This is a genomic window from Agrococcus citreus (genome assembly GCF_039527715.1).
Classification (GTDB): domain Bacteria; phylum Actinomycetota; class Actinomycetes; order Actinomycetales; family Microbacteriaceae; genus Agrococcus; species Agrococcus citreus.
In genome coordinates, this window is the sequence record NZ_BAAAKK010000004.1 from 59,727 (window position 1) to 101,209 (window position 41,483).

The 41,483-nt window shown below is 72.2% G+C and carries 37 protein-coding genes, 3 tRNA genes and 1 pseudogene; 8 read left to right on the plus strand and 33 right to left on the minus strand.

The window, feature by feature from the left end:
- Nucleotides 1-251 (plus strand): annotated as a pseudogene (locus ABD106_RS07300) (DNA repair protein RadA); the annotation flags it as partial.
- 4 nt (nucleotides 252-255) lie between these two features.
- On the opposite strand, the gene ABD106_RS07305 reads toward ABD106_RS07300, so the two are convergent.
- From ABD106_RS07305 to ABD106_RS07335, 7 genes are all read right to left on the minus strand, one after another.
- A complete protein-coding gene (locus ABD106_RS07305) occupies nucleotides 256-1,824 on the minus strand; it encodes an APC family permease (protein ID WP_343918897.1) in 1,569 nt (522 codons plus the stop codon).
- A 71-nt stretch (nucleotides 1,825-1,895) separates the two neighbouring features.
- Nucleotides 1,896-3,272, minus strand: coding sequence for a flavin monoamine oxidase family protein (locus tag ABD106_RS07310; RefSeq protein ID WP_343918899.1), 1,377 nt, complete (start codon nucleotides 3,270-3,272; stop codon nucleotides 1,896-1,898).
- Between the two features lie 56 nt (nucleotides 3,273-3,328).
- A complete protein-coding gene (locus ABD106_RS07315; RefSeq protein WP_343918901.1) occupies nucleotides 3,329-3,991 on the minus strand; it encodes a hypothetical protein in 663 nt (220 codons plus the stop codon).
- A 25-nt stretch (nucleotides 3,992-4,016) separates the two neighbouring features.
- Nucleotides 4,017-4,559: an amino-acid N-acetyltransferase gene (locus ABD106_RS07320; protein ID WP_343918903.1), complete on the minus strand. Its 543-nt coding sequence runs from the start codon at nucleotides 4,557-4,559 to the stop codon at nucleotides 4,017-4,019.
- Nucleotides 4,560-4,569: 10 nt separating this feature from the next.
- Nucleotides 4,570-5,136 carry a dihydrofolate reductase family protein gene (locus ABD106_RS07325; RefSeq protein ID WP_343918905.1) on the minus strand — a complete coding sequence of 189 codons (567 nt, stop codon included), beginning with the start codon at nucleotides 5,134-5,136 and terminating at the stop codon, nucleotides 4,570-4,572.
- A 102-nt stretch (nucleotides 5,137-5,238) separates the two neighbouring features.
- The gene (locus ABD106_RS07330) at nucleotides 5,239-8,187 is read right to left on the minus strand and encodes a cell wall-binding repeat-containing protein (protein WP_343918907.1); all 2,949 of its coding nucleotides are present in this window, start codon (nucleotides 8,185-8,187) and stop codon (nucleotides 5,239-5,241) included.
- A gap of 165 nt (nucleotides 8,188-8,352) precedes the next feature.
- Nucleotides 8,353-10,836 (minus strand): ATP-dependent Clp protease ATP-binding subunit, encoded by a 2,484-nt coding sequence (locus ABD106_RS07335; RefSeq protein ID WP_343918909.1) that lies wholly within the window; start codon nucleotides 10,834-10,836, stop codon nucleotides 8,353-8,355.
- A gap of 159 nt (nucleotides 10,837-10,995) precedes the next feature.
- Between ABD106_RS07335 and ABD106_RS07340 the strand changes: the two genes are divergently transcribed.
- Nucleotides 10,996-12,447 (plus strand): CPBP family glutamic-type intramembrane protease, encoded by a 1,452-nt coding sequence (locus tag ABD106_RS07340; protein WP_343918911.1) that lies wholly within the window; start codon nucleotides 10,996-10,998, stop codon nucleotides 12,445-12,447.
- A 25-nt stretch (nucleotides 12,448-12,472) separates the two neighbouring features.
- Here ABD106_RS07340 and ABD106_RS07345 read toward each other — a convergent pair whose 3' ends face one another.
- The 6 genes from ABD106_RS07345 to ABD106_RS07370 form a co-directional block, all read right to left on the minus strand.
- The gene (locus ABD106_RS07345) at nucleotides 12,473-12,760 is read right to left on the minus strand and encodes a hypothetical protein (RefSeq protein WP_343918913.1); all 288 of its coding nucleotides are present in this window, start codon (nucleotides 12,758-12,760) and stop codon (nucleotides 12,473-12,475) included.
- A 99-nt stretch (nucleotides 12,761-12,859) separates the two neighbouring features.
- On the minus strand, nucleotides 12,860-14,611 hold the full coding sequence (locus tag ABD106_RS07350; protein WP_343918915.1) for a lysine--tRNA ligase: 1,752 nt from the start codon (nucleotides 14,609-14,611) through the stop codon (nucleotides 12,860-12,862).
- Between the two features lie 114 nt (nucleotides 14,612-14,725).
- On the minus strand, nucleotides 14,726-15,586 hold the full coding sequence (gene panC / locus ABD106_RS07355; protein ID WP_343918917.1) for a pantoate--beta-alanine ligase: 861 nt from the start codon (nucleotides 15,584-15,586) through the stop codon (nucleotides 14,726-14,728).
- Nucleotides 15,587-15,684: 98 nt separating this feature from the next.
- Nucleotides 15,685-16,380 (minus strand): DUF2520 domain-containing protein, encoded by a 696-nt coding sequence (locus tag ABD106_RS07360; RefSeq protein ID WP_343918919.1) that lies wholly within the window; start codon nucleotides 16,378-16,380, stop codon nucleotides 15,685-15,687.
- The gene (locus ABD106_RS07365; RefSeq protein ID WP_343918921.1) at nucleotides 16,377-18,398 is read right to left on the minus strand and encodes a PH domain-containing protein; all 2,022 of its coding nucleotides are present in this window, start codon (nucleotides 18,396-18,398) and stop codon (nucleotides 16,377-16,379) included. Before ABD106_RS07365 ends, ABD106_RS07360 begins: the two co-directional genes overlap by 4 nt.
- The gene (locus tag ABD106_RS07370) at nucleotides 18,395-18,889 is read right to left on the minus strand and encodes a PH domain-containing protein (protein WP_343918923.1); all 495 of its coding nucleotides are present in this window, start codon (nucleotides 18,887-18,889) and stop codon (nucleotides 18,395-18,397) included. The genes ABD106_RS07365 and ABD106_RS07370 overlap by 4 nt, the downstream gene beginning before the upstream one ends.
- A gap of 99 nt (nucleotides 18,890-18,988) precedes the next feature.
- Between ABD106_RS07370 and ABD106_RS07375 the strand changes: the two genes are divergently transcribed.
- Nucleotides 18,989-19,981, plus strand: a complete 993-nt coding sequence (locus tag ABD106_RS07375) for an LCP family protein (protein WP_343918925.1) — start codon at nucleotides 18,989-18,991, stop codon at nucleotides 19,979-19,981.
- An 11-nt stretch (nucleotides 19,982-19,992) separates the two neighbouring features.
- Here ABD106_RS07375 and ABD106_RS07380 read toward each other — a convergent pair whose 3' ends face one another.
- From ABD106_RS07380 to tilS, 12 genes are all read right to left on the minus strand, one after another.
- Nucleotides 19,993-20,466, minus strand: a complete 474-nt coding sequence (locus ABD106_RS07380; RefSeq protein WP_343918927.1) for a DUF3180 family protein — start codon at nucleotides 20,464-20,466, stop codon at nucleotides 19,993-19,995.
- Nucleotides 20,463-20,963: a 2-amino-4-hydroxy-6-hydroxymethyldihydropteridine diphosphokinase gene (gene folK / locus ABD106_RS07385; RefSeq protein WP_343918929.1), complete on the minus strand. Its 501-nt coding sequence runs from the start codon at nucleotides 20,961-20,963 to the stop codon at nucleotides 20,463-20,465. Before folK ends, ABD106_RS07380 begins: the two co-directional genes overlap by 4 nt.
- A complete protein-coding gene (gene folP, locus ABD106_RS07390; protein ID WP_343918931.1) occupies nucleotides 20,960-22,177 on the minus strand; it encodes a dihydropteroate synthase in 1,218 nt (405 codons plus the stop codon). Before folP ends, folK begins: the two co-directional genes overlap by 4 nt.
- Nucleotides 22,174-22,740, minus strand: coding sequence for a GTP cyclohydrolase I FolE (gene folE, locus ABD106_RS07395; RefSeq protein ID WP_343918933.1), 567 nt, complete (start codon nucleotides 22,738-22,740; stop codon nucleotides 22,174-22,176). Before folE ends, folP begins: the two co-directional genes overlap by 4 nt.
- The gene (gene ftsH, locus ABD106_RS07400) at nucleotides 22,740-24,695 is read right to left on the minus strand and encodes an ATP-dependent zinc metalloprotease FtsH (RefSeq protein WP_343918935.1); all 1,956 of its coding nucleotides are present in this window, start codon (nucleotides 24,693-24,695) and stop codon (nucleotides 22,740-22,742) included. Before ftsH ends, folE begins: the two co-directional genes overlap by 1 nt.
- Nucleotides 24,696-24,762: 67 nt before the next feature.
- Nucleotides 24,763-25,500, minus strand: coding sequence for a hypothetical protein (locus ABD106_RS07405; protein WP_343918937.1), 738 nt, complete (start codon nucleotides 25,498-25,500; stop codon nucleotides 24,763-24,765).
- A 69-nt stretch (nucleotides 25,501-25,569) separates the two neighbouring features.
- On the minus strand, nucleotides 25,570-26,379 hold the full coding sequence (locus ABD106_RS07410; RefSeq protein WP_343918939.1) for a hypothetical protein: 810 nt from the start codon (nucleotides 26,377-26,379) through the stop codon (nucleotides 25,570-25,572).
- 119 nt (nucleotides 26,380-26,498) lie between these two features.
- Nucleotides 26,499-27,050 carry a hypoxanthine phosphoribosyltransferase gene (gene hpt / locus ABD106_RS07415; RefSeq protein WP_343918941.1) on the minus strand — a complete coding sequence of 184 codons (552 nt, stop codon included), beginning with the start codon at nucleotides 27,048-27,050 and terminating at the stop codon, nucleotides 26,499-26,501.
- 108 nt (nucleotides 27,051-27,158) lie between these two features.
- The gene (locus ABD106_RS07420; protein ID WP_343918943.1) at nucleotides 27,159-27,884 is read right to left on the minus strand and encodes a hypothetical protein; all 726 of its coding nucleotides are present in this window, start codon (nucleotides 27,882-27,884) and stop codon (nucleotides 27,159-27,161) included.
- Nucleotides 27,884-28,657, minus strand: coding sequence for a hypothetical protein (locus tag ABD106_RS07425; protein ID WP_343918945.1), 774 nt, complete (start codon nucleotides 28,655-28,657; stop codon nucleotides 27,884-27,886). Before ABD106_RS07425 ends, ABD106_RS07420 begins: the two co-directional genes overlap by 1 nt.
- A 180-nt stretch (nucleotides 28,658-28,837) precedes the next feature.
- The gene (locus ABD106_RS07430) at nucleotides 28,838-29,623 is read right to left on the minus strand and encodes a hypothetical protein (RefSeq protein ID WP_343918947.1); all 786 of its coding nucleotides are present in this window, start codon (nucleotides 29,621-29,623) and stop codon (nucleotides 28,838-28,840) included.
- Between the two features lie 89 nt (nucleotides 29,624-29,712).
- Entirely contained in the window at nucleotides 29,713-30,717 is a 1,005-nt protein-coding gene (tilS, locus tag ABD106_RS07435; protein ID WP_343918949.1) for a tRNA lysidine(34) synthetase TilS, read from the minus strand.
- Nucleotides 30,718-30,764: 47 nt separating this feature from the next.
- Here tilS and ABD106_RS07440 point away from each other — a divergent pair, with 47 nt between their 5' ends.
- Entirely contained in the window at nucleotides 30,765-31,310 is a 546-nt protein-coding gene (locus ABD106_RS07440) for an inorganic diphosphatase (RefSeq protein WP_343918951.1), read from the plus strand.
- 76 nt (nucleotides 31,311-31,386) lie between these two features.
- Here the strand turns inward: ABD106_RS07440 and ABD106_RS07445 are convergent, their stop codons facing one another.
- Nucleotides 31,387-32,751, minus strand: a complete 1,365-nt coding sequence (locus tag ABD106_RS07445; protein ID WP_343918953.1) for a peptidoglycan DD-metalloendopeptidase family protein — start codon at nucleotides 32,749-32,751, stop codon at nucleotides 31,387-31,389.
- 297 nt (nucleotides 32,752-33,048) lie between these two features.
- Here ABD106_RS07445 and ABD106_RS07450 point away from each other — a divergent pair.
- The 3 genes from ABD106_RS07450 to ABD106_RS07460 all read left to right on the plus strand — a co-directional run bounded on the left by ABD106_RS07450 (nucleotide 33,049) and on the right by ABD106_RS07460 (nucleotide 33,367).
- Nucleotides 33,049-33,121 (plus strand) — tRNA-Glu (locus ABD106_RS07450).
- A 40-nt stretch (nucleotides 33,122-33,161) separates the two neighbouring features.
- Nucleotides 33,162-33,239: transfer RNA gene (locus tag ABD106_RS07455), tRNA-Asp, on the plus strand.
- A gap of 55 nt (nucleotides 33,240-33,294) precedes the next feature.
- A tRNA-Phe gene (locus ABD106_RS07460) sits at nucleotides 33,295-33,367 on the plus strand.
- Nucleotides 33,368-33,434: 67 nt separating this feature from the next.
- Here the strand turns inward: ABD106_RS07460 and ABD106_RS07465 are convergent.
- On the minus strand, nucleotides 33,435-34,118 hold the full coding sequence (locus ABD106_RS07465) for an NADPH-dependent F420 reductase (RefSeq protein WP_343918955.1): 684 nt from the start codon (nucleotides 34,116-34,118) through the stop codon (nucleotides 33,435-33,437).
- 139 nt (nucleotides 34,119-34,257) lie between these two features.
- On the opposite strand from ABD106_RS07465, the gene ABD106_RS07470 reads away from it, so the two are divergent.
- A complete protein-coding gene (locus ABD106_RS07470) occupies nucleotides 34,258-34,749 on the plus strand; it encodes a hypothetical protein (protein ID WP_343918957.1) in 492 nt (163 codons plus the stop codon).
- A 12-nt stretch (nucleotides 34,750-34,761) separates the two neighbouring features.
- On the opposite strand, the gene ABD106_RS07475 is transcribed toward ABD106_RS07470, so the two are convergent.
- From ABD106_RS07475 to ABD106_RS07500, 6 genes are all read right to left on the minus strand, one after another.
- Nucleotides 34,762-35,205, minus strand: coding sequence for a pyridoxamine 5'-phosphate oxidase family protein (locus ABD106_RS07475; RefSeq protein WP_343918959.1), 444 nt, complete (start codon nucleotides 35,203-35,205; stop codon nucleotides 34,762-34,764).
- Nucleotides 35,206-35,319: 114 nt separating this feature from the next.
- Nucleotides 35,320-35,961 (minus strand): 1-acyl-sn-glycerol-3-phosphate acyltransferase, encoded by a 642-nt coding sequence (locus ABD106_RS07480; RefSeq protein ID WP_343918961.1) that lies wholly within the window; start codon nucleotides 35,959-35,961, stop codon nucleotides 35,320-35,322.
- Entirely contained in the window at nucleotides 35,958-37,049 is a 1,092-nt protein-coding gene (locus tag ABD106_RS07485) for a fatty acid desaturase family protein (RefSeq protein ID WP_343918963.1), read from the minus strand. The genes ABD106_RS07480 and ABD106_RS07485 overlap by 4 nt, the downstream gene beginning before the upstream one ends.
- Nucleotides 37,050-37,228: 179 nt before the next feature.
- Complete coding sequence (locus ABD106_RS07490; protein WP_343918965.1) at nucleotides 37,229-39,466, minus strand: acyl-CoA dehydrogenase family protein; 2,238 nt, start codon at nucleotides 39,464-39,466, stop codon at nucleotides 37,229-37,231.
- Nucleotides 39,467-39,640: 174 nt separating this feature from the next.
- Nucleotides 39,641-40,588 carry an acyl-CoA thioesterase gene (locus ABD106_RS07495; protein ID WP_343918967.1) on the minus strand — a complete coding sequence of 316 codons (948 nt, stop codon included), beginning with the start codon at nucleotides 40,586-40,588 and terminating at the stop codon, nucleotides 39,641-39,643.
- Nucleotides 40,589-40,634: 46 nt separating this feature from the next.
- Nucleotides 40,635-41,483: amidohydrolase family protein (locus tag ABD106_RS07500; RefSeq protein ID WP_343918969.1), on the minus strand; the 849-nt coding region annotated here is incomplete at its 5' end.

The window sequence follows — 41,483 nt, forward strand, 5'->3', positions numbered from 1 at the left end:
CGATCGCGAGCGCCGAGAAGAACGTCGCACTGCCGCGCCGGCTCGCGGCGATCGGCGAGATCTCGCTCGCCGGCGAGATCCGCGCCGCGTCGGCGGCGAAGCGCCGCGTCACCGAGGCCCGGCGGCTCGGCTACTCGCGCGTGATCGACGAGTCGGTCGCGCTCGTGCGCAACGCGGTGCCCGAGACCATCAGCGAGGGGCGCCGGGAGGCCGCGCCGGTCGTCGACCCGCTCGGCGTCCCGGCCTTCTGAGGCGCTACTGCGCCTTGTCCCCCGCCACCGGCTTCGGCACCTCGAGCATCGCCGTGTCGAGGTCCATGTCGCGGCCGCCGTCCGAGGCGCCGATCGCGATGCGCTCGCCGCGGAAGAACGCCGGCTCGCGGATCGACTGCACGACCATGATCACGACGCCGATGCCGAGCGTCACGACGCCCAGCACGAAGACGAGGCCCACGCCGCCGATGTTCGACCCCGAGCCGTACTCCGGGTCCATCGAGTCGATGAGCGTCGTGACGAAGAGGATCGCGAGCACGAGGCCGCCGATGCCCGGGAACACGAGCCGGTACAGCGCGGTGCGCCAGGAGGTGAACCAGGTGCGGCGGAAGTACCAGACCGCCGCGAACGCGGTGAGCCCGTAGTAGAAGCAGATCATCATGCCGAGCGCGGTGATCGTGTCCCACAGCACGTTCTCGCTGATGAAGCGCATCACCGCGTAGAAGCCGCTCGCGACGGCGCTCGCCGCGAGGGTCGCGAAGCCCGGCGACTTGAACCGCTCGGTCACCGACGCGAACCGCTTCGGCAGCGCGCCGTAGTGCCCCATCGCGAGCAGGGTGCGCGCCGGGCTCACGAACGTCGACTGCAGCGACGCCGCTGAGCTCATGAGCACGGCGAGCGAGACGAGCAGCGCGAGCGGGCCGAGGATGGGGCCGGCGAGCGCGAAGAACACGTTGTCCTGGATCTCGGGGTTGCCGAGGCCGAACTCGCCCTCCCCGACGCCCGCGTAGGCGATGAGCGAGATCGCCAGCAGCAGGTAGAGCACCATGATGACGACGACGGTCCACGTCGCCGCGAGACCGGGCGTCCTGTCGGAGCCGCGCGTCTCCTCGTTCATCGTGAGCGTGACGTCCCAGCCCCAGAAGATGAAGATCGAGAGCGAGAGGCCGGCGGCGAACGCCGTGAACGAGTCGACCGCGAAGGGGTTGAACCAGGATGCCTCGACGGGCGTCGCGTCGAACGCCGTGCCGTTCACGACGCGCACGATCGCGGCGGCCGCGAAGCCGAGGAGCACGAGCACCTGGATGCCGACGAGCCAGTACTGCAGCCGCTGCGTGGTCTTCACGTCGCGGTAGGAGATGAAGGTCGCGCCCGCCATGAAGAGCAGGCAGACGAGTACGTTGATGCCGGCCTCGCCCGCGAGGTCGGCGATCGCGGGCTGCCCGAAGATCTGCGACAGCAGCAGGAAGAAGAAGTCGACCGCGATGCCGGCGAGGTTGGAGAGCACGAGGATGGTGGCGGCGATGAGGCCCCACCCGCCCATCCAGCCGAGCCACGGGCCGAACGCGCGCGTCACCCACGTGAACGTCGTGCCCGAGTCGGGCATGGCGCTGTTGAGCTCGCGGTAGCCGAAGGCGACGAGCAGCATCGGCAGGAAGCCCACGAGCATGATGGCCGGCACCTGCACGCCGACCTCCGACACGGTCGGGCCGAGCGCGGCCGTCAGCGTGTACGCCGGCGCGATGCACGAGATGCCGATGACGATCGCGCCGATCAGTCCGACCGAGCCGGCCGCGAGCCCCTTGGAGCTGCGGGTGCGAGTCTCGCTCATCTGGAGTCCTTCCTCCGTCTCGGCGAGCCGAGATCCATGCGCCGGGACGGGCCGCCCCGACGCGAGCGGCGCTAGGCCGCGAGTGCCGCGACCGCTTCGGCGGCCGCCGCGCGACCGGAGCGGATCGCTCCGTCGACGTGCTGGTAGCCGTGCCCCGCGAAGTCGCTGCACGCCCAGTGGATGGGGCCGACGCTCTGGCGCTGGTCGGCGCCGTAGCGGTGGAGGCCGCCGAGGTCGTAGCTCGCGGCGTAGGCGCCGCGCGTCCACTCCTCACTGCCCCAGTCGCTCTCGTAGTAGACGACCGGCTCGAGCGCCTCGGGGCCGAGGTAGCGGCCGATGGACTCGAGGATCCGCCGACGGCGCTCCTCGTCGCTCCAGCGGAACGCCTCGTCGGCGTGCTCGTCCGATACGAAGCCGACGAGCGTGCCGCGCGGGTCGTCGTGGTTCGAGTTGTCGTAGAGCTCGTGCACGAGCTCGTCCGGCCCGAAGCCCGTGCCCGACAGGCCGGCGTCGCGCCAGAACGGGCGGTCGTAGACGGCGTGCACCTTGATGACGAGGCCGAGCGAGAGGTGCTGGTGCAGCTGGTGCTGCCGGCGCGGCAGCGGCGGCTGCACGTCGATGCGGGTGATGAGGTTCGGGGGCACGGCGACGATGACGCGGCGACCGCGCGCGACGACCCCGTCGGCGACGACCGTCACGGCGTCGTCGCTGCGCTCGATGCGTCGCACGGGCGCGCCGAGGTGCACCGCGTCGCCGAGCGCCTCGGCCATGCGCGTGCTGACCTGCTGCATGCCGCCGACCACCCGGCGGTCGAGGATCTCGTCCTCGTCGACGAGGTTCGAGAACCCGTCGGCGCTCGCGGCCATGAGCAGCGCCTGCAGCACCGAGAACGCGTGCGAGGGCTTCGTCAGCATCGCGGGGCCGATGAAGAGCGCCGCGAGGTGGGCCGCCGCGGCGTCGTCGGTCTGCTCGCGCAGCCACGCGTCGAACTGCACCGTGTCGAGCTCGCGAGCGCGCGGGTGCGACCAGGGCGCCTCGGGGTCGACCTCTGCGGCGAGCGCGTCGACGACGCCGATGAGGCGGTCGAGCTCGGCGACGGTCGCGGGCTCGATCGGGAAGTCGCCCGTGTAGCGACGTGCCTCGCCGTCGGGCAGCACGTAGACGGATTCGCCGTCGCGATACCGCTGGAACGTCTCGAGCCCGAGCCGTTCGATGGTCTCGAGCAGCACGGTCTGGTGCGGCGAGATCCACTGGCCGCCGAGCTCGAGCATGGCGCCGTCGACGTGCTCCGTCCACGTGCGGCCGCCGACGCGATCGCGCGCCTCGAGCACCGCGACGGTCATGCCTGCCTCGACGATCGCGGTCGCTGCGGAGAGCCCTGCGGGACCCGCCCCCACGACGACGACGTCGACGTCGACCTCTGCACCGCGAGCTGCCTGCTCGGCCATGGCCACCTCCGCATCACGAACCTGAACGAAACGTAGCGCCTGGGCGGCCTCGCTGGCTATTCGAGGATGAACTGCGCGCTCTGCCGGCTCGCGTAGTCACCCACGCGCACGCTCAGCTCGTACGTCGCGCCGCCTGCGGGCACCTGCGGCCGCTCGGCCGTGCAGGTCTCGATCGACGAGGCGGTGCGGTCCCACTCGACCGGCACGGTCGACTGCGGCTGGCCCGGCTGCAGCTGCACGACGTTGTCCTGCACGTCGGCGGCGCAGTCGGACCAGCGGTGCACGACGTCGTCGCCGGCGCGGATCTCGTACTCCTGCACGCTCGTGCCCGCGTTGAGCGAGCACGCGCCCTCACCGGTGTTCTCGATCGTGAACGACAGCTGCACGCGCTCGTCGGCCGCGTAGGCGGGCTTGTCGACGGCTGGCACGATGGTGATCTGCTCGGGCGCGCACGGCTCGGTCGGCTCTGCGGTCTCGTCGCTGCCGCCGACGGGCGTGAACGGCCCGCTGGGCGTGGGGGTGGGCGACTCGCTCGCCTCCGGGGTCGCCGACGGTGCGGCGCTCTCGCTGGGCGCCGCCGAGGGCGCCGCCTCGGGGGCCTCCCACGGCCGCCACACGAGCAGCACGACCGCCGCCGCGACGAGGATCGCGAGCAGTCCCAGCATCGTGCGGCGCCGGCGCACGGCGGCGCGGCGCTTCGCTGTCGATGCCTGGGTCACGGATACAGGGTAGGCGAGCGGCGGCTCACAGCCGCTTGAGCATGCGCGTGTTGCCGAGGGTGTTCGGCTTCACGTGGGCGAGGTCGAGGAACTCGGCGATGCCGCCGTCGGGCGAGCGCACGAGCTCGGCGAAGACGTCGGGGCCGACGACCTGCTCGGCGACCTCGACGAATCCGTGCCGGCTGAAGAACTCCGTCTCGAAGGTCAGGCAGAACAGGCGCGAGAGGCCGAGGTCGGCGGCGCGCTGCTCGAGCGACTCGAGCATGGCGTGGCCGACGCCCTTGCCCAGCACGCCCTCGGCGACCGCGATCGTGCGCACCTCGCCGAGGTCCTCCCACATGACGTGCAGCGCTCCGCAGCCCACCACCTGTCCGTCGCGCTCCGCGACGACGAACTCCTGCACCGCTTCGAAGAGCGTGACGAGCTCCTTGCCGAGCAGGATCCGCCGCCGCACGTACGGCTCGATGAGGTCGCGCATCGCCCGCACATCGCCGGTGCGGGCCGGCCGCACGGTCAGCGCGGAGGGGTCGGCGGCGGATGAGTCGGGTGCGGTTGCGTCGACGGTCACGCTCCCGAGCCTACGCCGATGCCTCCTGACCGACCCGGTACACGAGTCGGGCGAACTGCCCGACCTGGCGCGCCTCGATGAGCGTCAGGCGATCGGACTCCACGCGGCGCGGCAGCAGCGGCGCCCCGCTTCGGAGCGCGATCGGCGCGATCGAGATCGCGATCTCGTCGAGCGCGCCCGCGTCGAGGAACTGACCGGCGAGGTCTCCCCCGCCGACGACCCAGATGTCGCCGTCGCCCGCGGCCTCGCGGAGGGCCGGCAGCGCCTCGGCGACCGTCCCGCGCAGGAAGCGCACGTCGGCGCCCTCGGGCACGGGCAGCTCGCGGGTGGAGAAGACGAACACGGGGCGGTCGCCGTAGAACTCCTGCCACTTGCCCGGCTGCTCGACGATGTCCCACTCGCGCAAGCTCCACTCGTAGGTGTGCGAGCCCTCGACCATGACCGTCGCGCCCTGCGGCAGCAGCGTCTCGTCGGGGTCGTCGCCGCCGTCGACGGCGAAGAGCCAGGCGAGGGAGTGCTCGTCGTCGGCGAGGAAGCCGTTCAGCGTGGTCGCGGTGTCGAAGATGATCCTGCTCATGCGCGGCACGGTAGCGGCCGCCGCCCACACGCCGGAGGGGCGGAGCCGCAGCCCCGCCCCTCCGTGCCGATCAGCCGCGAGGCCGATCAGCCGATCGTGCGATCAGCCGCAGACCGTCAGCGACTCGAGCGCGGGGCTGAGCGTCGGCTCGCCGCCGATCAGCCAGACCGTCGAGACCTGCAGGCGCTCGAGCTCGTCGCGCACCGAGTCGGGCACGCACTGGTTGCGCGTGATGAGCATCGGCACGTCGGTCGCGCCCGCCACCGCGGCGCCCGCGAGGGCGTCGGGGTAGTGCTCGCCCGAGACGAGGTACGCCGCGTCGAGCGGCGCGGCGAACGCGGAGGCCGTGATGATGGCCGACGTGGCGAAGCGGTCGACGCCGCCGAGTCGGCTCACCGTGAAGCCGGCGTCGACGAACTCGCCCGCGACCGCCGAGGGCACCGTCTTCGACGAGCCCACGATGCGCACGAGGTCCGCGCCGAGCGCGTCGAGCGAGCCGAGCGTCGCGGCCGGGACCTGCTCGTCGGGGTCGACGAGCAGCAGCGGCCAGTCGAGGTGACCGGCGGCGGCACCGGCCGACAGCGCATCCGGGAAGCTGCGACCGGTCGCCACGTAGGCGCCCGACGCGGTCTCGAAGGCGTAGTCGGCGATGAGCTGCGCCGTCTCGTAGCGGTCGTCGCCCGCCACGCGGTCGACGGTCGTCACGGTCGCGAGCGCGTCGATCTGCGCCTGCGTCGCGGCGCTGATCGTCGGCTCGCCGCCGACGACCACGACGCGCTCGGCGCCGAGGCGCGCGATCTCGTCGAGCACGATCTGCGGTGCCTCACCCTTGCGGACGAGGAGCAGCGGGCCGCCCTCGTGCGCCGCGGCGGGACCCGCTGCGAGACCGTCGGGCCAGTTCTCGCCGCTCGCGACGTAGACGACATCCGCGCCGCCCGCGTACGCGCTCTGCGAGAGCTCGACAGCCGTGGCGAAGCGGTCGTCGCCCGCGATGCGGTCGGTCGGCGACACCTCGAGCTGGAACGGGATCATCGTGCCGTTGTCGGTGCGCACCGAGAGGGTGCGGACCGCCGCAGCGAGGTCGGCCGCCGGCGGCACCGTGAAGGTCACCGTCGCGGAGGTCGTCAGCGGAGCGCCGTTCGCGTCGGTGTTGACGACCACGTCGCCGGCGCCGAGCACCGTGCCGGCCTCGTCGACGATCTCGACCGTCGACGACGCGTCAGCACCGAGCGAGCGGATGCGGTCGACCTGACGCACCTCCACCGTCTGCTCCGAGCCGCCCGAGACCGTGCCGGGCAGGCCGACGAGGTCGACGTGGCGCACCGAGTAGTCGGGGGCGAGGCCGGGGTTGTCGGCGAGGTAGCCGAGCAGGGCGTCCTGGTCGACCAGGCCGGAGTCGCGCTCATCCGCGCCCTCCGCGAACGACCAGAAGTTGTCGCCCGGGTTCGAGCCCATGACGCCGATGAGGAACGACGCGCTCGCGACGCGGATCTCCTGCTCGGGCGTGATGAACTCGCCGTCGATCGCGATGTCGCTCACGCGGTCGTCGAGCGGCCGCGACGGGTCGGAGACGTAGGTGACGTTGTCGCTCAGGCCCAGCTGCAGGTAGGTTCGACCCGACGTGAACGGCTCGCCGTCGATCGAGCGCTGCCACTGCTCCTCGAGCACGGCGTCGAGCTCGGCGCCGGTGAGCGTGATCGTCCACAGGTTGTTGATGAACGGCAGCATGGTGTCGGCCTCGGCGAGGCGCACGACGCCGGGCTCGGTCTCGGGCGCGGTCGGCTCGTAGAGGAAGCTGTCGCGCACGCCGCCCGGGTTGACGATGCCGATGTCGGCGCCGCCGCGGGCGTCGCTCGCGAGCTGCTCGCGGTACATGTTCGCGACCATCTGCGCTGCGGTCGACTCCTCGCCGCGGTTGCCGTTCGACAGCGAAGGCACCGTGATGGGGCCGCTGATCGAGCCGACCTCGACGTTGCCGATGATGGCGGCCTGCGCGACCGCCTCGTCGACGATCGCCTTGACGGCGGCGACGCGCGGGTACGCGGCGACGAGGTCGGCGGCAGGCGTCGTGGTGCGGGCGTGGTTCGTGAGCCCCTCGACCGAGATGTCGCCGGTGGCGCGGTCGACGGCCAGGACGACCTGGCCGAGCAGGTTGGAGTACTCGTTCGACTGCACGACCGGGCGCGTCTCGCCCGGGGCGCCCGGGACGGGCGCGAGCCACGAGTACGTGCGGTGCGTGTGGCCGTTGAAGATCACGTCGACGTCTGCGGAGAGCCCGTTGACGATGTTGCCGAAGACGCCGCCGCCGGCCGCGTCAGGTCCGAGGAGCGCCTGCTGCTCGGCCTGCGGCGCGTTCGGCGCGAGCGAGAGCTGCGAGCCCTCGTGGATCTCGGCGACGATGACGTCGGCCTCGCCGTTCGCTTCGTCGCCGTCCGACAGCGCGGACGCGACCTCGTTGACCGCGACCACCGGGTCGCCGAACTCGACGCCGACGATGCCGGAGCCGTCGACGAGGCTCGGCGTCTGCTCGGTGACGGCACCGACGACGCCGACGGTGATGCCGTCGATCTCGAACAGGTCGTATGCCGGGCCGATCGGGGCGCCGTCGAGCGTGACGTTGGCCGACAGGTACGAGAACTCGATGAGGCCCGCGACGCGACCGGTGAGGTCGTCGACGCCGCGGTCGAACTCGTGGTTGCCGACCGCGGACGCGTCGAGCTCCATGGCGTTCAGCACGTCGATGGTCGGCTCGTCGTCCTGCGAGGAGGACGTGAAGTTGGAGGCGCCGATGCTGTCACCGCCGGAGAGCAGCACCGTCGACTCGGGGTAGTCGGCTCGCAGCTGCTCGATGGTGCCGGCGAACTGCACCGTCGAGGTCGCGTCGAGACGACCGTGAAAGTCGTTGAAGTGCAGCAGGTTGACCACCGCGGTGGTGGCCGGGTCGACGACGATGGGCGCGGCTGTCGCGACCGCCGGGCTGCTGACGAGCAGCCCTACGCCCATCGCGCAGGCCGCTCCGGCCGCGAGCGAGCGCTTCGCTTTGTTGTTCACAGGATCTCCGAGGTGCAGGGGAACAGAGGGAGGTGCTTCGTCGCACCGACTCTGACTCTATGGACCCCGGTAGCCGGTGGCGAGCCCCAAAGGTGACTTGCCGGTGAACTCCCGTCGACCGACGCAGAAGAGGGGGCCCCGTGGGCCCCCTCTCCTCGCTCTTGCCTACGCCGCGTCGGCCGGCGTGAGTGCCGGCTCGTGCGGCTCCGGGCTCGTGTGGGTGAACACGAACTCGTCGTCGGCGAAGTCGACGGTCACGTGCTCGCCACCCGCGAGTTCGCCGTGCAGGATCTTCTCGCTGAGCGCATCCTCGATCTCGTGCTGCACCGCACGGCGCAGCGGCCTGGCGCCGAGCGCCGGGTCGTGACCGATGTGGATGAGGCGGCGCTTCGCGGCCTCCGTCAGCTCGATCGTCATGTCGCGGTCGAGCAGTCGCTCGGCCAGGCGAGCGATGAACAGGTCGACGATCTGCAGCAGCTCGTCGGGGCTCAGCTGCGGGAAGACGACGATCTCGTCGACGCGGTTGAGGAACTCGGGCTTGAAGTTGCGCTTGAGCTCCTCGCGCACCTTGGCGCGCATCCGGTCGTAGTCGTTCTCGGCCGAGCCCTCGAGGACGAAGCCGACGGGGCCGCCGGAGATGTCCTTCGTGCCGAGGTTCGTCGTCATGATGATGACGGTGTTCTTGAAGTCGACCACGCGGCCCTGGCCGTCGGTGAGACGACCCTCCTCGAGGATCTGCAGCAGCGAGTTGAAGATGTCGCTGTGCGCCTTCTCGATCTCGTCGAACAGCACGACGGAGAACGGCTTGCGACGCACCTTCTCGGTGAGCTGGCCGCCCTCCTCGAAGCCGACGAACCCGGGAGGGGCGCCGAAGAGGCGCGAGACGGTGTGCTTCTCGCTGTACTCCGACATGTCGAGCGAGATGAGCGCGTCCTGGTCGTCGAAGAGGAACTCCGCGAGCGCCTTCGCGAGCTCGGTCTTGCCGACACCCGTGGGGCCGGCGAAGATGAACGAGCCCGAGGGGCGGCGCGGGTCCTTGAGGCCAGCGCGCTGGCGACGGATGGTCTTCGCCAGCACGTCGATCGCCTCGTTCTGGCCGATGACGCGCTGGTGCAGGGCCTTCTCCATGAAGATGAGGCGAGCGGACTCCTCCTCGGTGAGCTTGAACACCGGGATGCCGGTCGCGTTCGCGAGCACCTCGGCGATCACGCCCTCGTCGAGCACGCCGGTCGGACCGCCGTTGCCCGAGCGCCACTGCTTCTCGGTGCGGAGCCGCTCGCCGAGCAGCTCCTTCTCCTCGTCGCGGAGGCGCGCGGCTGCCTCGAAGTCTTGGCCGTCGATCGCGGCCTCCTTGCGCGTGCGCACGCCGGCGATCCGCTCGTCGAACTCGCGCAGCTCCGGCGGGGCCGAGAGGATCGACAGGCGCAGGCGGGCGCCGCCCTCGTCGATCAGGTCGATCGCCTTGTCGGGCAGGAAGCGGTCCTGCACGTAGCGGTCGGCGAGGTTCGCGGCCGCGACGAGCGCGCCGTCGGTGATCGTGACCTTGTGGTGCGACTCGTAGCGGTCGCGCAGGCCCTTGAGGATGTTGATCGTGTGGGCGACCGACGGCTCCTGCACCTGGATGGGCTGGAAGCGGCGCTCGAGGGCCGCATCCTTCTCGAAGTGCTTGCGGTACTCGTCGAGCGTCGTGGCGCCGATCGTCTGCAGCTCGCCGCGCGCGAGCAGCGGCTTGAGGATGTTGGCCGCGTCGATCGCGCCCTCTGCGGCGCCCGCGCCGACGAGGGTGTGGATCTCGTCGATGAAGGTGATGATGTCGCCGCGCGTGCGGATCTCCTTCGTCACCTTCTTGAGGCGCTCCTCGAAGTCACCGCGGTAGCGGCTGCCGGCGATGAGGCTGCCGAGGTCGAGCGTGTAGACCTGCTTGTCCTTGAGCGTCTCGGGCACCTCGCCCTTGACGATCGCCTGCGCGAGGCCCTCGACGACGGCGGTCTTGCCGACGCCGGGCTCACCGATCAGCACGGGGTTGTTCTTCGAGCGGCGCGAGAGGATCTGCATGACCCGCTCGATCTCCTTCTCGCGCCCGATGACGGGGTCGAGCTTGCCGTCGCGGGCGGCCTGCGTGAGGTTGCGCCCGAACTGGTCGAGGATCGTCGAGCCCTTGGGGTCGGCCTGCTGCGTGGTGTCGCCGCCGACCGTGGTCGTCTCCTTGCCCTGGTACCCGGCGAGGAGCTGGTTGACCGTCTGGCGCACGCGGTTGAGGTCGGCGCCGAGCTTGACGAGCACCTGCGCGGCGACGCCCTCGCCCTCGCGGATGAGGCCGAGCAGCACGTGCTCGGTGCCGATGTAGTTGTGGCCGAGCTGCAGCGCCTCGCGCAGGCTCAGCTCGAGCACCTTCTTGGCGCGCGGCGTGAACGGGATGTGGCCCGTCGTCTGCTGGCTACCGGTGCCGATCATGTCCTGGACCTGCGCGCGCACGGCATCGAGCGAGATGCCCAGCTGCTCGAGGGCCTTCGCGGCGACGCCATCACCCTCGTGGATGAGCCCGAGCAGGATGTGCTCCGTGCCGATGTAGTTGTGGTTGAGCAGCTTCGCCTCTTCTTGGGCGAGGACCACGACGCGGCGAGCGCGGTCGGTGAATCTCTCGAACATCGCTGGCTCCCTTCCTTGATTGCGAGCGTAGTCGCGGCATGAGGGACGGCGCGGCCGTGTTCGCTGTCGGCGCGACGGCTGAGGAGAGCCGTTCACGGTCGACCCTCACGGAACACCGAACTGTCGCCGATACGCTCGTCGCGACGACGAAGGAGCACGGTGACCGATCTGCCCCCGCAGCCGTGGAGCCGCCCCGAGCAGGCATCCGCGCCCCAGCCCCAGCCCGACCGCGATCCGCGCGACGGCCGACCCTGGTCGACGCCGGCGCCCCAGGCGTACGGGCAGCCCGAATCCGAGCGGCAGCAGCAGCCTGCCTACGGGCAGCCGCAATACGGGCAGCCCACCTACGGGCAGCCGGCCTACGGGCAGCCGCAGCACTCGCCGTACACGCCGTCGGCGTACGGGCCCGGCGCACCGCAGCAGCCGTACGCGCCCTACGGGCAGCCGGGCTTCGCCCCGCAGCCGGCGCCGCCGACCAAGCCGGCGCTGCTGCCGGCCGCCCTGCCGGTCGACGGCCAGTCGTACCCGATGGCGTTCGCGCCGCTCGAGCGGCGCGTCGGCCGCTGGTTCGTCGCCTGGGCGATCGCGATCGGCTTCTTCTTCGGCGGCCAGGTCGTCTCGCTCGCGCTGCTCATGCCCGGCATGGTCGAGTTCTTCTCGCAGCTGGACGTCGCGAGCGCGAGCGACCCGGACGTCGCGGCCGAGATGCTCGGCGACATCCTCGGCACGCCGCTCGGCATGGCCGGGGTGAACATGGCCTGGGCCGCGATGATCCCGGGCGCGATCGTCGCGATGGCGGCGTTCGGCAAGGGGGCCGCCGGATTCGCGTCGAGCGTCGCGGGGCGCTGGCGCTGGCGCACGACAGGTCGCGCGGCGATCGTGATCCTGCCGATCTTCGCCGTCTACATCGGCATCTCGCTCTGGCTCGACCCCTCGGTCGAGTGGCAGTGGAACCCCAACTGGGGACTCGTCGCGATCGTGCTGCTGACGACGCCGCTGCAGGCGACTGGCGAGGAGTTCACGTTCCGCGGGCTGCTGCCCCAGCTGATGGGCGGCTGGCTGCGCCACCGCTACGTGCCGGCGCTCGTGCTGCTGCTGCCGGTGCTCGCCGTGATGGTGCTGCAGCCGGCGACCTGGTACCTGTCGCTGCTCGCGCTCGTCGCTGCCGCCGTGGGGCCGTGGGTGCTGGCCGGCCGGCTCGGCAACGCCATCTGGATCGGCATCGCGACCGGACTGCTCTTCGGTGCGATGCACGCGCATCCGTCGATCTCGGCGACGCTCCAGCTCTCGCTCGTGGGCTTCACGTGCTCGATGCTGACGTACCGCACGGGCGGGCTCGAGTCGGCGTCGGTGCTCCACACCGCCAACAACGTCTTCATCATGGTGCCCCTCGCGCTCACCGGCACCTCGGCGTTCTCGTCGCAGCCCGTCGCCGGCGAGGACTGGCTGTCGTTCGGCCTCACGACGCTCGCGCTCGCGGCCGCCTACCTGGCGGTGCACTTCTTCCTCGCGAAGGACCAGCGCTCGACGGTCGGCGCCCCGGGCGCGGAGCTGCTCGAGCCGCGAGCGCCGCTCGCCGAGCCAATGCCGGAGCCGGTCGGGGCGCGCTGACCCGGCGCCCGCTCGGCGCGGGTCGCTAGGCCGAGGTGCGGTCCGGGCTCGACCCGCTCGCGGCGGGCGGCCGATCGGCGACGGTCTCGGCCGACGCGTCGGCCTCCGCCGTCGCAGCGCCTGCGGCTCGCGCGCGCTGCGGCTTGGCCGGGAGGCCGGCCTTCGCGCGCTCCTCCGCCTCGATCTGGTCGTACTTCATGCGCGCGGTGCGGTCGCCGCGGATGATCATGCGCATGACCATCCAGAAGATGAGGCCGAGCACGATCGTCGGGACGAGAGAGAAGATCGCGTTCCCCCACCAGCTCTCAGGCATGCGTCAAGGGTACCGCGCCCGCCCGACCCCTTCGCCGAGCTTCCCCGAACCGCGGGTTCCTGCACTCGAGACGCGCAGCTCAGCGAAGTTCGACGTCCGTCAGGCGGAGAGGAGGGCGCGGACCCGCTCGGAGCCGATCGCGAGCAGGAGCGTGGGGATGCGCGGGCCGGTCTCCCGGCCGACGAGCAGGCGGTACAGCAGCGCGAAGAACGCGCGCTGCGCGGCCGAGAGCTCCTTGTCGCCCTTGACGATCGCATCCGGCTCGAGCCCGCGCTGCACCTTCGCGACGCCGTAGGTCTGGTTCGTCAGCCCGTCGAGCGTCCAGGCCTCCTCGATCGGCGGCAGGCCGAGGCCGCCCTCGAGCAGCAGGCCGAGCGCCTCGCGCTCGACCTCGGTGAGCGCGTCGAGCGCCCCCCTGTCGGGCGATTCGCGCACAGTCGTGTGCTCATCGGCGGGCATGTGCGTCGCGACCCACGCCTCGACCTTGTCGAGCCTCGGCCGCAGCACGTCGAGATCGACGATCGGGTCGTCGGCGTCGAGCCCGCGCACGATCCGCAGCACCTGCGCCTCGTCGCCGAACGTGATGTCGACGACGGATGCGAGGGTGCGGTACGCGACGCGGCGCGGCGTCTCGGGCAGCCGCTCGTGCGCCGTCGAGGTCGCCCGCTCGAGCGCGGCGAGCTCGGCCGCCTGCGCGGTGCCGGCCGCCGCCTTCCGCTGCAGCGCATCCCACTCGTCGTAGGTGCGCTGGAGCTCGGAGCCGAACGCGACGTCGAACGACTGGTTCATGCGGCGGCGGGCGTAGAGCCAGCGCAGCACCGGCGCCTCCATGACGGCGAGCGCGTCGGCGGGCACGGGCGCGCCGCCGCGCGACGACGACATCTTGGCCACGCCGCCGAAGCCGACGAACGCGTACATCGGGCCGAGCGGACGCTCCCAGCCGAACACGGGCGCGAGCTGCAGGCCGACCTGGAACGACGAACCCGGCGACTGGTGGTCGACGCCGGAGGGCTCGAACACGACGCGCTCGAACGCCCAGCGCATCGGCCAGTCGACCTTCCAGACGAGCTTGCCCGAGCGGAACTCGCGCAGCAGCACGGTCTCGCGGTGGCCGCACTGGCACGAGTACGTCAGCTCGGTCGAGTCGTCGTCGTACGCCTCGATCGTCGTGAGGTCCTTGCCGCATGCGGTGCAGTAGGGCTTGTACGGGTAGTACTCGGCGCCGGCCGAGCCGTCGTCCTCGCTCGCGGCCCCGGAGCCCGCGTCGAGCGCCGCCTGCAGCGCCTCGTCCTCGTCCTTCGCGGCCGGCAGCGTGCGGTACTGCGCGAGGATCGCGTCGATCTCGCGGCGGTGGCGCATCGCGTGCAGGATCTGCTCGGTGTAGGCGCCCGCCCGGTACTGCTCGGTCTGGCTGATGCCGCGGTAGCGCACGCCGGCCTCCGCGAACGAGGCCTCGGCCTGCGCGCGGAAGTGGGCGGCCCACGAGTCGGCGGTGCTGCCCGGGGGCGGCGGCACGCTCGTGAGCGGCTTGCCGATGTGCTCGGCCCACGACTCGTCGACGCCGTCGATGCCGGCGGGCACCTTGCGGAAGCGGTCGTAGTCGTCCCACGAGATGAGGTGCTCGGCGTCGACGCCCCGGCGGAGCAGCTCGTCGGCGACGAGGTGCGGGCTCATCACCTCGCGGAAGTTGCCGAGGTGGATGGGGCCCGACGGCGAGATGCCGGATGCGGCGACCGGGCGGGTGCCGCGCCGCGCGGCCTCGGCGACGACCTCGTCGGCGAGGCGCGAGACCCAGTCCGCGCGCTCGTGCTCGACGGACTGCTCGGGCGAGGGCTGCTGGGAGTCGGTCACGACCCCCGAGCCTACCGGCGCGCATCCGCCCGGGCCTCGCCTACGCATCGGCCCCGCCGTCGAGGGTTCGCGTCCGAGTTGCCCCTCCGCTCGGACGAGCAGCGTCGACAGGGGTCAGGGGATGGTGAAGATGGCGTTGTCGATCAGGCGGACGGTGCCGACGCGGGCCGCGACGAGCACCTGCGCGGGACCGTGGTGCTGGTCGGTCGCGCTCGTGAAGGTGCGCGGGTCGACGACCGCGAGGTAGTCGAGCTGCACGCCGGTGTCGTCCTGGCAGACGGCCTGCGCGGCCGCGAGCATCGACTCGACGCCCCGGTCGGCCGCAGCGCCTGCCGCCTCGAGCGCGCGGGACAGCACGAGCGCATCCGCCCGCTCCCCCGGCTGCAGGAAGCTGTTGCGGCTCGAGAGGGCGAGCCCGTCGGGCTCCCGCACGGTCGGCACGCCGACGACCTCGACCGGGAAGTTCAGGTCGCGCGCCATGCGGCGCACGAGGAAGAGCTGCTGGGCGTCCTTCTCGCCGAAGACGGCGACGTCGGGGGCGACGATCGAGAGCAGCTTCGCGACGACCGTCAGCACGCCGTCGAAGTGGCCGGGACGGCTGCGCCCCTCGAGCACCGTGCCGAGGTGGCCGGCCGTGACGAGGGTCGCCGACCTGCCACCGTCCGGGTACATCTCGTCGACCGTCGGCATGAAGACGGTCGTGACGCCGAGCTCGGCGAGGCGCTCGGTGTCGGCCTCCGGGGTGCGGGGGTAGCGCGCGAGATCCTCGTGCGGCCCGAACTGCAGCGGGTTGACGAACACCGACGCGATGACGAGGTCGGCCCGCTCGAGCGCGGTGCGCACGAGCGCGACGTGGCCGTCGTGGAGCGCGCCCATCGTCGGCACGAGCGCGACACCGCGGCCCTCGGCGCGGGCGTCGCGCACGAGCGCGCGCACGCTGTCGATGGTCGTCAGGGTCTCGAGGGCTGCGGGCACCCGCCAAGCCTAGGCGCGCCCCCGCCCTGGACTCTCTTTCGTCGCGGGTGGTCGCTCATCCGGCATGCGCCGTCGTCCAGCCACCCCCGACGTTCAGATCAGCGGTGGAGGGGCGGGTCGGGGTAGCGGGCGAGCGCCGACTCGACGGCGGAGCGGACGACGCCGCCGAGCACGCGGGCGGGCCGGTCGACGCCGATCTCGTGCAGCTGCCGCATCGCCTGCGCGACGATCCCGTCGGCGAAGCTCGACGCCACCTCGATCGCCTCGGCGTACGCGGCGCGGTCCGACTCCTCGACGACGATCGGCTCCGCGCCCATCTCCACCGCGAGCGCCTGCCCGATCGGCAGCACGGGCCCGGGAGCGGTGACGGCGATCGTCGCGTCGAGCAGCCGCGAGAGGTCGAGCGACGTGCCGGAGAAGCTCATCGCGGGATGGAGCGCGATGGGGATGGCGCCTCGCGCGACCGCCGGCTGCAGCACACCGATGCCGTGCTCGGCCGCGGTGTGCACGACGATCTGCCCGGGCTGCCACGCGCCGGTCGCCGCGAGGCCGGCGACGAGCCCCGGCAGCTCGGCGGTGGGGACCGCGAGCAGGACGAGCTCGGCGCGCTCGACGATCGTCGGCGCATCGAGCAGGGCGACGCCCGGCAGCACTGCCTCGGCGCGCTCGATCGCGTCGGCGCCCGTCGCGTCGATGCCGACGATCGCGTGCCCCGCGCCCGCGAGCGCCGCGCCCAGCACCGGACCGACGCGGCCGGCGCCGATGATCCCGACGCCGAGCCTGCCCGGCTTCACGGCTCCTCGCGCGGCCGCTGCCAGCGCGGATCGGGCTGCTGCTGCGGGGGCGTCCCGAGCTGCTGCTGGCCCTGCCACTGCTGCGGCACCCGGCCCTGCGGCGGCGGCTGGCCCTGCCAGGGCTGCTGCTGCGGCTGCTGCTGCGCAAGCGGCGGCGGCCCGGCGTGCCAGGGCTGCTGCACGTGCCACTGCGAGGGCGGCCCGGGCTGCTGCGCCGACGCGGACGGCGGCGCCATCAGCCCGTCCTGCACGGCCGGCGCGGTCTCGAGCACAGCGTTGCGCGAGAGCGACGCGGCCCACGACTCCGACGCATCCCGGTCGATCGCCACCTTGACCGTGCGCATCGCGTGGTCGAAGAGGATGCGCGCGTCGCCCTGGTCGATCGCGCCGATGCCGGGCGAGAGCACGGTGTCGGGCACGTGGAACTGCACGCGGCCGAGCCGCGCGAGCCCGTAGATCGGCCCCTGCTGCAGCGCGACCGACTGCACGCGCGCCTGGGGCACGATCTGCAGCGACCGCCAGATGCGGCCGAAGCGCAGCAGGAACGCGGCGTCGTGCACGTGGAAGCCGTTGCGGCGCACCGAGAACCAGCGGAAGATCCGCGCACGGCGAGGGCTGACGACGAACGCGTCGGGCGCCTGCCCGAAGAGGCCGGCGTCGACGAGCGGCGAGTGCGCGAGCTCGGGCAGCACGAGCCCGACGACGGTGCGCACGTCGCGCAGGTCGCCGACGGGCAGCAGGTAGCTCGCCATCTGGCTGCCCTGGCCCTGGCCCGAGCTGTCGGGCTTCGACTTACCCGCGCGCGTGAACGTCACCTGCCACCACCCGAACGGGCGCCACAGCAGCGGCTGCTTCACGTGCAGGGCGAAGATGCGGCCGGGAGGCAGGATCTCGGTCGTCGTCGAGGCGAGCCCGTACGCCAGTCGGATGCCGTCGGGCGTCGTGGCGATCGAGTAGCGCAGCTTCGAGCCGAGCGAGCGCATGCCGGCCGCGAAGAACGCGATCGCACCGGGCAGCAGCGCGAACACGGCCCAGAACTGCTGGAACCCGACGATGAGCACGAGCGTGCCGATCGCGTAGGCGACCGCCCACACGATCCAGCCGTCGAGCAGCGACGAGGCGATGATGCGGCCGAGCGGGATGCGCACGAGCGAGTCGGGCGCGAGGTGCGCGATCTCGGCGTCGGGCCGCAGGAGCTCGTCGACGACGCCGCCGGCGCCGCCGCGCTCCGCCGCCATGCGCTGCACGTCGGCCGCCGAGCGCCCTGAGGCGCGGTTCATGACCTCGAACCGCAGCGCATCCGCGACCGACGAGCTCAGGTAGTTGAGATCGACGTTGGCGTCGTTGCCCGCTTGCTGCACCTCGAACTTGCACGCGCCGAGGAGCCGCGCGAACCACGGCTTCTGGATGTTGATGGCCTGGATGCGCGCGAGCGGAGCGCGGCGATGGCGCTTGACGAAGATGCCCTGCTGCACCTCGACGGCGTCGCCCGTGATGCGGAAGCGGTGCACGCGCCAGCTGAGCCAGAAGATGAGGATGCCGACGAGCACGGCCGCGATCGTGCCGAGCGAGACCCACAGCAGCTGGTCGAGCACGAAGTCGCCGAACGGGTCCTGATCGAAGTCCTCGACCTCGCCCGCCCACTCCGGCGGCACGAACATGCCGATGAGGCGGTCGCGAAAGGTCGAGATGATGACGCCGAGGAAGATGATGAGCGCGAGGCCACCGCGCAGGAGCGGGGTCGCGGGGTGGAGGCGGTGCCACTCGCCGTCGACGAGCTCGATCGCCTTCGCGCGCGCATCGGTCGCCGGCGGCCGCGGTCCGCCCGCGTGCTGCTGCTGCCAGGGCTGCCCGGCAGGCTGCTGCTGCCAGTGCTGCCTGGCGGGCTGCTGCTGCCAGGGCTGCCCGGCGGGCTGCTGCTGCGCCTGCTGCGGCGGCCAGGGCTGGGCCGAGCCCTGCGGCGGCCACGGCTGCGCCGGGCCCTCCGGCGGGTGGGGCGGGCGCGGGGCGTCGGTCACAGGCCGGCCCGTCGCGACTCCGAGACGGCGACGAGGTGGTCGCGCAGCTCCTCGGCGGTCGAGCCCGGCATGCCGGGGATCGTGATCGCGCTCGACGCGGCCGCGGTGACGAACTTCAGGGTGCTGAGCCCGAACATCCGCTCGATGGGTCCCTGGGTGATGTCGACGATCTGCATGCGGCCGTAGGGCACCGCGACGAATCGGCGGAAGAGCATGCCACGGCGCACGAGCAGGTCGTCGGCGCGCTGCAGATAGCCGATCGTGCGGGTGCGCAGGAACGACCACACGACTCCGACGATGGTGAGGACGGCGGCGGCGATGATCGGGATCCAGGCCCACAGCGGCATCTCGCCGTCGGTCAGGAACCAGAGCGGCACGGTCGCGCCGATGCCGACGATCGCCCACGCGATCACGGTGCCGATCGACTCGACCACGGCGTAGCGCATGCTGACGCGCTGCCAGTCGCCGGTGACGTCAAGGCGCTCGGACACGGTTCCTCCACTGCTCTTCCGGCGGTCGCCGGTGGCCGTCTGCGGCCCGCTCCAGGCTAGTGCGATGAGGCTGATGGGGCTGTCTGCGATACTGCCGCGGTGACTTCCGAGACCAAGCAGCGCACGCATGTCGGCCGATGGATCGCCGTCTCCATCGTCGGCGTCATCGTGCTGGCGCTGCTGGCGGCGATCGGCTGGTACTTCCTGCGCATCAATCCGTCGGTGCAGCAGGTGGAGACGATCGAGACCGCATTCCCCGAGGAGTCGCTGCGTCCGACGGCCGCGGCGACCGAGTCGGGCGCACCCGTGAACGTGCTGCTGCTCGGCAGCGACTCGCGCGCGACCGACGGCTCGCTGCTGACGAGCCTCGGCGACCGCGCCGACACGATCATGGTCGCCCACATCCCGCCGGACCGCGAGACGGTGCAGATCATGTCGATCATGCGCGACTCGTGGGTGGAGATCCCGGGGCACGGCACGCAGAAGGTGAACGCGGCGCTCTCGCTCGGCGGCGTGCCGCTCATGGTGCAGACCGTCGAGGGCATCATCGACCAGCGTATCGACCACGTCGCGGTGATCGACTTCGAGGGGTTCAAGGGCCTCACCGAGGCGCTCGGCGGCGTGACGCTGCAGAACGACATCGCGTTCAGCGAGGGCGCGTACAGCTATCCGGCGGGCGAGATCACCGTCGCCGGCGACGAGGCGCTGGCCTACGTGCGCGCGCGCTACCCCTTCTCCGACGGCGACTACCAGCGCTCGCACAACCAGCGCGCGCTGCTGCGCGGCGCGATCGAGCAGATGATGACGCGCGAGAACCTCACGAACCCCGACCGCATGGCCAACCTGCTCGCGACCGTCACCCCGCACATGGCGACGACCGACACGTTCTCGTTCCCGGTGGTCTTCGACCTCGGGTCGCAGCTCGCGCAGCTCGACTCCACGCGCATCCAGACCTTCACGATGCCCACGCTCGGCACCGGCATGGAGGGCTCGCAGTCGGTCGTCTACGTCAACTGGGAGGGCGTGGAAGCGCTGCGCACGGCGTTCGACGAGGAGTCGATGACGAACTTCCAGCCCGCACCGGAGCGCTGAGCCCGAGCGTCCTAGGCCGGCTCCGGCGCCGACGCGGGTGCCCTCGCGTCGTCCTCCTCGTCGGGCGGGAGCACGCACCAGTGCTCTGCGACGACCCCCGCGACGAGCTCGATCGCGGCGCCAGCTGCGATCACGGCGAGCGCGAGCACGGCGTCGCCCGCGACCACGGCGCGCGTGGCGAAGAACGCGAGCGCGCCGAGCGCCCCGCCCGTGAGCAGCGCGCCCACGATCGAGCTCGCCTTCGCGAAGCCGAGCACGCTCGTCGCATGCCGGTAGTCGATGCGGCGCTTGCCGCGCGCAGCCTGCCGCACCGGCCAGGCGAGCAGCAGCAGCACCCCGCCGAGCACCGCGAGGGCGACCCCGAGGGTGAGCGGCGGCACGAGCGCGGGACGGCCGTTCATCACGAGCAGCGCCTCGGCCATCCAGGCGACCGCCGCGGCGATGACGAAGGTGAGGATGAGCGTGGTGGCGGACGTGCGCGTCACGCGAGCCGCCAGACGTCGCCGTCGGCGTACTCGGCGAGCTCCGCGATCGAGCCGTGCCCGGGCAGCTCGGCGTGCGGCTCGAGCTCGAGCCACGGCTGCAGCACGAACTGGCGCTCGTGAGCCCGCGGATGCGGCACGGTGAGCTCCGCCGAGTCGACCTCGAGCGCGCCGATCGCGACGATGTCGATGTCGATCGTGCGGCTGCCGTAGCGCTCCTCGCGGACGCGGCCGAGCGCATCCTCGACCGCGCGGATGGCGTCGAGCAGGTCGAGCGGCTCGAGCGACGTGCCGACGATCGCGACGATGTTGGCGTAGTCGGGCGAGAGCCCCTCGCCGTCGGGATGCCACGAGGGCGACTCCCACGCGCTCGAGCGCTCGAGCACGCGGATGCCGTCGATGGCCCCGAGCGCGCGCACGGCCCGGTCGATGGTCGCGACGCGGTCGCCGAGGTTGGAGCCGAGCGAGAGCACCGCCCGGCGCTCGAGCGAGAGCCTCAACGGATGCCTCCGCCGCGACGCAGGCGCGCCCGCTGCACCGTCACCGAGACGTCGCCGAACGGCACGGCGATCGGCGCGCTCGGCTTGTGCACGGTCACGACCGCGTGCCCGACGCGGTGATCCTCGAGGCAGACGTGGGCGATCCGGTCGGCGAGCGTCTCGATGAGGTCGACGGGGTCGCGCTCGATCGCCGCGACGATGCGCTCGGCGAGCTCGCCGTAGTGCACGGTGCGCGCGACGTCGTCGCTCGCGACCGCGTCGCGCACGTCGAGGCCGAGCGAGACGTCGACGACGAACTCCTGGCCGTCCCTGCGCTCCTCGGGCAGCACGCCGTGGTGCCCGGTCGCGCGGATCCCGCGCAGGTCGATCGTGCCGTGGAGGCGCTCGACGTCGTCGAGCACGACGTCCCAATCGGGCCCCTCGGCGCGCCGGACGGCGTCGAGCGACCGCACGGCCGAGACCGTCGAGGCCACGTCGTGCACGCGCACCGCGCCGGCGCCGCGCTGGGCGGCGAGCAGCGAGGTCGCGGCTGTCGCCGCGTCGCGCTCCGAGGCTGGCGCGCCCTCCGGCACGAGGTCGCCGAGGAACCGCTTGCGGCTCGTGCCGACGAGCAGCGGGAGCCCCAGCTCGACGAGGTGGTGCAGGCCCGAGAGGAGTCGCCAGTTGTCGTCGGCGCCCTTCGAGAAGCCGAAGCCCGGGTCGAGGATGATGCGCTCGCGCGCGATGCCCGCGTCGACCGCGGCCGCGACCCGTTGCTCGAGGTGCTCGACGACCTCGCGCACGACGTCGTCGTAGTGGGTGTCCTGCGTCACGTCGATGCCGCGCGAGTGCATGAGCACGATGCGCGCGCCGCCCTCCGCGACCGTGCGCAGCATGTCGGGGTCGTGCTCGCCGGCCGTCACGTCGTTGATGATCTCGGCGCCCGCGGCGATCGCGGCTCGAGCGGTCGCCGCGTGGATCGTGTCGACCGAGACGCGGATTCCCTCGCGCACGAGTTCGGTCACGACCGGCAGGATGCGCCGTTGCTCCTCGTCGGGGTCGATGGGCGAGGCGCCCGGCCGGGTCGACTCTCCCCCGATGTCGACGACGCCGGCGCCCTGCGCGCGCATCCGCCGCGCGTGGGCGATCGCCGCGCCCGCGTCGATGTAGCGGCCGCCGTCGCTGAAGGAGTCGGGCGTGACGTTGAGGATGCCCCAGACCTCGGCGGCGGTCACCGACGCTCCCCGATCAGGGCCATGATCTCGGCGCGCTCGATCGGCTCGGCGAGCGTGCCGCGGCTCGCGATCGTCACGGTCGACGAGTTGGCCTGCCGGGCGCCGCGTGCCGCGACGCATCCGTGGGCCGCCTCGACGACGACGAGCACGCCGCGCGGATCGAGCCCGGCGACGAGCGCGTCGGCGATCTCGTCGGTCAGCCGCTCCTGGATCTGCGGCCGCGAGGCGATCGTCTCGACGACGCGGGGGATGCGGCCGAGGCCGACGATGCGGTCGCTCGGCAGGTAGGCGACGTGGGCGACGCCCGTGAACGGCAGCAGGTGGTGCTCGCACATGGAGCGGAACTCGATGTCGCGCAGCAGCACCATCTCGCCCGACTCCCCCGCGAGGTCGCCCGAGTCGAGGTGTCCGGAGGCGTCGACCCCCACGCCCGCGAAGTACTCCGCGTACGCCTCAGCGACGCGGCGCGGCGTCTCGGCGAGGCCCGGTCGCGCCGGGTCGTCGCCGATCGCCGCGAGCAGCTCGCGGACGGCCGCGGCGACCCGCTTCCCGTCGACCGCCATCAGACTTCGGCGACGGCTTCGGTGTCGGGCTCGACGACCTCGTCGACGTGCTGCGAGACGGGCAGCTCGATCGGCGGGACGTCGCTCACCGGGCGCTCGGGGTTCGACAGCCACTGCGGTCGCTCGGGCAGCTTCTCGACCTCGGCGAAGAGCTCGGCGAGCCGCAGGTGGTCGAGCGTCTCCTTCTCGAGCAGCTCGCCCGCGAGCCGATCGAGCAGCTCGCGGTTGGAGTTCAGCACCGTCCACGCCTCGGTGTGCGCCTGCTCGATGAGCGCCCGCACCTCGCGGTCGACGGCCTCGGAGAGCGACGGCGAGTAGTCGCGGTTGCCGCCCATGTCGCGGCCGAAGAACTGCTCGCCCTGCGCGGAGCCGAGCTTCACGGCGCCGATCGCGGCGGTCATGCCGTACTCGGTCACCATCTTGCGGGCGATGCCGGTGGCCTTCTCGATGTCGTTGCCGGCGCCGGTGGTCGGGTCGTGGAAGACGATCTCCTCGGCGACTCGACCGCCCATCGCGTAGGTGAGCTGGTCGAGCAGCTCGTTGCGCGTGACGGAGTAGCGGTCGTTGATCGGCAGCACCATCGTGTAGCCGAGCGCGCGGCCGCGCGGCAGGATCGTCACCTTCGTGACGGGGTCGGAGTGCCGCATCGCGGCCGCCGCGAGCGCGTGCCCACCCTCGTGGTAGGCGGTGATGAGCCGCTCCTTGTCGTTCATGATGCGCGTGCGGCGCTGCGGGCCAGCCATCACGCGGTCGACGGCCTCGTCGAGCGACTCGTCGGTGATCTGCGTCGCGTTCTGGCGCGCCGTGAGCAGCGCGGCCTCGTTCAGCACGTTCGCGAGGTCGGCACCCGTGAAGCCGGGCGTCTTGCGCGCGAGCACCGAGAGGTCGACGCCGGGCGCGATCGGCTTGCCCTTCGCGTGCACGCCGAGGATCGTCTCGCGCCCCTTCATGTCGGGGGCGTCGACGCCGATCTGGCGGTCGAAGCGGCCGGGGCGCAGCAGCGCGGGGTCAAGGATGTCGGGACGGTTCGTCGCGGCGATGAGGATGACGTTCGTCTTCACGTCGAAGCCGTCCATCTCGACGAGCAGTTGGTTGAGCGTCTGCTCGCGCTCGTCGTGGCCGCCGCCGAGGCCCGCGCCGCGGTGCCGGCCGACGGCGTCGATCTCGTCGACGAAGATGATCGCCGGTGCGTTCTGCTTGGCCTGCTCGAAGAGGTCGCGCACGCGGCTCGCGCCGACGCCGACGAACATCTCGACGAAGTCGGAGCCCGAGATCGAGTAGAACGGCACACCGGCCTCGCCCGCGACGGCGCGGGCCAGCAGGGTCTTGCCCGTGCCGGGCGCGCCGTACAGCAGCACGCCCTTCGGGATGCGCGCGCCGACCGCCTGGAACTTCGTCGGGTCCTGCAGGAACTCCTTGATCTCGCCGAGCTCCTCGACGGCCTCGTCGGCGCCCGCGACATCCGAGAACTTCACCTGCGGCATGTCCTTGGTGATCAGCTTGGCCTTCGACTTGCCGAACTGCATGACGCCCTTGTTGCCGCCCGACAGTCGCGTCATGAAGAAGTAGAAGAGCGCACCCAGCAGCAGCACCGGCAGCAGGATGCCCATGAGCGAGAGCAGCCAGTTGCCCTGCGGCACCTCGTCGATGTAGCCCTCAGACGGATCGGCAGAGGCGATCGCCTCGACGACCGCGGGCCCGCGGGGTGCGACGTAGTAGAACTGCACCTGCGCGCCGAGCTCCTCGTCGGGCTCGGTGAGAATGAGGTCGACGCGCTGCTCGCCGTCGACGATGCGCGCCTGCTGCACGCGGCCGTCCTCGATCATCTGCATGCCGACATCCGTCTGCACGGGACGGAACTGCGGCGTCATGAAGAAGCTGAACGCGATGCCGACGATGACGAGCGCGAGGACGATCCACGGGATCGGCCCGCGCAGGAACTTCTTGAAGCTCATGACGTCCTTCTGGGTCGGGAGGGCACCAGGCTATCCCCGGGCCCCTCCGCCCTCGGCCGCTGTTCGCTCAGGGCGCGGGCGGGCCGAGCAGCTCGAGCGACATCAGGATGGCGCGGATGGTGGCGTACTCGGGCGTGCCCAGGTACTCCTGCGCTGCGGCGACCGACGCGACCGCCCACGGAGCGCCGGGCCCCGTCCCCGTGACGTTCACCTCGGAGCCGAAGCTGATGGCGCCGTTCGGTGTCGTGATGATGTTCTCGATCGGGCAGCGCGGGGTCTGCGCGTCGGCAGCGGGCCGCAGGCCGACGCTCACGATCCACTGGTCGCCGAGCTGCAGGGCGGCCGCGCCGAAGGCGGTGCCCGTCGTGCCCTCGAGGGCGACGTCCTGCCGGTCGAGCACGGCGGTGCGCCAGGCGACGGGCGCGCCGGCACCGTCGACGCAGCTGCCGTCGCCGGCCGTGACGTCCTCGGCGTAGCCGAGCTGCCGCTCACCGTCCTCGCGCACGATGTCGAGGCCGCCCGCGGCCTCGCTCACGGTCCAGCCCTGCGGGATGCGGAAGGTCGCTGCGCCGCTCGGCACGGGGATCTGCTGCCAGTCGCTCGTGTCGACACCGGCGATCTCGGCGGGCAGCGACGACTCGACGGTCGGCGTGGGTGTCGCCGGGGCCGTCGGCGGCGGCGCCGTGATGCCCGGCGGGATCGAGGGCTGCGGGTCGGGCGCGGGCGTGCCGCCGGAGCAGGCGACGAGGGCCGACGCCGCGATCGCGAGCGCGATCGGGGCGAGCAGCCGAGCGGGGGACGTCATGCCGCCATCCTCCCAAACATCGGGTGACAGGGTCTGTGAGCGCGCCGGGATGCCCGAGACGGCGGCGCGTCAGGGAGCGGCATCGAGCATCGGGGCGTCGGTGAGCTCGAGCGAGGCGAGCACCTCGAGGATCGCCGCGTGCTCATCGCTCTGCAGCCATGCGCGTGCGGACTGCTCGTCGGCGAAGTCGATCGTCGTGTCGGGCATGCCCTGCTCGCCCTCCCTGTCGGCGACCGCGTCGATGAGGACGACGCGGCTGCCGGTCGCCATCTCGCTCACGACGGGGACGCACCCGTCCTCCTCGGCCAGCGTCCGGATGACCTCCATGCGCACCGCCCAGTCGCCCGGTCGCGCGTCGCCGCGGAACTCGGTTGCCTCGGCGACCCGGACCTGCACGTAGGTCGTGCCGATGTCGTACCCGTCGGCCTCCAGCGCGGCGACCAGCTCGGGCGCGAGCGGGGCGATCTCGGTCCGCTCGACGTCCGGCTGCTCGACGTCGCAGTCGTAGGTGTCGGTGCCGTAGTGCTCCCGGTACCAGAGCATCTGGTCGCCGTCCTCGTCGAGCACGACGAGATCGTTGAGCCAGCCCGGCCCGCGGCTGTACATCTCCGAGGCATCGCCCATCGCGCTGCGGTCGTCGACCGTCCAGCCCTCCGGCAGCTCGAACCGCACCGCGCCGTCCTGCGCCTCGAACCGCCGCGCGTCGGCGGCGGCGCTGGGCGACGCCGAGGGCGCAGCGGTCGGGGCGGGGGATGCGGATGCGCTGGGCGGCGGCCCGTCCGGCGCCACCGTCGGCTCGGCGGCCGGCTGCGCGCAGGAGGCGAGGGCGAGCGCAGCCAGGACGGCGACGGAGGCTCGGGCGGCGGCAGTGCTGGTCATCGTGACTCCTCGTGGTCGTCGGGCCGGACGGCCCTCGAACCGTCATGTCCGATGCTCACCCACGGGTCACATCCGGCGAGTCACGATCGGGTCACGATCGTGGACGGTGCCGCTCGCGCTCAGTTGTAGACGTGCGGGGCGAGCACCGCGATGCCGCGCAGGTTGCGGTACTGCTCGGCGTAGTCCAGGCCGTAGCCGATGACGAACTCGTTGGGGATGTCGAAGCCGCAGTACTTGACGTCGACCTGCACCTTGAGCGCGTCGGGCTTGCGCAGCATCGTGCAGATCTCGACCGAGGCGGCGCCGCGCGACTCGAGGTTGGCCTTGAGCCACGAGAGCGTCAGGCCCGAGTCGATGATGTCCTCGACGATGAGCACGTTGCGGCCCGTGAGGTCGGAGTCGAGGTCCTTGAGGATGCGCACGACACCCGACGAGACGGTGCCCGAGCCGTAGGACGAGACGGCCATCCAATCCATCTCGATGTGGCGGTTCAGGGTGCGCGAGAGATCCGCCATCACCATGACCGCGCCGCGCAGCACGCCGACGAGCAGCAGGTCGAGCCCCTCGTAGTCGTCCTCGATCTGCCGGGCGAGCTCCTCGAGCTTGGCGTGCAGCTCGTCCTCGGTGATGAGGGTCTTGGCGAGGTCACCCTCGACGTGCGTGAAGTCCATGTGCGCTCCTGCGGTCGGCGTGCGACCAACCTACCGGCCGCGGCGATCGTCGCTCCGCGTCCGAGCCACTGCTCGAGCGCGAGCCGGATCCGCTCGAGGGGCGCGCGGTCATGGGAGGGCCGGCGCCGGGATGGCGGTCAGGTCGAGCGTTGCGACGATCTGCAGCAGCAGCGCGACGTCGTCGCTCTCGAGCCAGGCGACGGCATCCGCTTCGCTCGTGAACTCCTCGCGGACGCCGAAGGACACCGAGCGCTCCCCGTCGATGACGATCGACGTCGGCTGGCTCTCGCCGAGCGGCGGATTCGCGAGGCCGGCATGCGCGATGTACGGCGCACCATCCCCCGCCGTCCACCAGGCGATCGCGTGGTGGTCGAGGTAGCGGGGATCCACGTCGTCGTGCGCCGCGCGCTCCGCCTCGTCGAGCGTCGCCACCGGCGCCGACCGAACGACGCCGAAGCTCGCGAGCGCGCCCACGTCGTCGTACGGGCCATCGCTGTAGCCCAGGCGCAGCTCGCCGGCGGCGTCGCGGAGCCCGATCTGGTTGACCCAGTGCGTCTCGCCGTCGTACTCGATCTGCTCGCCGCCGACCTCTGCCGTCCATCCCGGCGGGACGCGGAAGGTCGCGGTGCCGTTGGGCGTCGCGACCTCCTGCCAGCCGGCGAGCGGGTCGGCCGGTGTCGGAGACGGCGTCGGGGTCGGGGACGGGGTCGCGGAGGGGGACGGCGCCGCCTCGGCGGATGCGGTGGGCGACGACGACGGCGCTGCCGCAGGTTGCGAGCATCCGACGAGCGCGGCGACGGCGAGCAGCGCCGCGGGCACCAGGAGCGCGCGCATCACGCGACCTCGACCGAGCGGAGGATCTCGAGGATCGTCGCGTACTCGGCGGTCTCCATGTAGGCGCGCGCGTCGTCGAGGGTGTCGACGGTCCAGAGCGCGTCCTCGCCGCCGGCAGCGAGCTCGAAGTGCGTGCCGATCGAGACGCCGCCGTCGCTCGAGCCCAGGACGAAGGAGATCGCGCACGTCTCGGTGGCATCGAGCCACTCGTCACCGGTGATGCCGACGCCGACCCTCCAGCGGTCATCGACCGTCCCGAGCGCGACCGTCGCGATGCTCGTCGCGCTCGCGTCGGCGAGCGCCGTGCCTGCGCCCGTCTCGGTCGCGAGCACCTCGACCGGCTCGCTCACGTCGCCGCACGTGCCGCCGATGTCGATGAAGTCGGTCATCTGCAGCAGCTGCTGACCGTTCGGGGCGGTGAGCGTCGCGCTGTCCATCCACCGGACGAACGGGTCGTCGACGTCGTCGCGCCCCTCATCGGGGGCGAACCGCTCGGACTCGGCCTCGAGCGCCCAGTCCGCGGGGTAGCGGAACGCGATCGAGCCGTCATCGGTGGCGAACTCCTGCCACGACGTCGTGTCGATCACCCCCGCATCCGCCTGCGGGGTGCCGCTCGGCGACGGGCTGGGGCTGGGGCTCGCGCTCGGCGCCGGGTCTGCGCTCGGCGCCTCGCTCGGCGCGCCGGCGGCGCCGGCGCATCCGACGAGCAGGGCGCTCAGCAGCAGTGCGGCCGTGGCCGCGCGCAGGCGACCGGTCGGTGCGTGGGTGATCATCGTGGTCCTCTCGTGACGGGGACGCTTCCCGTATGCATCCCGTCAAGTCCGCCACGCGACCACGGTCACCGCCTGCAGGTCACGGTTCGATCACGGAGCGCTCCCAGCATCGAACCGCAGCGCGAGCGGGGGCACACGGCCCCTCGCCGGGCGAGGGATCACGATCGCGCAACGAAGCGGTCAGCGGCTCTCGAACGAGAGGAGCACCTCGCGGATGAGCGCGTACTCGCTCGTCGCGAGGTAGCCGCGCGCCTCGTCGAAGCTCGCGAACCGCGGGTACGACGAACCGGCGTCGTCGACGATCTGGAGCAGCAGGTAGTCGTAGTCGGACGGCCCCTCGCCCTGATAGAGCGCCAGGATCCCGGGCTCGCACGCCGTCGTGACGTCGTTCTCGGACACACCGGCGGCGAACGTCACGCCGTCGCGACCGCCGCGCGATTCGTGGAATGCGACCGAGGCGACCACGGCATCCGTGTCGGTGACCTGCTCGCCGAGCGGCGTCACCTCGAGCACCTCGGTGTCCGGTCGCTCGCACGGCGAGAAGTCGGTCGCATACTGCCCGCCGCTCGCGATCGCCTCGAACTGCAGCATGGGCACGCCCACCTCGTCGCGCACGAGCCCGCGGTAGTCGGTCCACTCGACTCGGCCCTCGAGCGCCTCTGCCTCGATGTCGGCGCTCCAGCCCGGCGGCATGCGCCAGCTCGTGTGGCCGTCGCCCACCTCGAAGCGCTCCCAGCCGTCGGCGAGCGGGCGCGGCGAGGCGGTCGCGGCGGGCTCGGCCGGTGACGCGGTGCCCGAGGTCGGCGCCGGGGCCGCGGTCGCCGGGGTCGCGGTCGCCGTGGGGCTGGGCTCGACGGATGCCGCGGGCGTCGGCGGCGCCGAGTCCGCGGGCGGCGCCGCGTCGGCGACGCAGCCGCTGAGCGCGAGCACGAGCAGGCCGAGGGCGGCCGAGCGGGTTCGGGTCATGATGCTCCTCTCGCGCCCGGATGCGGCGGCTCCGTCCATCGCGGTGCATCGTGACATGTCCGGCATGCGCCGGTAGGTCACACGGCGGTTCAGTCCGCCGTCCCCGCCGCGACGAAGACGAGCCGGCGCCCGTCGCGCGTCACGCGGATGCCGGGCAGGTGGATCGGGCCCTGGCCGTGCCAGTCGGTCACGAGCCGCGACACCTCGAGCGTCTGCTGCCGCGAGAGCGCGACGTGGAACTCGCTCTGCACCGCGAGCCGGATGATGCGCTGCCGCAGCGCGGGCGGGTTCGCCCCCAGCCCACCCACGTCGAGCGAGAGCCCGCCCTCGGCGTGCTCGACGAGGTCGAGGATCTGCTCCTGCGCGAAGTGCGCGAGCGCCTCGGCGTCCTCTCGCAGCGTGTCTGCGGTGCGGGTGAGCGCGAGCGCGACACCGCCGCCGAGCACCTCGTCGAGCATCGGCAGCACGCGATGGCGCACGCGCACCCGGAGGAAGCGGTCGTCGTCGTTGTGCGGATCGCTCCAGGCATCGAGCCCGAGGTCGCGGCACGCCTGGTGGGTCGTCGCGCGGCGCACCTGGAGCAGCGGTCGGCGCAGGAAGCCGATGCGCGGGTGCATGCCCCACAGGCTCTCCGAGCCCGAGCCGCGCGCGAGACCGATGAGCACGGTCTCCGCCTGATCGTCGAGCGTGTGCCCGAGCAGCACGACGGCGGCGCTCAGCTCCTTGCGCGCCTGCAGCAGCGCCGCGTAGCGGGCCTGGCGGGCGGCGGCCTCGGGGCTGCCGTCGGGCGCGACCTGCACCCGCATGACCCGCACGGGGTCGAGCCCCAGCTCCTGCGCCTGGACGGCGGCGCGGTCGGCGATGTCGGCGCTGCCGGACTGCAGGCCGTGGTCGACGATCACGGCGCCCGCGCGCATCCCCGCTCGTCCGGCCTCGAACGCGGTAGCGGCGGCGAGCGCGAGCGAATCCGGGCCTCCGGAGAGGGCGACGAGCACGAGCGCGCCTTCGGGGAGGTCGGCGATCGTCTCGCGCACCGCCCGGCGGACGTCGGCGACGGCAGGCGTCAGCCGCGGTCGACGGTCGCTTTCGGGCATGAAGTAACCTTATGCCGATTCCTCACCCCCACGAGAAGGAGCCGCCCTTGGCCGCCTACGACGTCGTCATCGAGATCCCCAAGGGGAGCCGCAACAAGTTCGAGGTCGACCACGAGACGGGGCGCGTCTACCTCGACCGCGTGCTCTTCACGACCTTCGTCTACCCCACGGACTACGGCTTCTTCGAGGGCACGCTCGGGCTCGACGGCGACCCGGTCGACGCGCTCGTGCTGCTCGAGTACCCGGTGCCGCCGGGCGTGTTCGTGCGCGTGCGCCCCGTCGGCCAGCTCAACATGGAGGACGACGGCGGCATCGACACCAAGGTCATCTGCGTGCTCGAGAAGGACCCGCGCTGGTCGCACATCCAGGACATCACGGATGTGCCGCAGCAGACGCGCAACGAGATCGAGCACTTCTTCCTGCACTACAAGGACCTCGAGCCCGGCAAGTGGGTCAAGCTCGGCGAGTGGGAGGGCGCGGAGGCCGCTGAGGCGACCGTCCAGGCCGGCTACGCCGCCTTCGACGCCGAGCACGGCGACCAGTCGGGCGAGGGCGTAGAGAAGCCCGAGGGCGGCCGCGACGTCACGGACTGAATCTCGACAGACGAAGGAGGGGCGCACCAGCAGGTGCGCCCCTCTTCGTGTCTCCGCCTGACGGCGGCGGTGCCTGTCAGCGGAGGCGGACGCCGCGCGCGTTCAGGAACGACTCCGGGTTGACGAGCGTGCCGTTGACGCGCATCTGGAAGTGCAGGTGGCAGCCCATGGCGTGGCCGGTGTCGCCCTCGTAGCCGACGACCTGGCCGGCACCCACCCGCTGGCCCGGATAGACGTGCGCGGGCTGGCTCATGTGGAAGTACTCGCTCTGCACGCCGCCACCGTGGTTGATGTAGAGCATGTTCGCGCCGTAGGTGTCGCGCGATCGCAGCGCGACGGTGCCCGCGGCGACCGAGTAGATCGGGGTGCCGCAGCCGGCGGCGATGTCGACGCCCGCGTGCAGCTTGCGGCCCAGGATGCCGAGCGGGTCGTTGCGCCAGCCGTAGCTCGAGGTGAAGCGGCCGTAGTGCGGGGTCTGCCAGCCGCTCGAGGCAGGCGGCGTGACCGGCACGGAGCCGCCGCCGGCACTGCCGCCGCCACCACCACCGCCGCTGCTGCCGCCCTGGTTGGCCGCAGCCGCTGCCGCGGCTGCCGCCGCGAGCCGCTGCTGCTCGGCGAGCCAGCGCTGCCGGGCCTCCTCGGCCTCGCGGCGCTCGCGCTCGATGCGGAGCCGCTCCTGCTCGGCGAGGTAGGCCTGCCAGCGCTGCCCGGCCTGGTAGTCGGCCTCGGTCGCGGCACGGTTCTCGATCAGCACGGCGAGCTGCGCCTCGAGCTCGACGCGGTGGTTCTGCTCGCGCTCCACGGCTGCCTGCGCGGCCGCGGCGGCCTCGAGCGCCACCTGGTACGCCGCATCCGCCTCCTGCTTCAGGCCGAGCAGCGCCTCGCGTGCGACGGCGGCCTGGTCCTGGAGCGCCTGTGCGGAGTTGGCGTCGCGCTGTGCCTGCTCGTAGAGGGAGTCGGCGGTGCCGGCGACGCGGTCCATCATGTCGAGCCGGTAGAGCCAGTTGTCGGCGGAGCCCGGATTGGCGAAGAGCTCGGCGCTCATGTCGCCCGTGCCACCCGATCGGGCGAGCTGCGCGGCCAGCTGACCCGCGGCGCGCTCGGAATCGGCGGCGCGCTCGGTCGCCTCATCGGCCTGCTGCTGCAGGCGCTCCGCGACGGCGACGGCCTCGTCGTAGCGCGCCTGCGCCTCGATGGCCTCGGCGGCGCGCTGGTCGGAGAGCGCCTGCGCGCTCTCGAGATCGGTCTGCAGCTGTGCGATCAGGCCACGGATCTGCTCGATCTGCTGATTCTTGGCGGCCTCGTTGCCGCGGGCGGCCTCGACCTCGGACCACGTCGGGAAGCCCCAGTCGTCGACGGCGTCGGCCGAGGGCGTGCCCGGCACGAGGATGACGAGCACCATCCCGGCGACCGCGGTCGACGCGGCGAGGACATGGCGCAATCGGCGCCAGCGTGGAGACATCGCCACGCGCGCGCCGGTGCTGTCAGGCCTCGCCATGTCACTCCCTGTTCGCAGCGCAGGGCGCTGCTCCGATCTCATGGTGCCACCGCGGTGCGCGAGCACAATGGGGGCAACGCTATCAACTTTCATGTTCCGGCTGAAGGTTTGATTGAGCCGGTGTTGAGGCGGCGTGTCGCAGAAGCAGCGCGCGAGGCGCGCCGGGAGGGACGCTCGGTTTGCAACCTGGCTCTCGCGTGCTGTAACGTCATCGCTCGGTAGTCATGTGCTTCGGCACACGGCCCCATCGTTTAGAGGCCTAGGACACCGCCCTTTCACGGCGGCAGCACGGGTTCGAATCCCGTTGGGGTCACTCACGGCAGATTCGTTCTGTACGATGGGTCTACCAGCATGGCCCTGTAGCGCAGTTTGGTTAGCGCGCCGCCCTGTCACGGCGGAGGTCGCGGGTTCAAGTCCCGTCAGGGTCGCCACGCCTCGGCCCTCTCGAAAGAGAGGGCCTTGTGCAAGGCAGGCTTCGGCCGGCCTGGCTCTGTAGCTCAGTTGGTAGAGCGCACGACTGAAAATCGTGAGGTCACGGGATCGACGCCCGTCGGAGCCACACTCAGAAGCCCCCGCCCAGCGGGGGCTTCGTCGTTGGTGCGGCGATCCTGAGCGGTCGCTACGCCTCAGCCGATGAGGGCTCGGAGCGTCGCAGCGTCCTCGTTCGCGCCGAAGGCCGGGTGGCCCGGCTGCAGGCGGAGCCCGTCGGCGAGCGAGTCGAGCACCACCGGGTCGAAGCCGAAGTCGTCGACGAGCTGCGCGACGACCGCGACGTCGCCAGGCTCGTCGCCGGCCACCGCGATCGCGCGCCGCTGCGGGTTGCCGGCCGGCCGGGGCCAGTCCGCGAGATCGTGGTAGCCCATGTGGTTGAAGGCCTTCACGACGCGCGACGAGGGCAGGAACTCCTGCACGATCACGCTCGTGGGACGCGTCGGGTCGGTGAACTCGTCGCGGATGCCGTCGGTCTCCCACCAGTAGTTCATCGCGTCGATCACGAGCTTGCCCTCGAGCGCCTCCACCGGCAGCTCCGTGTGCTGGCCGAGCGGCAGCGCGAGGATCACGACGTCAGCGCCGGCGGCCACATCCGCCGACGTCATCGCCTCGGCGCCGGGCGCCATGTACTCGGCGATCAGCCGGATGCGCTCGGGGATGCCGGAGCCTGCGATGAGCGTGCGGTGACCGGCCGCCATCGAGCGACGCGCGAGCGCCGTGCCGATCTTGCCCGCGCCGAGGATGCCCACGACGAGCGTGTCGGTCTCGACTCGCCCGCTCTCGAGCGTGCTCGTGCTGGACTCGACCGGCTGCGTCATGCGGATGCTCCCCTGCTGCGGCCGCGGCGTTCGCGGGCTCGCACCATCATCCAACGCGCAGCACGCCGCCGCGCATTCCCCACGGCCCGGCTGCGGACGCGTGCTGGCGCACCTCCAGCGGGGCGCATAGCCTGCCCCCATGCGCTACACGTGGGATGACGGCTCGGTGACGGCGGACGGCGAGCGCGTCGCCGGCACCGGTCCGGACTTCTGGGGACGCGCCCCGGAGGTCGAGATCGATGGTGCGCAGTGGACCTTCCGCGTGCAGCGCGACGGGATGTCGGGCGTGCGCGCGGGCGACGACCGGGATGCGCTGGTGCTCGAGCGCGGTGCGCCGTGGCGGGCACGCTGCCGCATGCTCGGCCCGAGCGGCTCCACGCTGCTCGTGCGCACCACGAGCTGGCTGCTGGGCAAGCTGCACTTCGACGTGCAGCTCCAGGGTGGGCTGGTCGGCGAGATCACGCCCGTCGGCCCGTGGCGCTACCGACCCGCGCTCGAGCTGCGGGAGCCGATGACGCACGCCGAAGCGGTCTTCCTGCTGTGGGTGGCGTCGCGCATCGACGCCAGCCGTCCGGTGCACACGGTGCGCGCGGGCGCGGGCCTCAGCCCCGGAGCCTCAGGGGCCATGTAGGAGCGCCCGCCATCAGTCCGTCGAGTCGGCGCCCGGCTCGGTCGACACATCCGGCTCGGCCTGCCGGTGGAACCGGCGGCCAGAGACGCGGGCGAGGTCGATGCGCACGAACTCGCGCTTCACCGTCGGGATGAGCGGGTGGATCGGCAACCGCTCGGCGGCCGCGATCTCGTCGCTCGACTCGAGGTGGCGGGCAGCGCCGTGGCCGATGACGCTCCAGGCCTCGCGCACGCCGATGTGGTCGATCTCGAACACGACGTCGTCGGCGAGCAGCACCCCGGCGAGCTTCGTGCCGGGCGCCGTGCGGAACGTGATGGCGTGGCCATCCGCGTGGTAGTTCACCGGGAACACCTCGAGCACGTCACCGACGCGGAACGCGATGCGGCCGAACTCGAAGGCGGCGAGCAGCTTGAGGCACTCGGCCTCGCTGATCTCGTGCACGGGGCTCTGGTCCATGGCCCCATGCTCGCATCCGAGCGCGACGGGCACCAGGGTTCGGTGCGCTCGCGCGCGGCCGTCGCACGACGCGAGCCCGGCGAGCCGGGGCCGAGCCTGAGCCCAGGGCGCCGGTCAGGGCAGCCGGCGCTCCTCGGCGAGCCGAGCGGCGAGCCCGGCCTCGTCGGAGAGCCGCGGCTCGGTCGTGCGGTCGGCGTTGATGCCGAGCTTGCCGGCGTAGAACGCGCGGATGCGGTCCATGTCGCCCGGCACATCCCCCGTCATCGTGAGGGTCGGGCCGAGGCCCGCGGTGCCGGTGACCCGGTCGACCCAGCCGAGCGTGACCGGGATCCTAGACTCGAGCGCGATCCGGTAGAAGCCGCTCTTCCACAGCGTCGAGCTGCGGGTGCCGTCGGGCGTGACGACGATCGCCGCGTTCGGATCGCTGCGGACGAGCTCGACGATGCGCGCGACGAGCCCCGCGGGATCGTCGCGGTCGACCGGGATGCCGCCGAGCCAGTGCATGACGCGGCCGAACGGCCCCTGGAACAGCTCGCGCTTGCCGAGCCAGCGCACCGGCAGCCGCGCATCCCACGCGATGCCGAGCATGATGACGAAGTCACGGTTGGACGTGTGCGGGGCGCCGATGAGCAGCCGAGGACCCTCGTAGGGCGGCTGCTCGCGCACGAGCCGCCACGGGCTCAGCCGCCAGTGGAGGGCGGCGAGCGCGTAGCGGATCGGCTGCCGCGAGCGCGGCGGGCGGGCGGCTGCTGTCACCGGCGCGCGTCGAGCATCGGGCAGTCGAACGGGTCGCGAGCGGCGAGGCCCACGCGGTTCAAGTACCGGACGACCGATGCGTACGCACCGACGAGGTTCGTCTCGGTGTACGGGATGTTGTGCTGGGCGCAGTGCGCGCGCACGATCTCGCTCGCCGCCTTGAGGTGCGGGCGCGCCATGTTCGGGAACAGGTGGTGCTCCACCTGGTAGTTCAGGCCGCCCATGAGCGTGCTCATACCCCAGCCGCGGATGTTGCGGGAGGTGCGCACCTGCTTCGTGAAGAAGTCGAGCTTCACGTCGCGGCCGACCGTCGGCATGCCCTTGTGGTTCGGCGCGAACGATGCGCCCATGCCCACGCCGAAGACGGCCATCTGGACGGCGATGAAGGCGAGTGCCATGAGCGGCGGCATGATGACGAAGAGGAAGGTGAAGAAGACCGCGAAGCGCGTGAAGATGAGGCCGAGCTCGAGCCAGCGGCCGACGACCGGTCGGCGCTCGAGGAGCGTCAGCACCGATCGCACGTGCAGGTTGGCGCCCTCGAACGTGAGCAGCGGGAAGAAGAGCCAGCCCTGGCGCTGCGTGACCCAGCGCTGGATGCCGCGGGCCTTCTTCGCGTCGCTCGGCAGGAACGAGATCGTGTCGATGTCGATGTCGGGGTCGCGACCGATCTGGTTCGGGTTCGCGTGGTGGCGGGAGTGCTTCGTCATCCACCACTGGTGGCTGATGCCCACGACGCCGGCTGCGAGGATGCGGCCGAGGCGGTCGTTGGCGGGGCCCGACTTCAGCACCTGGCGGTGCGAGGCCTCGTGGGCGATGAACGCGATCTGGGTGAACACGATGCCGAGGCCCGCGGCGATGAGGAGCTGGAACCAGCTGTCGCCGAGCAGCACGGCCCCGACCAGCAGGCCGACGAGGGCGACGCCGAGGACGATCATGACGCCGACGTAGAAGCCGACGCGGCGCTCGAGCAGGCCTGCGTCGCGGACGGCCTTGGCGACGACGCGGAAGTCGGCACGCTCAGCGCGCTCGGCGCGCTCGCTCGCGGGGATCGTGGAGCGAAGTGCCCCTGCGGTCATCGTGGTGGTCATTGTGCCCCTCTCGGGCCTTGCGCGACTTCCCAGCCGGTACGGGTCGGAGCATCGTTGGTTCCGAACCCCGGATAGTGACAGCGTATGGCGTACGCAATCCCGAGAGCGGAATACGACCTATGGGTCGTGCATGGAAAGAGCCCGGCCGCGCTGCGACCGGGCTCCTCCACGACGAGGCGTCAGCGGGCGTCGACCGCCTCGTCCGCGGGCTCGACGGACACGCGGTCGTCAGCCGCCTCGACCCGCTCGGCCGGTGCATCCTGGACGTCCAGGTCGTGGTCGATCGCCACGACCTCCTCGGGCGGCAGCGGCGACGACGCCGCATCCGCGAGCGGCTCTGCGCCGGCCGCGAGGCGCGCCTGCTTCTCGGGCACCGGCATGGCGCCCGAGGCGCGCAGCGCGTCGTAGTAGGCCATCGCCTCGGCCTGCCGCTCCCCCTCGGCGCCGCTGGCGATCTCCGCGCGCAGGTGCTCGTCGCCGAAGCCGAACGACGCCACGAGGTCGAGCGCGTGCGGGCGCAGCTTCTGCAGCAGGCGCTCGATCGTCGAGGTGACCGCCTTCGAGCGGGCGTCCGAGAGGCGACCGTTCTCGAGGTGCCAGGCGGCGTGCTCCTCGATGATCGTGAGCGCGAAGAGGTCGCGCACGTGCGTCATGACCTTCTTCGTCGCGTCGGGCATCCGCTCGACGGCCTCGTCGAGCGCGTTGTACTGCTGGAGCTCGACCCATGCGCGCGCGGCCTCGATGAGCTCGTGCTGCTCGGCGTTGAACGCCGCGGCCGCCTTCGCCTGGTCGCGCGGCGCGTGGCGCAGCCGGCCCGCGATCTCGGCGACCATCGTCTCGACCCGGTCCTCGAGCATGTCCCGCTGGAAGTCGCGGTCGCGGATGGCGACGGATGCGTTCTGCACGCGACGCAGGTCGCGCACGTCCTGCCCGAGCGCGCGGAGCCCGACGAGCGCGGTCGCGCGGTCGAAGAACTGGTCGGCGGCGAAGCGGGCGATGTCGGCCTTGGAGGCGCCCTTGAACTGCTTCGCGAAGTCGCCGAGCAGCCGCTTGCCGACGAGCTGCAGCAGCACGGTGTTGTCGCCCTCGAAGGTCGCGTAGACGTCGAGGTCGGCGCGCAGCTGCACGAGCCGGTTCTCGCCGAGGAACCCGGCGCCACCGCAAGCCTCGCGGGCCTCCTGGAGCGTGTCGAGCGACTGCCACGACGACAGCGCCTTGAGGCCGGCCGCGAGCGTCTCGAGGTCCTCGCGCTCCTCGGGGGTGTCGGTGCGGCCCGAGAAGACGCCGTCGAACTTCGTCAGCAGGATCGCGTGCGCGTAGGTCTGCGCGTACGCCTTCGACAGCCGCGTGAACAGGCGCCGCTGGTGCCTGCGGTAGTCGAGCAGCACCTCCTCCTGCGCCTCGCTCGAGGCGTTGAACTGCCGGCGCTCGGTGGCGTAGCGGATCGCGATCGCGAGCGCCGCCTGCTGCGCGACGACCGCGGCGCCGTCGAGCGAGACGCGGCCCTGCACGAGCGTGCCGAGCATCGTGAAGAAGCGACGGCCGGGGCTCTCGATGGGGCTCGAGTAGGTGCCGTCGGGCGCGACGTCGCCGTAGCGGTTGAGCAGGTTCGTGCGCGGCACGCGCACGTGGGTGAAGTGCAGCCGGCCGTTGTCGATGCCGTTGAGGCCGCCCTTGTAGCCGTCGTCCTCGCCGCCGATGCCGGGCAGGAACGCGCCGGACTCGTCGCGGAGCGGCACGTAGAACGCGTGCACGCCGTGGTCGACGCCGCCCGTGATGAGCTTCGCGAAGACGACCGCGTCGCGACCGTGCAGCGCGGCGTTGCCGAGGTAGTCCTTCCACGCGCCGCGGAATGGCGTGTGGAGGTCGAACTCCTCCGTGTCGGCGTCGTACGTGGCGGTCGTGCCGATCGAGGCGACGTCGGAGCCGTGACCCGTCTCGGTCATGGCGAAGGCGCCGGGGATGTCGAAGCGCATGATCGGCGGCAGGAAGGTGTCGTGGTGGTGCTGCGTGCCCAGGTGCAGCACCGCGGCGCCGAAGAGGCCGTAGTGCACGCCCGACTTGATCTGCAGGCTCGGGTCGGCGAGCACGAGCTCCTCGAAGCCGGCGATGTTGCCGCCGTGGTCGTCGTGACCGCCCAGCCGCGACGGGAACGCGCGGAGCACGGCGCCGTCGGCGGCGAGCGCGCGCATCTGGCCGAGCACCCGCTCGCGGTGGTCGGCCATCGTGAGGTCGTCGATGCGCTGGAAGGTGGGATCGGCGACCTTGCGGCGAGCGGCGAGGCGCTGCTCCGCCCAGGTGCCGAGCAGGTCGCGCCCGAGCCAGGCGACGTCGACCTTGGCGTGCTGGCGCGGTCCCTCGCTGGAGCGCGCGCGCTGGCGACGATCGAGGCGAGCGGATGCAGTGCGGTCAGCCATGGTTCCCCCATCAAGGTACGGATGCGTCCCCACGGTAGGCACGGGCCGCGGGCGTCGCCGAATGGCTTGGTCCCGACCGCAATGCGGCGCGTGACCCGCCCACCGCCGCTTGTGCCGCATCCACAACGGCCCACGGCATCCGCTGTCGGATGCGTCACCCCGGCGGGGGCGCGCTCAGTCGCGTCGCGGCACCGGGAGCGGCGGCAGGTCGGCGCGCTGGGCGACGATCTCGCGCACCTGGGCGTCGGCGACCCGGTCGGCCTCGGCGTCGAGCCGCAGCTGCGGCAGCGGGATCGCGTCGCCGTCGTCGCCGCGCACGACGTAGACCGACATGCACTGGGTGGCGAGCTCGAGCTCGCCCGTGCGGGGGTCGCCCGTGCGGGTGCGCGCGAGGATGTGCATCGAGTGCGGACCGGTGTGCAGCAGCCGGGCCTCGACCTCGACGACGTGCCCGATGTGGATGGGCCGGTAGAAGTGGATGCCGCCGGTGTAGACCGCGACCGGGTCGGCACCCGAGTGGCGCGCGGCGCACGCGGTCGCGGTCTCATCGATCCAGCGCATGACGATGCCGCCGTGCGCGTTGCCGCCCCAGTTGACGTCGGCGGGGTTCGCGAGGAAGCGGAACGTCTCGGACGGCGTCGTCAGCTCGGGCCCGAACGCGACGGCCGCCTGCAGGTCGTGGATGCGCTTCCGCGCCTCGACGCGCTCCTCGCTGCCGCGCGCGAGCAGCTCGTCGTTGCTCGTCCGCGGCCGCCACGGCGGCACGGGCTTGCCCTTGCCCTCGTCGTCGACCGCGACGAACACGAGCAGGCAGTCGAGCGCCACCTCGAACTCGCCCGTGCGCGGATCGGCCGCCTCGACCGTGACGAACACGTGCATGCTCGTTCGCCCCGTGTGCGTGATGCGGGCCGACGCCTCGACGAGGCTGCCGGGGCGGATGGGCGCCGTGTAGTGCACGTTGCCGACGTAGGCGGTGACGCAGTACGTGCCGGAGTAGCCGGCAGCGCACGCGAAGCCCGCCTTGTCGATCCACTCGAGCACGCGGCCCGCCTGCACGGTGCCGCCGTCGTGCGCGGCATCCGTCGGCGCGGCCATGAACCGCAGCGTGATCCGATCGCGCATCGTGACTCCCTCGTCACGGTCGATCCTGCCACCGAAGCGGCCGAGGTCACCCTTCGAAGATCGGCTCCCCCGCGACCATCGTCATCGCGACCGGCATCGACCGCAGCGCCGCCGCGACCGCGTGCGGGTCGTCGCCCTCCGGCGCGGGCGCACCCAGCACGGCGAGGTCGGCGGGCTCACCCGGCGCGATCCGCGAGCGCGCCGAGATCGCGACGGCCTGCTCGAGCGGGATCGCCTCCTCCGGCTGCCACGGCGTCTCGTCGCCGCGCGTGCGCGTCACGGCGGTCGCGATCGCGAGCCACGGATCGAGCGGCGTGACGGGCGCGTCGGAGCCGAGCACGACGCCGACGCCGGCCTCGAGCAGGCTGCGCACCCGGAACGCGTCCCGGCTGCGGTCGGCCCACAGCGCGGCCATGAGCTCGCGGTCGTCGAGCGCGTGCTCCGGCTGGATCGAGGCGACGATGCCGAGCCGCGCCATCCGCGGGATGTCGACGCCCGCGACGAGCTGCGCGTGCTCGATGCGGCCACCGCGCCCGCCGGCGCGCTCGAAGGCGTCGATCGCGGCGGTGACGGCCGCATCGCCGATCGCGTGGATCGTGGCGTCGAGGCCGAGCTCGGCGCCGCGCTCGAGCATCCGGTCGAGCTCGGCGTCGTCGACGTTGCGCACGCCGGTGGTGGGGCCGGTCGACCCGCCCCAGCCGTACGGATGCGCCGTCCACGCCGTGCGGGTGCCGAGCGAGCCGTCGGAGATGACCTTGAGGCGACCGACGCGCGCGCGGTGCGCGATCGGGTCGCCCGTGCGGATGCCCCGCTCGGCCGCGAGCTCGAGGTCGCGGCGGTAGATGCCCGCCTCGACGCGCGTCGGGGTCGCGCGACCGGGACGCATCCACGCACC

What these genes read in the sequence shown, in the direction of transcription:
- ABD106_RS07305 (WP_343918897.1), bottom strand. Translation starts at nt 1,824, where the DNA reads ATGAGCGAGACTCGCACCCGCAGCTCCAAGGGGCTCGCGGCCGGCTCG.
- ABD106_RS07310 (WP_343918899.1), bottom strand. Translation starts at nt 3,272, where the DNA reads ATGGCCGAGCAGGCAGCTCGCGGTGCAGAGGTCGACGTCGACGTCGTC.
- ABD106_RS07325 (WP_343918905.1), bottom strand. Translation starts at nt 5,136, where the DNA reads ATGAGCAGGATCATCTTCGACACCGCGACCACGCTGAACGGCTTCCTC.
- ABD106_RS07335 (WP_343918909.1), bottom strand. Translation starts at nt 10,836, where the DNA reads ATGTTCGAGAGATTCACCGACCGCGCTCGCCGCGTCGTGGTCCTCGCC.
- ABD106_RS07345 (WP_343918913.1), bottom strand. Translation starts at nt 12,760, where the DNA reads ATGCCTGAGAGCTGGTGGGGGAACGCGATCTTCTCTCTCGTCCCGACG.
- folE (WP_343918933.1), bottom strand. Translation starts at nt 22,740, where the DNA reads ATGGCGGTCGACGGGAAGCGGGTCGCCGCGGCCGTCCGCGAGCTGCTC.
- ftsH (WP_343918935.1), bottom strand. Translation starts at nt 24,695, where the DNA reads ATGAGCTTCAAGAAGTTCCTGCGCGGGCCGATCCCGTGGATCGTCCTC.
- ABD106_RS07405 (WP_343918937.1), bottom strand. Translation starts at nt 25,500, where the DNA reads ATGACGTCCCCCGCTCGGCTGCTCGCCCCGATCGCGCTCGCGATCGCG.
- ABD106_RS07410 (WP_343918939.1), bottom strand. Translation starts at nt 26,379, where the DNA reads ATGACCAGCACTGCCGCCGCCCGAGCCTCCGTCGCCGTCCTGGCTGCG.
- hpt (WP_343918941.1), bottom strand. Translation starts at nt 27,050, where the DNA reads ATGGACTTCACGCACGTCGAGGGTGACCTCGCCAAGACCCTCATCACC.
- ABD106_RS07420 (WP_343918943.1), bottom strand. Translation starts at nt 27,884, where the DNA reads ATGCGCGCGCTCCTGGTGCCCGCGGCGCTGCTCGCCGTCGCCGCGCTC.
- ABD106_RS07425 (WP_343918945.1), bottom strand. Translation starts at nt 28,657, where the DNA reads ATGATCACCCACGCACCGACCGGTCGCCTGCGCGCGGCCACGGCCGCA.
- ABD106_RS07430 (WP_343918947.1), bottom strand. Translation starts at nt 29,623, where the DNA reads ATGACCCGAACCCGCTCGGCCGCCCTCGGCCTGCTCGTGCTCGCGCTC.
- tilS (WP_343918949.1), bottom strand. Translation starts at nt 30,717, where the DNA reads ATGCCCGAAAGCGACCGTCGACCGCGGCTGACGCCTGCCGTCGCCGAC.
- ABD106_RS07465 (WP_343918955.1), bottom strand. Translation starts at nt 34,118, where the DNA reads ATGACGCAGCCGGTCGAGTCCAGCACGAGCACGCTCGAGAGCGGGCGA.
- ABD106_RS07470 (WP_343918957.1), top strand. Translation starts at nt 34,258, where the DNA reads ATGCGCTACACGTGGGATGACGGCTCGGTGACGGCGGACGGCGAGCGC.
- ABD106_RS07475 (WP_343918959.1), bottom strand. Translation starts at nt 35,205, where the DNA reads ATGGACCAGAGCCCCGTGCACGAGATCAGCGAGGCCGAGTGCCTCAAG.
- ABD106_RS07485 (WP_343918963.1), bottom strand. Translation starts at nt 37,049, where the DNA reads ATGACCACCACGATGACCGCAGGGGCACTTCGCTCCACGATCCCCGCG.
- ABD106_RS07490 (WP_343918965.1), bottom strand. Translation starts at nt 39,466, where the DNA reads ATGGCTGACCGCACTGCATCCGCTCGCCTCGATCGTCGCCAGCGCGCG.
- ABD106_RS07495 (WP_343918967.1), bottom strand. Translation starts at nt 40,588, where the DNA reads ATGCGCGATCGGATCACGCTGCGGTTCATGGCCGCGCCGACGGATGCC.